At 74.1% G+C, this 57,671-nt stretch carries 49 protein-coding genes and 1 pseudogene; 7 read left to right on the top strand and 43 right to left on the bottom strand.

Features of this window, described 5'->3' with window-relative positions; translation table 11 throughout:
• Nucleotides 1-82 precede the first annotated feature (82 nt).
• The 7 genes and pseudogenes from CLT72_RS01815 to pyrR all read right to left on the bottom strand — a co-directional run bounded on the left by CLT72_RS01815 (nt 83) and on the right by pyrR (nt 9,876).
• A complete protein-coding gene (locus CLT72_RS01815; RefSeq protein ID WP_101409237.1) occupies nt 83-1,357 on the bottom strand; it encodes an adenosylmethionine--8-amino-7-oxononanoate transaminase in 1,275 nt (424 codons plus the stop codon).
• Nucleotides 1,354-2,373 (bottom strand): quinone-dependent dihydroorotate dehydrogenase, encoded by a 1,020-nt coding sequence (locus tag CLT72_RS01810; RefSeq protein WP_101409236.1) that lies wholly within the window; start codon nt 2,371-2,373, stop codon nt 1,354-1,356. Before CLT72_RS01810 ends, CLT72_RS01815 begins: the two co-directional genes overlap by 4 nt.
• A gap of 97 nt (nt 2,374-2,470) precedes the next feature.
• Nucleotides 2,471-5,884, bottom strand: a complete 3,414-nt coding sequence (carB, locus tag CLT72_RS01805) for a carbamoyl-phosphate synthase large subunit (protein ID WP_101409235.1) — start codon at nt 5,882-5,884, stop codon at nt 2,471-2,473.
• The gene (gene carA / locus CLT72_RS01800; RefSeq protein WP_101409234.1) at nt 5,877-7,040 is read right to left on the bottom strand and encodes a glutamine-hydrolyzing carbamoyl-phosphate synthase small subunit; all 1,164 of its coding nucleotides are present in this window, start codon (nt 7,038-7,040) and stop codon (nt 5,877-5,879) included. The genes carB and carA overlap by 8 nt, the downstream gene beginning before the upstream one ends.
• A complete protein-coding gene (locus CLT72_RS01795) occupies nt 7,037-8,314 on the bottom strand; it encodes a dihydroorotase (RefSeq protein WP_101409233.1) in 1,278 nt (425 codons plus the stop codon). Before CLT72_RS01795 ends, carA begins: the two co-directional genes overlap by 4 nt.
• Nucleotides 8,315-8,321: 7 nt before the next feature.
• Nucleotides 8,322-9,236, bottom strand: a pseudogene (locus CLT72_RS01790) (aspartate carbamoyltransferase catalytic subunit); the annotation flags it as partial.
• A 55-nt stretch (nt 9,237-9,291) separates the two neighbouring features.
• Complete coding sequence (gene pyrR, locus CLT72_RS01785) at nt 9,292-9,876, bottom strand: bifunctional pyr operon transcriptional regulator/uracil phosphoribosyltransferase PyrR (protein WP_101409232.1); 585 nt, start codon at nt 9,874-9,876, stop codon at nt 9,292-9,294.
• A gap of 284 nt (nt 9,877-10,160) precedes the next feature.
• Here pyrR and bldD point away from each other — a divergent pair, with 284 nt between their 5' ends.
• Nucleotides 10,161-10,649, top strand: a complete 489-nt coding sequence (bldD, locus tag CLT72_RS01780) for a transcriptional regulator BldD (protein WP_013285505.1) — start codon at nt 10,161-10,163, stop codon at nt 10,647-10,649.
• A gap of 131 nt (nt 10,650-10,780) precedes the next feature.
• Here the strand turns inward: bldD and nusB are convergent, their stop codons facing one another.
• The 5 genes from nusB to CLT72_RS01755 all read right to left on the bottom strand — a co-directional run bounded on the left by nusB (nt 10,781) and on the right by CLT72_RS01755 (nt 14,996).
• Nucleotides 10,781-11,191 (bottom strand): transcription antitermination factor NusB, encoded by a 411-nt coding sequence (gene nusB / locus CLT72_RS01775; protein ID WP_172896683.1) that lies wholly within the window; start codon nt 11,189-11,191, stop codon nt 10,781-10,783.
• 23 nt (nt 11,192-11,214) lie between these two features.
• Nucleotides 11,215-11,772: an elongation factor P gene (gene efp, locus CLT72_RS01770; RefSeq protein WP_089000969.1), complete on the bottom strand. Its 558-nt coding sequence runs from the start codon at nt 11,770-11,772 to the stop codon at nt 11,215-11,217.
• 646 nt (nt 11,773-12,418) lie between these two features.
• Nucleotides 12,419-12,850 (bottom strand): type II 3-dehydroquinate dehydratase, encoded by a 432-nt coding sequence (aroQ, locus tag CLT72_RS01765; protein WP_101409231.1) that lies wholly within the window; start codon nt 12,848-12,850, stop codon nt 12,419-12,421.
• A complete protein-coding gene (aroB, locus tag CLT72_RS01760; protein ID WP_101409230.1) occupies nt 12,847-13,923 on the bottom strand; it encodes a 3-dehydroquinate synthase in 1,077 nt (358 codons plus the stop codon). The genes aroQ and aroB overlap by 4 nt, the downstream gene beginning before the upstream one ends.
• A gap of 107 nt (nt 13,924-14,030) precedes the next feature.
• Nucleotides 14,031-14,996: a helix-turn-helix transcriptional regulator gene (locus CLT72_RS01755; RefSeq protein WP_101409229.1), complete on the bottom strand. Its 966-nt coding sequence runs from the start codon at nt 14,994-14,996 to the stop codon at nt 14,031-14,033.
• Nucleotides 14,997-15,076: 80 nt separating this feature from the next.
• Between CLT72_RS01755 and CLT72_RS01750 the strand changes: the two genes are divergently transcribed.
• Nucleotides 15,077-15,805: an alpha/beta fold hydrolase gene (locus tag CLT72_RS01750; RefSeq protein ID WP_101409228.1), complete on the top strand. Its 729-nt coding sequence runs from the start codon at nt 15,077-15,079 to the stop codon at nt 15,803-15,805.
• A gap of 9 nt (nt 15,806-15,814) precedes the next feature.
• On the opposite strand, the gene CLT72_RS01745 is transcribed toward CLT72_RS01750, so the two are convergent.
• Both CLT72_RS01745 and aroC read right to left on the bottom strand, forming a co-directional pair.
• A complete protein-coding gene (locus CLT72_RS01745; RefSeq protein ID WP_101414876.1) occupies nt 15,815-16,318 on the bottom strand; it encodes a shikimate kinase in 504 nt (167 codons plus the stop codon).
• A 46-nt stretch (nt 16,319-16,364) separates the two neighbouring features.
• Nucleotides 16,365-17,543 carry a chorismate synthase gene (gene aroC, locus CLT72_RS01740; protein WP_101409227.1) on the bottom strand — a complete coding sequence of 393 codons (1,179 nt, stop codon included), beginning with the start codon at nt 17,541-17,543 and terminating at the stop codon, nt 16,365-16,367.
• A 141-nt stretch (nt 17,544-17,684) separates the two neighbouring features.
• On the opposite strand from aroC, the gene CLT72_RS01735 reads away from it, so the two are divergent.
• Nucleotides 17,685-18,950: a cation:proton antiporter gene (locus CLT72_RS01735; RefSeq protein ID WP_101409226.1), complete on the top strand. Its 1,266-nt coding sequence runs from the start codon at nt 17,685-17,687 to the stop codon at nt 18,948-18,950.
• A 60-nt stretch (nt 18,951-19,010) separates the two neighbouring features.
• Here the strand turns inward: CLT72_RS01735 and CLT72_RS01730 are convergent, their stop codons facing one another.
• The 20 genes from CLT72_RS01730 to CLT72_RS01635 all read right to left on the bottom strand — a co-directional run bounded on the left by CLT72_RS01730 (nt 19,011) and on the right by CLT72_RS01635 (nt 44,148).
• Nucleotides 19,011-19,931: a glycosyltransferase family 2 protein gene (locus CLT72_RS01730; protein ID WP_101414875.1), complete on the bottom strand. Its 921-nt coding sequence runs from the start codon at nt 19,929-19,931 to the stop codon at nt 19,011-19,013.
• Complete coding sequence (locus CLT72_RS01725; RefSeq protein WP_250101306.1) at nt 19,928-20,542, bottom strand: glycosyltransferase; 615 nt, start codon at nt 20,540-20,542, stop codon at nt 19,928-19,930. Before CLT72_RS01725 ends, CLT72_RS01730 begins: the two co-directional genes overlap by 4 nt.
• A 74-nt stretch (nt 20,543-20,616) precedes the next feature.
• Complete coding sequence (locus CLT72_RS01720) at nt 20,617-21,099, bottom strand: glycosyltransferase family 28 protein (RefSeq protein ID WP_089000977.1); 483 nt, start codon at nt 21,097-21,099, stop codon at nt 20,617-20,619.
• Nucleotides 21,100-21,325: 226 nt separating this feature from the next.
• A complete protein-coding gene (locus tag CLT72_RS01715) occupies nt 21,326-22,588 on the bottom strand; it encodes a hypothetical protein (protein ID WP_101409224.1) in 1,263 nt (420 codons plus the stop codon).
• Nucleotides 22,585-23,487: a sulfotransferase domain-containing protein gene (locus tag CLT72_RS01710; protein ID WP_089000979.1), complete on the bottom strand. Its 903-nt coding sequence runs from the start codon at nt 23,485-23,487 to the stop codon at nt 22,585-22,587. Before CLT72_RS01710 ends, CLT72_RS01715 begins: the two co-directional genes overlap by 4 nt.
• A 7-nt stretch (nt 23,488-23,494) precedes the next feature.
• Nucleotides 23,495-25,150: a lipopolysaccharide biosynthesis protein gene (locus tag CLT72_RS01705; protein WP_101409223.1), complete on the bottom strand. Its 1,656-nt coding sequence runs from the start codon at nt 25,148-25,150 to the stop codon at nt 23,495-23,497.
• Nucleotides 25,147-26,499: an O-antigen ligase family protein gene (locus CLT72_RS01700; protein ID WP_101409222.1), complete on the bottom strand. Its 1,353-nt coding sequence runs from the start codon at nt 26,497-26,499 to the stop codon at nt 25,147-25,149. The genes CLT72_RS01705 and CLT72_RS01700 overlap by 4 nt, the downstream gene beginning before the upstream one ends.
• 3 nt (nt 26,500-26,502) lie before the next feature.
• On the bottom strand, nt 26,503-28,125 hold the full coding sequence (locus CLT72_RS01695) for a lipopolysaccharide biosynthesis protein (protein WP_101409221.1): 1,623 nt from the start codon (nt 28,123-28,125) through the stop codon (nt 26,503-26,505).
• Nucleotides 28,118-28,669: an acyltransferase gene (locus tag CLT72_RS01690; RefSeq protein ID WP_101409220.1), complete on the bottom strand. Its 552-nt coding sequence runs from the start codon at nt 28,667-28,669 to the stop codon at nt 28,118-28,120. The genes CLT72_RS01695 and CLT72_RS01690 overlap by 8 nt, the downstream gene beginning before the upstream one ends.
• A gap of 94 nt (nt 28,670-28,763) precedes the next feature.
• A complete protein-coding gene (locus tag CLT72_RS01685) occupies nt 28,764-30,692 on the bottom strand; it encodes a hypothetical protein (RefSeq protein ID WP_101414874.1) in 1,929 nt (642 codons plus the stop codon).
• Between the two features lie 219 nt (nt 30,693-30,911).
• Nucleotides 30,912-32,612: a CBM96 family carbohydrate-binding protein gene (locus CLT72_RS01680; protein WP_101409219.1), complete on the bottom strand. Its 1,701-nt coding sequence runs from the start codon at nt 32,610-32,612 to the stop codon at nt 30,912-30,914.
• A gap of 153 nt (nt 32,613-32,765) precedes the next feature.
• Nucleotides 32,766-33,590, bottom strand: coding sequence for a shikimate dehydrogenase (locus tag CLT72_RS01675; RefSeq protein WP_101409218.1), 825 nt, complete (start codon nt 33,588-33,590; stop codon nt 32,766-32,768).
• Nucleotides 33,590-34,795 carry an endolytic transglycosylase MltG gene (gene mltG, locus CLT72_RS01670; RefSeq protein WP_101409217.1) on the bottom strand — a complete coding sequence of 402 codons (1,206 nt, stop codon included), beginning with the start codon at nt 34,793-34,795 and terminating at the stop codon, nt 33,590-33,592. The genes CLT72_RS01675 and mltG overlap by 1 nt, the downstream gene beginning before the upstream one ends.
• A complete protein-coding gene (ruvX, locus tag CLT72_RS01665) occupies nt 34,792-35,253 on the bottom strand; it encodes a Holliday junction resolvase RuvX (RefSeq protein ID WP_101414873.1) in 462 nt (153 codons plus the stop codon). Before ruvX ends, mltG begins: the two co-directional genes overlap by 4 nt.
• 73 nt (nt 35,254-35,326) lie before the next feature.
• Nucleotides 35,327-38,005, bottom strand: a complete 2,679-nt coding sequence (alaS, locus tag CLT72_RS01660; RefSeq protein ID WP_101409216.1) for an alanine--tRNA ligase — start codon at nt 38,003-38,005, stop codon at nt 35,327-35,329.
• The gene (locus CLT72_RS01655) at nt 38,002-38,307 is read right to left on the bottom strand and encodes a hypothetical protein (protein ID WP_101409215.1); all 306 of its coding nucleotides are present in this window, start codon (nt 38,305-38,307) and stop codon (nt 38,002-38,004) included. Before CLT72_RS01655 ends, alaS begins: the two co-directional genes overlap by 4 nt.
• A gap of 27 nt (nt 38,308-38,334) precedes the next feature.
• The gene (locus CLT72_RS01650) at nt 38,335-38,796 is read right to left on the bottom strand and encodes a DUF948 domain-containing protein (protein ID WP_089000990.1); all 462 of its coding nucleotides are present in this window, start codon (nt 38,794-38,796) and stop codon (nt 38,335-38,337) included.
• Between the two features lie 150 nt (nt 38,797-38,946).
• Nucleotides 38,947-39,570, bottom strand: coding sequence for a hypothetical protein (locus CLT72_RS01645; protein ID WP_101414872.1), 624 nt, complete (start codon nt 39,568-39,570; stop codon nt 38,947-38,949).
• 2,765 nt (nt 39,571-42,335) lie between these two features.
• Nucleotides 42,336-43,850: a replication-associated recombination protein A gene (locus tag CLT72_RS01640; RefSeq protein ID WP_101409214.1), complete on the bottom strand. Its 1,515-nt coding sequence runs from the start codon at nt 43,848-43,850 to the stop codon at nt 42,336-42,338.
• A gap of 76 nt (nt 43,851-43,926) precedes the next feature.
• Nucleotides 43,927-44,148, bottom strand: coding sequence for a hypothetical protein (locus CLT72_RS01635; RefSeq protein WP_089000992.1), 222 nt, complete (start codon nt 44,146-44,148; stop codon nt 43,927-43,929).
• Nucleotides 44,149-44,312: 164 nt separating this feature from the next.
• On the opposite strand from CLT72_RS01635, the gene CLT72_RS01630 reads away from it, so the two are divergent.
• Entirely contained in the window at nt 44,313-45,053 is a 741-nt protein-coding gene (locus tag CLT72_RS01630; protein ID WP_101409213.1) for a GNAT family N-acetyltransferase, read from the top strand.
• Nucleotides 45,054-45,164: 111 nt separating this feature from the next.
• Here the strand turns inward: CLT72_RS01630 and CLT72_RS01625 are convergent, their stop codons facing one another.
• The 4 genes from CLT72_RS01625 to CLT72_RS01610 form a co-directional block, all read right to left on the bottom strand.
• On the bottom strand, nt 45,165-46,544 hold the full coding sequence (locus CLT72_RS01625) for an MFS transporter (RefSeq protein WP_101409212.1): 1,380 nt from the start codon (nt 46,542-46,544) through the stop codon (nt 45,165-45,167).
• Nucleotides 46,541-47,167: an ArsR/SmtB family transcription factor gene (locus CLT72_RS01620; protein WP_101409211.1), complete on the bottom strand. Its 627-nt coding sequence runs from the start codon at nt 47,165-47,167 to the stop codon at nt 46,541-46,543. Before CLT72_RS01620 ends, CLT72_RS01625 begins: the two co-directional genes overlap by 4 nt.
• 237 nt (nt 47,168-47,404) lie before the next feature.
• The gene (gene aspS, locus CLT72_RS01615; protein ID WP_101409210.1) at nt 47,405-49,210 is read right to left on the bottom strand and encodes an aspartate--tRNA ligase; all 1,806 of its coding nucleotides are present in this window, start codon (nt 49,208-49,210) and stop codon (nt 47,405-47,407) included.
• Nucleotides 49,211-49,331: 121 nt separating this feature from the next.
• Complete coding sequence (locus CLT72_RS01610; protein WP_144082154.1) at nt 49,332-50,102, bottom strand: hypothetical protein; 771 nt, start codon at nt 50,100-50,102, stop codon at nt 49,332-49,334.
• Nucleotides 50,103-50,300: 198 nt separating this feature from the next.
• On the opposite strand from CLT72_RS01610, the gene CLT72_RS01605 reads away from it, so the two are divergent.
• Entirely contained in the window at nt 50,301-50,972 is a 672-nt protein-coding gene (locus CLT72_RS01605; RefSeq protein ID WP_101409208.1) for a hypothetical protein, read from the top strand.
• Nucleotides 50,973-51,159: 187 nt separating this feature from the next.
• Here CLT72_RS01605 and CLT72_RS01600 read toward each other — a convergent pair whose 3' ends face one another.
• Nucleotides 51,160-52,209, bottom strand: a complete 1,050-nt coding sequence (locus CLT72_RS01600; protein WP_101409207.1) for a S1 family peptidase — start codon at nt 52,207-52,209, stop codon at nt 51,160-51,162.
• Nucleotides 52,210-52,461: 252 nt separating this feature from the next.
• Between CLT72_RS01600 and CLT72_RS01595 the strand changes: the two genes are divergently transcribed.
• Nucleotides 52,462-53,292, top strand: coding sequence for a GDSL-type esterase/lipase family protein (locus tag CLT72_RS01595; RefSeq protein ID WP_101409206.1), 831 nt, complete (start codon nt 52,462-52,464; stop codon nt 53,290-53,292).
• A gap of 65 nt (nt 53,293-53,357) precedes the next feature.
• On the opposite strand, the gene CLT72_RS01590 is transcribed toward CLT72_RS01595, so the two are convergent.
• Entirely contained in the window at nt 53,358-53,834 is a 477-nt protein-coding gene (locus CLT72_RS01590) for a winged helix-turn-helix transcriptional regulator (protein WP_101409205.1), read from the bottom strand.
• A 56-nt stretch (nt 53,835-53,890) separates the two neighbouring features.
• Here CLT72_RS01590 and CLT72_RS01585 point away from each other — a divergent pair, with 56 nt between their 5' ends.
• A complete protein-coding gene (locus tag CLT72_RS01585) occupies nt 53,891-54,412 on the top strand; it encodes a PaaI family thioesterase (RefSeq protein ID WP_101409204.1) in 522 nt (173 codons plus the stop codon).
• Nucleotides 54,413-54,453: 41 nt separating this feature from the next.
• On the opposite strand, the gene CLT72_RS01580 is transcribed toward CLT72_RS01585, so the two are convergent.
• From CLT72_RS01580 to CLT72_RS01570, 3 genes are all read right to left on the bottom strand, one after another.
• Nucleotides 54,454-55,386 (bottom strand): acyl-ACP desaturase, encoded by a 933-nt coding sequence (locus CLT72_RS01580; RefSeq protein ID WP_101409203.1) that lies wholly within the window; start codon nt 55,384-55,386, stop codon nt 54,454-54,456.
• A 69-nt stretch (nt 55,387-55,455) separates the two neighbouring features.
• The gene (hisS, locus tag CLT72_RS01575) at nt 55,456-56,784 is read right to left on the bottom strand and encodes a histidine--tRNA ligase (protein ID WP_101409202.1); all 1,329 of its coding nucleotides are present in this window, start codon (nt 56,782-56,784) and stop codon (nt 55,456-55,458) included.
• Nucleotides 56,785-56,871: 87 nt separating this feature from the next.
• Nucleotides 56,872-57,588: an MBL fold metallo-hydrolase gene (locus CLT72_RS01570; protein ID WP_101409201.1), complete on the bottom strand. Its 717-nt coding sequence runs from the start codon at nt 57,586-57,588 to the stop codon at nt 56,872-56,874.
• Nucleotides 57,589-57,671 lie beyond the last annotated feature (83 nt).

Raw genomic sequence — 57,671 nt, 5'->3', positions numbered from 1 at the left:
CGGGGCGTCCGCCGCCGGGGCACGCTCCTGTCGCGGGCGGCGCGCGCCGCCCACGTACGGCCGCCGGACCGTGACCGGCGGCTCAGCCGGCGCGCACCGCGGCGGCGACCCCGGCGGCGATCCGGGCCAGGTCGGCGTCGTCGGTGACGTACGGCGGCATGGTGTAGACCAGGTCGCGGAACGGCCGCAGCCAGACCCCCTGGGCGACCGCGGCGGCGGTGGCGGCGGGCAGGTCCACCTCGTGGTCGAGCTGGACGACGCCGATCGCGCCGAGCACCCGCACGTCGGCCACCCCCGGCGCGCCGCGCAACGGCTCCAGGCCGGCCCGCAGGCCCGCCCCCACCCTCGCCACCTGCCCCGCCCAGTCCCCGGCCCGCAGCAGGCCGAGGGAGGCGTCGGCGACCGCGCACGCCAGCGGGTTGCCCATGAACGTCGGGCCGTGCGCCAGCACGCCGTCGGCGGAGATTCCCCGGGCGACCTCCGCCGTGCAGAGCGCGGCGGCCAGCGTCAGGTACCCGCCGGTGAGCGCCTTGCCGACGCACATCACGTCGGGCACGACCCCGGCGTGCTCGGCGGCGAACATGGTGCCCGTCCGGCCGAAGCCGGTGGCGATCTCGTCGAAGATCAGCAGCACCCCGTGCGCCCGGGTCACCTCGCGCAGCACCCGCAGGTAGTGCGGGTGGTGGAAGCGCATGCCGCCGGCGCCCTGGACCACCGGCTCCACGATCACGGCGGCCAGCTCGTGCGCGTGCCGCTCGACCGCCTCGACGAGGGCGGCCTCGTAGGCCGCATCGGGCGGGGTGTCGAAGCCGCCGGGCGGCACGGGGGCGAAGACCTGCCGGGGCAGCACGTCGCCCCAGAGGTGGTGCATGCCGCCCTCGGGGTCGCAGACGCTCATCGGGTGGAACGTGTCGCCGTGGTAGCCGCCCCGCCAGGTGCCCAGCCGGCGGCGCTGCGGCCGGCCGGTGGCGCGCTGGTACTGCAGGCACATCTTGACCGCCACCTCGACGGCGACCGAGCCGGAGTCGGCCAGGAAGACGTGCTCCAGCCCCTCCGGCGCCAGCTCTACCAGGGTGGTCGCCAGGCGGACCGCGGGGGCGTGGGTGAGCCCGCCGAACATCACGTGGCTCATCCGGCCGAGCTGGTCGGTCACCGCCGCGTCGAGCACCGGGTGCCGGTAGCCGTGGATGGCCGCCCACCACGACGACATCCCGTCGACCAGCTCCCGGCCGTCGGCCAACCGCAGCCGTACGCCCTCGGCGCCCTCGACCACGTAGGGCGCGCTGGCCGGCGGCAGGGCCGCGTACGGGTGCCAGACGTGCGCCCGGTCGGCGGCCAGGATCTCCTCGGGTGTCACCCGTTCGACCCCGCGGCGCGGGCGGCGGCGCGGACCAGGGCCGGGCCGCGGTAGATGAAGCCGGTGTAGAGCTGCACCAGGGCGGCGCCGGCGTCGAACATCCGGGCCGCCGCGTCCGGGTCCACGATGCCCCCGACGCCGATCACCGGCAGCCGTCCCCCCGCCTCCCGGTGCACGAAGGCGACCACCTGGCGGGCACGGTCGGCGAGCGGGCGACCGGACAGCCCGCCGGTCTCCGCGCCGCGCGCCCGGTCCGCCGGGGCGAGACCGTCGCGGGCCAGCGTGGTGTTGGTGGCGATCACCCCGGCAGCGCCCCGGGCCAGGCAGACCTCCAGCAGCTCGGCGATCGCCGGCTCGGTGAGGTCCGGGGCGATCTTCACCAGCACCGGCTTCTCCCCCACCAGCGCCGCCAGGATGGCGTCCAGGTGCGCCCGGTCCTGCAACGAGCGCAGGCCCGGGGTGTTCGGCGAGGAGACGTTGACCGCGAAGTAGTCGCCGTGCGCGCGCAGCGCCCGGTACGAGGCGAGGTAGTCCTGCACCGCCTCGTCCAACGGGGTCACCTTGGACTTGCCCAGCGAGATGCCCAGCGGCACCCCGAGCGGGCGGGGCAGCGCCGCCAGCCGCGCCGCCAGAGCCTGCGCGCCGGCGTTGTTGAAGCCCATCCGGTTCACCACGGCCTCGCTGTCGCGCAGCCGGAACAGCCGGGGCCGGGGGTTGCCCGGCTGCGGGTGCGCGGTGACCGTGCCGACCTCGACGAAGCCGAAGCCCAGCGCCGGCCAGGCCGGCAGGGCCGCGCCGTCCTTGTCCATCCCGGCGGCGAGCCCGACCGGATTGGGGAACTCGACGCCGAACACGGCGCGCGGCGCCCGGACGGCGTAGCGGGCCCGCAGCACGGCCAGCGCCGCCGGCCGGCGGGACAACCCCGCCAGCCGACGCAGCGTCCACTCGTGCGCGGCCTCGGCGTCGCCGCCCCCGATCCGGAACAGCCCCGGCCGCACGGCGCGCTCGAACATCACGACCGACCACCCCCGTCGATCATGAGGTCGCCGCCGCGACCCGCAGCGCCGGCCGACAGCGACCTCATGATCGACGCGTACGGGCGGGGGCGACCGGTCACTGCGCGGCCCGCAGGGCGGCGTGCAGCGCGGCGTGCAGTTCCTGGAGCGGGCGGACCTGCATGTCGCCCCGCATCCGCGCCTCGATGCCCATCACCGCCGCCGCCGCGCCCGGCACCGTGGTGATGCACGGGATGTCCGCCGTGACGGCGGCGCTGCGGATCTCGTAGCCGTCGGAGCGGGCGCTCGCCCCCGAGCCCTGCGGGGTGTTGATCACCAGTGCCACGTCGCCGCCCAGGATCAGCGACACCGCGTCCTCGCCCCCGCCGGACTCGTAGTGCTTGCGGATCTGCTCGCAGGCGATGCCGTGCCGGCGCAGCACCTCCGCCGTGCCGGTGGTCGCCACGATCTCGAAGCCGAGGTCGGCCAGGCGCATGATCGGGAAGATCATGCCGCGCTTGTCGCGGTTGGCGACCGAGACGAAGATCTTCCCGGTGGTCGGCAGCGAGCCGTACGCGGCCGACTGCGACTTGGCGAAGGCGTGCCCGAAGGCGGTGTCGATGCCCATCACCTCGCCGGTGGACTTCATCTCCGGGCCGAGCAGCGAGTCCACGCCCTTGCCGGTGGGCGTACGGAAGCGCTTGAACGGCAGCACCGCCTCCTTGACCGCGATCGGGGCGCCGGCCGGCAGCGAACCGCCGTCCCCGCTCGCCGGGAGCAGCCCCTCGGCGCGCAGCTCGGCGATGGTGGCGCCCAGCGCGATGCGGGCGGCCGCCTTCGCCAGCGGCACCGCCGTGGCCTTGGAGACGAAGGGCACCGTGCGGGACGCGCGCGGGTTCGCCTCCAGCACGTAGAGCATGTCGTCCTTCAGCGCGTACTGCACGTTGAGCAGGCCGCGCACCCCGACGCCCCGGGCGATGGCCTCCGTGTAGCGGCGCACCTGGGCCACGTGCGAGCCCGCCAGGGTGATCGGCGGCAGCGAGCAGGACGAGTCGCCGGAGTGGATGCCGGCCTCCTCGATGTGCTCCATCACCCCGCCGAGGTAGACCTCCCCGTCGGCGTCGCAGAGCGCGTCCACGTCGATCTCGATGGCGTCGTCGAGGAAGCGGTCGACCAGCACCGGGTGGTCCGGGGAGATCTCGGTGGCCCGCCCGATGTAGTCGCGCAGCGTGGCGTCGTCGTAGACGATCTCCATGCCCCGCCCGCCCAGCACGTACGACGGACGCACCAGCACCGGGTAGCCGATCTCGTCGGCGATGGCCTTCGCCTCGTCGTACGAGGTCGCCATGCCGTGCGCCGGGGCGCGCAGCCCGGCCCGGGCCAGCACCGCGCCGAACGCGCCCCGCTCCTCGGCCAGGTGGATCGACTCCGGGGAGGTGCCGACGACCGGCACGCCCGCGTCCTTCAGCCGCTGCGCCAGGCCCAGCGGGGTCTGCCCGCCGAGCTGCACGATCACCCCGACCACGCCCGGCCCGCCGGCCGCGCGGCCGGAGGAGTCCTCGGCGTGCCAGACCTCCAGCACGTCCTCGAAGGTGAGCGGCTCGAAGTAGAGCCGGTCGGCGGTGTCGTAGTCGGTGGAGACGGTCTCCGGGTTGCAGTTGACCATCACCGTCTCGTAGCCGGCCCCGCCCGCCCCACCGAGCGGCGCGCTGCGCAGCGCCTGTACCGCGTGCACGCAGGAGTAGTCGAACTCGATGCCCTGGCCGATCCGGTTCGGCCCCGAGCCCAGGATGATCACCTTCGGCCGGGCCGACGGCACGACCTCCGTCTCCTGGTCGTACGTCGAGTAGTGGTAGGGCGTGGTCGCCTCGAACTCGGCGGCACAGGTGTCCACCGTCTTGTAGACCGGGCGGACGTCGAGGCGGTGCCGCAGCGTCCGTACGCCGTCCTCGGCGGCCAGCTCCGGGCGCAGCGCGGCCAGCTGCCGGTCCGACACGCCGGCCCGCTTGGCGCGACGCAGCAGTTCGGCGTCGAGCACCGGGGCGTCCACGATCTCGGCGCGCAGCTCGACGAGGGCGGCGATCTGGTCCAGGAACCACGGGTCGATCCCGCCCGACGCGGCGGTCACCTCGGCGATCGAGGCGCCGAGACGCAGCGCCCGCTCGACGGTGTAGAGCCGTCCGTCGTGCGGCATCCGCAGCGCGTCGAGGGTGTTCTCCTTCGTCGCGCCGGCCGGGTCGGCGCCCGTCGCGGCAGCGACGTCCTCATCCGGCACGGTCCAGAATCCGGCTGCTTTAGTCTCCAGCGAGCGCATCGCCTTGTTCAGCGCCTCGCTGAAGTTGCGGCCCAGGCTCATCGCCTCGCCGACGGACTTCATCGTGGTGGTCAGCTCCGGGTCGGCGCCCGGGAACTTCTCGAACGCGAACCGGGGGATCTTCACCACCACGTAGTCCAGGGTCGGCTCGAACGCCGCCGGGGTCTTCAGGGTGATGTCGTTGGGGATCTCGTCGAGGGTGTAGCCGATGGCCAGCTTCGCGGCGATCTTCGCGATCGGGAAGCCGGTGGCCTTGGAGGCGAGTGCCGACGACCGCGACACCCGGGGGTTCATCTCGATCACCACGATCCGGCCGTCGGCCGGGTTGACGGCGAACTGGATGTTGCAGCCGCCGGTGTCCACCCCGACCTCGCGCAGCACCGCGATGCCCAGGTCGCGCAGCCGCTGGTACTCCCGGTCGGTGAGCGTCATGGCCGGGGCGACGGTGACGCTGTCGCCGGTGTGCACGCCCATCGGGTCGAGGTTCTCGATCGAGCAGACGACCACGACGTTGTCGTGCCGGTCGCGCATCAGCTCGAGCTCGTACTCCTTCCAGCCGAGCACGCTCTCCTCGATGAGCACCTCGTGCACGGGGCTGGCGGCCAGCCCGTCGCCGGCGATGCGGGCCAGGTCCTCCGGGGTGTGCGCCATGCCGGAGCCGAGGCCGCCCATGGTGAACGACGGCCGGATCACCACCGGCAGGCCCAGCTCGGCGACCGTCGCCTCGACCTCCGCCATCGAGTGGCAGACCCGGGAGCGGGGCACCAGGCCCGCCGGGTCGTCGAGCCCCAGGCGTACGCCGGCCTTGGCGACGATGTCCTTGAACAGCTGCCGGTCCTCGCCGCGGTTGATCGCCTCGATGTTGGCGCCGATCAGCTCCACGCCGTACTTCTCCAGCACGCCGGCCTCGTGCAGGGCGACGGCGGTGTTCAGCGCGGTCTGCCCGCCGAGGGTGGGCAGGATCGCGTCGGGGCGCTCCTTGGCGATCACCAGTTCGACGAACTCCGGGGTGATCGGCTCGACGTACGTGGCGTCGGCGAACTCCGGGTCCGTCATGATCGTCGCCGGGTTCGAGTTGACCAGGCTGACCCGGATCCCCTCGCTGCGCAGCACTCGGCAGGCCTGGGTGCCGGAGTAGTCGAACTCGCAGGCCTGCCCGATCACGATCGGCCCGGAGCCGATGACCAGGATGTGCTTCAGATCGGTCCGCTTAGGCATGTGTGCGCCCCTCGCTGTGGGTCCGGCCCTCGATGAGCTCGGCGAAGCGGTCGAAGAGGTAGTCCGCGTCGTGCGGACCGGCCGCCGCCTCCGGGTGGTACTGGACGGTGAAGGCGGGCACGTCCTTCGCCCGCAGCCCCTCGACCACGTTGTCATTGAGGCAGACGTGGCTGACCTGGACGCCACCGAACTCGGTCTCGATCACCGCGTCGGGTACGACCGCGCCGTGGCGCGCGCCGGGGACCTCGACCGCGAAGCCGTGGTTGTGGCTGGTCACCTCGACCTTGCCGGTGACCCGGTCGAGCACCGGCTGGTTGATCCCCCGGTGGCCGTAGCCGAGCTTGTACGTCCCGAAGCCCAGCGCCCGGCCGAGGATCTGGCTGCCGAAGCAGATGCCGAACAGCGGCACCTCGCGGCGCAGCACCTCCCGAGCCAGGGCCACCGGCCCGTCGGCGGTGGCCGGATCGCCCGGCCCGGGCGAGAAGAAGACCGCGTCCGCGCCGGTGGCGAGCAGGTCGTCGATGGTGGAGCCGGCCGGCAGCACGTGGGTGGTGACCCCACGGGCGGCGAGCCGGCGCGGGACGTTGCGCTTGATGCCCAGGTCCAGCGCGGCGACCGTGAAGCGGTGCTCGCCCTCGGCCGCCACCACGTACGGCTGCGCCGTGGTGACCTCGGCGGACAGGTCCGCGCCGACCATTTCGGGAGCCTGCCGCACCCGGGCCAGCAACGCCCGGGGGTCGGTCTCGACGCTGGAGATGCCGACCCGCATCGCGCCGCGCTCGCGCAGGTGCCGGGTCAGCGCCCGGGTGTCCACGCCGCTGATGCCGACCACGCCCTCGGCGGACAGCCGCTCCTCCAGCCCACCCGTGGCCCGCCAGTTCGAGCCGATGCGGGCCGGGTCGCGGACCACGTAGCCGGCGACCCAGATCCGGCCCGACTCGTCGTCCTCGCCGTTGACGCCGGTGTTGCCGATGTGCGGGGCGGTCTGCACCACCACCTGACGGTGGTAGGACGGGTCGGTCAGCGTCTCCTGGTAGCCGGTCATGCCGGTGTTGAAGACCGCCTCGCCGAAGGTCTCCCCGACGCTGCCGTACGCCTCGCCGTGGAACGTCCGCCCGTCCTCCAGGACGAGGATCGCGGGCCTCCGCTTGGTCATAGAAGTGCCTTTCCGTCCAGGACCGTCGGCTCGCCGCGCAGGAAGGTCGCCACGATGCGACCCGGCAGCGTCATGCGGGCGTACGGGGTGTTGCGGCTACGGCTGGCCAGTTCCGCCGGCTCGATGGTGCGGCGGGCGGCCGGGTCGACCAGGGTGAGGTTCGCCGGTACGCCGGGCGCCGGGTCGAGGCCGTGCTCCTCCAGCCCGGCGATGCGGGCCGGGGCGCGCGACATCCGCTCGGCGATCAGGTCCCACTGCGGACCGAGCACGTCGAGGGCGATCGACAGCGCCGTCTCCAGGCCGAGCATGCCCGGCCGGGCGTACGCCCACTCGCACTCCTTGTCCTCCACGGCGTGCGGGGCGTGGTCGGTGGCGACGACGTCGATCACGCCGTCGACCAGGGCCGCCCGCAGCGCGGCGATGTCGGTCGCGGTGCGCAGCGGCGGGTTGACCTTGTAGACCGGGTCGTAGGTCTCGGCCCGCTCGTCGGTCAGCAGCAGGTGGTGCGGGGTCACCTCCGCGGTGACCCGGATGCCGCGCGCCTTGGCCTGGCGCAGCACCTCGACGCTGCCGGCGGTGGAGACGTGGCACACGTGCAGGCGGCTGCCGACGTGCTCGGCGAGCAGCACGTCCCGGGCGATGATCGCCTCCTCGGCGACCGCCGGCCAGCCGGTCAGGCCGAGGCGGGTCGAGACCTCGCCCTCGTGCATCTGCGCGCCCTCGGTGAGCCGGGGCTCCTCGGCGTGCTGGGCGATGATCCCGTCGAACGCCTTCACGTACTCCAGCGCCCGGCGCATCAGCCTCGGGTCGGCCACGCAGTGCCCGTCGTCGGAGAAGATCCGCACCCGGGCCGCCGAGTCCGCCATCGCGCCCAGCTCGGCGAGGTACTCGCCGGCCAGGCCGACGGTGACCGCGCCGATCGGCTGCACGTCCACCAGCCCGGCCTCCCGGCCGAGCCGCCAGACCTGCTCGACCACGCCGGCGGTGTCGGCCACCGGCGAGGTGTTGGCCATGGCGCAGACCGCCGTGTAGCCGCCGAGCGCCGCCGCCCGGGAGCCCGACTCGACGGTCTCGGCGTCCTCCCGGCCGGGCTCGCGCAGGTGGGTGTGCAGGTCGACCAGGCCGGGCAGGGCGACCAGCCCGGTGCCGTCGACGACGGTCGCCTCCGGGGCGGTCAGCCCGGCGCCGACGGCCGCGACGACGCCGTCGCGGATCAGCACGTCGGTCGGCGCGGCGCCGACGACGCTGACGTTGGAGATCAGGTACGAGCTCACCGGTTGTTCCCCCGAGCAGCAGGTAGAGGACGGCCATCCGCACGGAGACCCCGTTGGCGACCTGTTCGACGATGGTGGAGCGGGGCGAGTCGGCCACCTCGGGCGTGATCTCCATCCCCCGGTTCATCGGGCCGGGGTGCATGACGATCGCGTGCTCGGGCAGCCGGCGCATCCGCGGGCCGTCCAGGCCGTAGCGGCGGGCGTACTCGCGGGCGGACGGGAAGTAGGAGTCGTTCATCCGCTCGCGCTGCACCCGCAGCATCATCACCACGTCCGACTGCGGCAGCACCGCGTCGAGGTCGTAGGAGACGTCGGTGCCGGGCGCGAGGGCCTGCGCGATGTGCACGGGGATCAGCGTCGGCGGTCCGACCAGGGTCACCTTCGCGCCGAGCGTGGACAGCAGCAGGACGTTGGAGCGGGCCACCCGGCTGTGCAGGACGTCCCCGACCACCGCGACCGACAGGCCGGCCAGCCGCCCCAGCCGGGAGCGCATCGTGTACGCGTCGAGCAGCGCCTGGGTGGGGTGCTCGTGGGTGCCGTCGCCGGCGTTGACCACCGAGCCGTCGACCCAGTCCGCCAGCCGGTGCGGGGCGCCCGAGGCGGGGTGCCGGACGACCACCGCGTCGGCCCCCATCGCCTGAAGCGTCAGCGCGGTGTCCTTCAGGCTCTCGCCCTTGGTCACGCTGGACCCCTTGGCCGAAAAGTTGATCACGTCGGCGCTGAGCCGCTTCGCCGCCGCCTCGAACGAGATCCGGGTCCGGGTGGAGTCCTCGTAGAAGAGGTTGACCACGGTGCGTCCGCGCAGCGCGGGGAGCTTCTTGACCTCCCGGCCGGCCACGGTGGCCATCTCGGCGGCCGTGTCCAGGATCTCGGTGGCGGTGGTGGCGTCCAGGTCGGCGCCGGAGAGCAGGTGCCGGATCACTGTGCCTGCCTTTCGTTCGCGACTGCGGGGCTCCGCTGCGCTGCACTCCTCGCGCTCACCGGGGGGTCTCCCCGTACAACTTGACCTCGTCGGCGCCGTCGGTCTCCGCGAGGGTGACCTTCACGCTCTCCGCGAGGGACGTCGGGATGTTCTTGCCGACGTAGTCGGCGCGGATCGGCAGCTCGCGGTGGCCGCGGTCGACCAGGACCGCGAGCTGGACCGACGCCGGGCGCCCGACGTCGTTGAGCGCGTCGAGCGCGGCCCGCACCGTGCGGCCGGAGAAGAGCACGTCGTCGACGAGGACGACCCGCTTGCCGTCGATGCCGCCGGGCGGCACCTGGGTCGGGCCGACCGCGCGGGTGGCGTGCCGGCGCAGGTCGTCACGGTAGAGGGTGATGTCGAGCACGCCCACCGGGACGGTCACGTCCTCGAAGGTGCTGATCCGGGCGGCGAGCCGCCTCGCGAGGGGGGCGCCCCGGGTGGGGATGCCCAGCAGCACCGTGTTCCCGGCGCCCTGGGTCTTCTCCAGGATCTGGTGGGCGATGCGGTCGACCACGCGCTGGACGTCGGCGCTGGCGAGGATCACCTTCACCGAGGGTTGTCGCGGCGGCGGCGACTGGGCAGCCGGTGGGTAGGCCACGGCGGACCTCCTTCCCCGCCTCACGGGACGGGTCGTTAAAGGACGTCGGATGCCGGCACCGGGACGCGAGCGGCCCGGACCGGGGCTTCCCGCCACGTTACCAGTGGTCACCGCACTGAGCACCGCCGGCCACTGACCCCCTGCTCAGCCCGGCGAAATGGGGACAACTCCCCCGGTGATCCCAACGGTAAGGTCACGACCACTTGACCAGTTGTGCCAATCCCCGTACCGTCACGCTCCGTAGCGATCGCTGGGAGAACCCCGAGCAGCACTGGGAGTGTTTAATGCCCTCTGAATACGCCAAGTCTCTGGGCGCCCGCCTGCGCTCCATCCGCCAGCAGCAGGGCCTCTCCCTGCAGGGTGTGGAGGAGAAGTCGAACGGGCGGTGGAAGGCGGTGGTGGTCGGCTCCTACGAGCGCGGCGACCGCGCCGTCACGGTGTCGCGCCTGGCGGAACTGGCCGACTTCTACCGTGTCCCCGTCTCGGAGCTGCTGCCCGACGGCAGCGGGGTTCGCCACGAGCCCACCAGCAAGATCGTCCTCGACCTGGAGCGGCTCTACGACGAGGCATCCGAGGACCTGGCCTACGTCGCCCGGTACGCGCGGGCCATCCAGCAGCAGCGCGGCGACTACAACGGCCGCGTGCTCTCCATCCGCGCCGACGACCTGCGCGCGCTCGCGATCGTCTACGACGCCTCGCCGTCCGGCCTGATCGAGCGGCTCACCGAGCACGGTGTGCTGGTCGCCGACCCGCGGGCGTTCTTCGCCAGCTGACCGCGACCGCGCGAAAGGGCCCGTGCCGTCCGGCACGGGCCCTTTCTGTCGTACGTGTCGCGTTCCCCGTCCGCACCCGCGCCACCGTCACCCACAGGGTGTGACGCACGTCGGGTGTGACGTGCGCCGCGTCAGCGCGTGGCGTACTCGGCGATGCGGCCGAGGATGCCGTTGAGGAAGCGCGGCGAGTCGTCGGTCGACATCTGCCGGGCCAGCTCGACGGCCTCACTGATGGCCACCGCGTCGTCGATCTCGTCGACGTAGAGCAACTCGTAGACCGCGATCCGGGCGAGGTTGCGGTCGACCGCCGGCATGCGGTCCAGCGTCCACCCCTCGGCGTAGCTCGCGATCACCTCGTCGATCCGGTCGAGGTGGGCGGCGACGCCCTCGACCAGGCTCACCGCGTATCCCAGGTGCTCGGGTCGGGGCTTCTCGATCCGCTCGATGTAGCCGGCGAGCACCTCGACCGGCGGGCGGTCCCGCAGGTCGGCCTCGAAGAGCACGTCCAGCGCCCGCTTGCGCGCCTTGCGGCGCGCCGGCATCTGCTGCTTGGGACCCTCGGCCATCAGGCGCGGCCGAGGTAACGGCCGTCGCGGGTGTCGACCTTGATCTTCTCGCCGGTGGTGACGAAGAGCGGCACCTGCACGGTCGCGCCGGTCTCGACGGTGGCCGGCTTGTTGCCGCCGGTGGACCGGTCGCCCTGCAGGCCGGGCTCGGTGTAGGTGACCTCCAGCACGACGCTGGTGGGCAGCTCGATGTAGAGCGGCACGCCCTCGTGGGTGGCCACGGTCGCCTCGGCCTCGGGCAGCAGGTAGTTCGCCGCGTCGCCGACCGTGGCGTTCGGGACGGTGATCTGGTCGAACGTCTCCAGATCCATGAAGACGTAGTCCTCGCCGTCGGCGTAGAGGTATTGCATGGTGCGCTTGTCCACGGTCGCGGTCTCGACCTTGGTGCCCGCGTTGAAGGTCTTGTCGACCACCTTGCCGGACAGCACGTTCTTCAGCGTGGTACGCACGAACGCACCACCCTTACCGGGCTTGACGTGCTGGAACTCGACGACGGCCCAAAGCTCTCCGTCGAGGTTGAGTACCAGGCCGTTCTTCAGGTCGTTGGTGGTGGCCATTTCCTGCCTTGATCATCAATTGGCGGACAGACCTGGCAAGTCTACTAGTTGCGCCGAACGCCGCTGCCCGGCGCTGCCCGCGCCCCGCCCGAGGCAGCCCGCGCCCCGCCAGACGCCGCCCCTTTCGGTGCCGACTGCGTCCGACACCGCCCCCGTTCCCCCACCCGGCCGCGGCACGCCGCCACCCGCCAGCGACGCGTCGCGCCGTGGTCCCGGCGCTCCCCCGGGGCCGGCAACGCGGTTCCCGCAGCGCCAGCGGACAGCGGGACATCACTCTCCGCAGCCGGACGCACCCTTGCGGGATGACCACCCCCCGCCCCTTTGCTCTGCAGCCACCGACGCACCACTAACCGTCGGTGATATCCCGAGCTGGCGACGATTTTCCTGATGATAGGAAAACCGCAGGTCAATCCGATGGTGCGAATCCGTATGCAGAGCAAAGCGCCTGAAGGGCGGCATGGGTGAGTCGTCCGGACAATTACGGTGGGTAGCACAGAGGGGCGTGACTCAGTGTCATCGGCAGCCGCGCGGCGCGGTCCGCCGTCGCCGCTTCACGGCAGCCGACCCGCGGCTCGCGCGCAGCACTCGCCTGCGCACGCGGTGGACGGAGCGGCGGGGCGGGGCGGCGGGGCGGGGCGGCGGGGCGTCAGGCGCTGCGGGCGGCCAGGTGGTGCAGGGCCAAGCGGTAGCCGTCGACCCCGAGTCCGCAGATCACCCCGGTGGCCACGGCCGACACCACCGAGTGGTGCCGGAACTCCTCGCGGGCGTGGATGTTGGAGATGTGCACCTCGACCAGCGGCCCGCGCAGCATGGCGCAGGCGTCCCGGACCGCGTACGAGTAGTGCGACCAGGCGGCGGGATTGAGCACCACGGCGGCGCCCTCGTCGGCGGCGGCGTGCAGCCAGCCCAGCAGCTCGTGCTCGGCGTCGGTCTGCCGGACCGTCACGTCCAGGCCGAGTTCCCGCCCGGTCGACTCGCAGAGCGTCACCAGGTCCGCGTAGCTGGTCGCCCCGTAGACGTCCGGCTGCCGGATGCCGAGCCGACCGAGGTTGGGGCCGTTGAGCACGTGGACCTTCACGCGGCCACCTGGCGGTAGGCCGCCTCCAGCAGCTCGTCGTCCGGGCCCTCCAGGATCGCGGGCCGGGCCAGCCCCTCCAGCACCACGAAGCGCAGCTGGCTGCCCCGGGTCTTCTTGTCCACCCGCATCGTGGCCAGCAACCCCGGCCAGGCCCCCGCCGGGTAGCCGGTGGGCAGGCCGAGCGACGCCACGACCCGCCGGTGCCGCTCGGCGGTGGGGGCGTCCAGCCGGCCGGCCAGCCGGGCCAGCTCACCGGCGTAGACGAGGCCGACCGACACCGCGTGGCCGTGCCGCCAGCGGTAGCCCTCCGCCTTCTCGATGGCGTGGGCCAGGGTGTGGCCGTAGTTGAGCACCTCCCGTACGCCCGACTCGCGCAGGTCGCCCGAGACCACGTCGGACTTCACCCGGATCGCACGTTCGATCAGCTCACGGGTCACCGGGCCCGCCGGGTCGGTGGCCGCCGCCCGGTCCCGTTCCACCAGGTCGAGGATCACCGGGTCGGCGATGAAGCCGCACTTGACCACCTCGGCCAGGCCCGCGGTCAGGTCGGCCGGCGGGAGGCTGTCCAGCGTCGCCAGGTCGGCGAGGACGCCGACCGGCGGGTGGAACGCCCCCACCAGGTTCTTGCCGGCGGCGGTGTTGATCCCGGTCTTGCCGCCCACCGCCGCGTCGACCATGCCCAGCAGCGACGTCGCCACCGGCACCCAGCGCACCCCCCGCAGCCAGCAGGCCGCGACGAAGCCGGCCAGGTCGGTCACCGCGCCGCCGCCGACGCCCACCACCGCGTCGGTACGGGTGAACCCCGCCTCTCCCAGCCGGTCCCAGCAGGTCGCCGCGACGTCGATGCGCTTGCCCGCCTCGGCGTCCGGCACCTCGATCAGCAGCGGCGTGACGCCGGCCGCGCGCAGCCGCCCGCCGATCGCGTCGGCCAGTTCCTTCAGCGGGTAGGCGTGCAGCACCGCCACCCGCGTCGCGTCCGGCAGCAGCCCGGGCAGCGCGTCGAGCAGGTCGCGTCCCACCAGCACGTCGTACGGGCGCTCGCCGCCGACCGGGATCCGGGTCACCTCGTCCATCGCCGGCAGCCTAGTGCAGCCGCCCGATCGCCGGCGGGAACTGTCCACTTCGTGGCCACCCGACCGCGTGCCCGGGCAGGGGCGCGCGGGCCGCCCCTCGGGCGGGATCACCCGGGCACCCGGGCCGCCCAGGCGGCCAGCCTCCGGGCGTGCGCGGCGACCTCGGCGCGCAGGGCCTCGGGGCGTACGACGGTGAACGGCCAGCCCAGCCCCGCGAGCAGCTGGGCCATCCCGGCCAGGCTCTCCGCGCGGGCACGCAGCAGCACGCCGCCGTCGGTCGCGCTCAACTCGGCCAGGCTGGGCGGCAGGCGTCGTCGGGCGGCGGCCAGGTCGGCCTCCAGCAGCACCTCGACGTCGTGGGCGTACGGGACGCGGGCCAGCGATCGGGTCACCTGGGCGACCGGGTCGAAGCCGGCGGGGACGGTGAAGGTCTCCTCCCCCGGCAGCACCTCCCCGATCCGGTCCAGCCGGAACGTGCGCACCTGCCCGCGCAGGTGGTCGTGGCCGGTGACGTACCAGCGGCCGGAGTGGAAGACCAGCCCGTACGGGTCGAGCTCCCGGCGGGTGACCGCGCCGGAGGAGGAACGGTGCTCCAGCCGTACCCGGCGCCGGTGCCGGGCGGCGGCGCCGAGGGTGAGCAGCGTCCCGGTCGCCGGCCGGGCCTGCGGCGCCGATCGCCGCAGGGTGAAGCCGAGGTGCTCCTGCACCGCCGCGAGACGGTCACCCAGCGTGGGCGGGAGCACCCTGCGGATCTTGGCCAGCGCGGTCGCGGTCGCCGGCTCCTCGGTGCCCAGCCCGAGCCGCTCGGCGGCGACCAGACCGAGCAGCACGGCGACGGCCTCGTCGTCGGTGAGCATCAGCGGCGGCAGCTTGTAGCCGGGACTCAGCCGGTAGCCGCCGTGGCGGCCCCGCTCGGCAGCGACCGGGATGCCCAGCTCGGCCAGGGTGGCGGCGTAGCGGCGCACCGTGCGCCCGTCCACCCCCAGCCGGCGGGCCAGCTCCGCCCCGGTGAGCCGGTGGTGGCTCTGGAGCAGTTCGAGCATGCCGAGCACCCGGGCGGCGGGATGCGACACGGACCACTCCTTCAAAGCGGGCGGAAAGCGTCCGGATTCGATCGTACGGTGGTCGCGGACGACGAGAGAGGGAGGCCGCGATGGCGACGTTCGTACTGGTGCCGGGGTTCTGGCTGGGCGGTTGGGCGTGGCGCGACGTGACCGCGGCGCTGCGCGGGCAGGGCCACGAGGTCCACCCGGTGACGCTGACGGGGGTGGCCGAGCGCGCCCACCTCGCCGGCCCGGAGGTCGGTCTGGAGACACACACGACCGACATCGTCCGGCTGATCGAGGTGGAGGAGCTGCACGACGTCGTGCTGGTGGGCCACTCCGGCGGCGGGCTGCCGGTGACCCAGGCGGCGGACCGCGTCGGAGAGCGGATCGCCCGGGTGGTCTACGTGGAGAGCGGGCCGATGCCCGACGGCATGTCGCAGTTCGACAGCAACCCGCCCGAGGAGCAGGAGCGGCTGCGCGCCGAGATCGGCGACGGGCACCTGCTGCCCCCGCCCGCGTTCGACCCGGCCCAGGACCCGCAGAACCTGGCCGGGCTGGATCCCGCCGCGCTCGCGCAGCTGCGGCGGCGGGCCACCGCCCACCCGCTGCGCGCCGCCACCGACCCGGTCCGCCGCACGGGTGGGCCCGCGGTGCCGACGGCCCTGGTGGCGAGCACCTTCCCGCTCGCGGTGGTCGAGGACATGATCGCGAAGGGCCACCCGTTCTTCGCCGGGCTGGCCGGCGGCCGGCTGTACGCGCTGCCCACCGGCCACTGGCCGATGCTCAGCGAGCCGAAGGGCCTGGCCGACGTGCTCGACCGCATCGCCCGCGACTGACGGCCGCTCTCAGCGATCGAGCAGCGCGGCGATCTCGGCGGCGATCTCCGCCGGCTCCCGCCCGTCGGTGACCACCGTGGCGGTGGCCACCTCGGCGTAGAGCGGGCGGCGCTGGTCCAGCAGGTACTTCAGCGTCGCCCGCGGGTTGATCGCCAGTAGTGGGCGGCCCGCGCCGAGCCCGACCCGCTTCACCGCGTCGGACAGCTCGACGGAGAGGTACACCACGGGGTGCCCGACCAGGGCGGCGCGGTTCTCCTCGGCGAGGACCGCGCCGCCGCCGAGGGCGAGCACGCCCTCGCACGAGGCCAGGCCCGCCGCCACCGCCGCCCGTTCGAGGGTACGGAAGTGCTCCTCGCCCTCGTCGATGAAGATCTCGGGGATCGGTTTGCCGGCCAGCCGCACGATGTCCAGGTCGGTGTCGCGGAACTCCACGCCGAGCAGTTCCGCCACCAGCAACCCGACGGTGGTCTTGCCGGAGCCGGGCGCCCCGACCAGTACGCAGACCGGCGCCATCAGCGGCACCGCCGGCCGACCGCGCGCCCCGCCCGCCGTCGCGCGCTCACCGGATCACCAACGCGTCGAGGTAGCCGGCCAGGTTGCGGCGGATCTCGGCGACCGAGTCGCCGCCGAACTTCTCGGTGGCGGCCTCGGCCAGCACCAGCGCCACCATCGCCTCGGCGACGACGGCGGCGGCGGGCACGGCGCAGACGTCCGAGCGCTGGTTGATCGCCGTGGCCGGCTCGCCGGTGGTGACGTCCACCGTGGCCAGGGCCCGGTTCAGCGACGAGATCGGCTTCATGGCGGCCTTCACCCGCAGCGGCTCGCCGGTGGTGATGCCGCCCTCCAGCCCGCCGGCCCGGTCGGTGACCCGACGCACGCCGGTAGCGGTGGGGATGATCTCGTCGTGCGCCTCGGAGCCCCGGGAGCGCGCCTGTTGCCAGCCGTCGCCGATCTCGACGCCCTTGATGGCCTGGATGGACATCAGGGCGGTGGCGAGGCGGGCGTCGAGCTTGCGGTCCCACTGCACGTGGCTGCCCAGGCCCGGCGGCACCCCGTACGCCAGCACCTCGACCACGCCGCCCAGGGTGTCGGCGGCCTTCTTCGCGGCGTCGACCTCGGCGACCATCCGGGCGCTGGCCTCCGGGTCGAGGCAGCGCAGCGGGTCGGCGTCGATGCGCTCGGCGTCGGCGGGGGCCGGGCGGAGCCCGGGCTTCGCGGCGACCGGGCCCAGCTCCACCACGTGCGAGACGATCTCGACGCCGAGGGCCTGCCGCAGCAGCGCCTTGGCGACCGTGCCGACGGCGACGCGGGCGGCGGTCTCCCGCGCGCTGGCGCGTTCCAGGATCGGCCGGGCGTCGGTGTGGCCGTACTTCTGCATGCCGGCCAGGTCGGCGTGCCCCGGACGGGGGCGGGTCAGCGGCGCGTTGCGGGCCTGGCTGGCGAGTTCCTCCGCGTCGACGGGGTCGGCCGCCATGACCGTGCGCCACTTGGGCCACTCGGAGTTGCCGACGCGGATCGCGACGGGGCTGCCGAGGGTCACCCCGTGCCGGAGCCCGCCGACGACCTCGACCTCGTCCCGCTCGAACGACATCCGCGCACCCCGGCCGTAGCCGAGCCTGCGCCGGGCCAGCTCACCGGCGATCTCCCCGGTGGTCACCTCGACGCCGGCGGGTACGCCCTCCAGCATCGCGATGAGGGCGGGACCGTGCGATTCCCCTGCAGTCAACCAGCGCAACACAGCGGTCAGTCTGTCACGCCCGGTGGCCGCCGCCGTGCGGTGCCCGCCGCGTCCCGCCCTACGGACGCCACGGTCGGCGGGAAACCGTACGATCAGCGCGGTCCGCCGGGAAGTCGGCAGTGACCTCGTCGACCCCGATCCCTGGGAGCCCCGGTGCTGCTCTTCGCGTTCGCCGCCGCCCTGCTGCTCGCGGTCCTGCTCTCCAGCCTGGCCCACCGCACGATCCTGTCCACCGCCGTGCTCTTCCTGGTCGCCGGTTTCGTGCTGGGCCCGGAGACCACCGGCGTGCTGGACATCACCGCCGACTCACCGATCGTGGCGACGCTGGCCGAGCTGGCCCTGTTCACCGTGCTGTTCACCGACGGCATGCGGGTGGGCTGGGCGGACCTGCGCTCGGCGTGGCGGCTGCCCGGTCGGGCGCTGGGGTGGGGCCTGCCGCTGACGCTGCTGATCACCGCGCTGCTGGCGCACTACGTGGTGGGGCTGGGCTGGCCGGAGTCGCTGCTGCTCGGGGCGGTCCTCGCGCCCACGGACCCGGTGTTCGCCTCGGCGCTGGTCGGCAACGACCGGGTGCCCGGCAGGCTGCGGCACCTGCTCAACGTCGAGTCCGGGATCAACGACGGCCTGGCGCTGCCCTTCGTCATCCTGTTCCTGGCCGTCGCGGCCGGCTCGGACGACCTGCACCTGGACGAGCTGGGCCTGGAACTGCTGCTGGGGGTGGTCATCGGGGTCGGGGTGCCGTGGTTGGCGCTGCGTCTGGAGAAGGCCCGGTTCTTCTCGGCCTCCACCCAGTACGAGCCGCTGAACGGCGTGGCGATCGGCCTGCTGGTGCTGGCCCTGGGCCAGGTCACCCACGCCAACCTGTTCCTCGCGGCGTTCGCCGCCGGCATCACCGTGGCCACCTTCGGCGAGCGGCAGCGGGAGAGCTTCGAGCAGTTCGGCGAGCTGATCGCCGAGGTGTTCAAGCTGGCCGCGCTGCTGGTCTTCGGCGCGCTCATCTCGATCGAGTTCCTCGGCGAGATCTCCTGGCCCGGCTGGGTGTTCGCGGTGCTCGCCATCGTGGTGGCCCGGCCGGTGGCGCTGGCCGTCTCGTTCCTCGGCTCCCGGCTGAGCCGCACCGAGCAGTTCGCCGCGATGTGGTTCGGGCCGAAGGGCTTCGCCTCGGTGGTCTACGGCCTGCTGGTGCTCCAGGCGGGCATCCCGGCCGGTGACGAGATCTTCCACCTGGTGGCGCTGACCATCGTGCTGTCGATCCTGGCGCACTCCTCCACCGACGTCGTGATCGCCCGGATCTTCGATCCGGCCACGACTCCGGCGTGGTACGAGAAGCTGCGACAGGCTTCGGCCGATCGCCGGGGGCGGCGCGAACGCCGGGTGACCGACCGCCCCGACACGACCCACCGCTAGGGTTCCCGCGCCCGGGGCCTGGCCGGTCCACGCCGGCCAGTGCCCCGGGCGACGGCGGGCTCAGATGCCCCGGCCGCGCTTGTGCAGGGTGCGCAGCACCGCGTCGGCGCGCACCACCCGCCCGGCCACGGCGAGGGCCAGGTACGCCCTGGGCTCGCGCGGGTTGCGCCGGATGGTGTGCCGGGCCCAGCGCATCGCGCCCCGCCGGTCGCCGGACGCGGCGCGGGCGAAGGCGATCTGCCCGGTGACCCGCGCCTCGCCGGCCGGTTGCGTGCCGAACTCGGGGTAGCGCTCCAGCAGCCACTGCAACGCCTCGGAGATGGTGTCCCAGCGCTGCGCGAAGTAGGACCGCTTGTGCCAGCGCACCAGCACGTACGGCGTGCGCAGGTTGACCAGCGGCGCGCTGCGCGCGGCCCGCAGCAGGAACTCGTAGTCCTCCGCGTAGCTGCCCGGGATCTCCTCGTCGACCAGCCCGAACCCGTCGCGCAGCGCGGCGGCGCGGATCAGGAAGGTCGACGGGTGCAGCTCCGTCATCCGGTCGCGCAGCAGGTCGGCCAGGGTGACCGAGTCCTTCGGCAGCGCCCGGTCGACGGTGTGCCCGTCGTAGCTGACCCGGATGCCGCAGCTGACGAACTCCGCGTCGGGGTGGGCGGCGAGCGCCTCGATCTGGGCGCGCAGCTTGCCGGGCAGCCACTCGTCGTCGTCGTCGCAGAACGCGACGAGCTCACCGGTGGCGGCCAGGACGCCGCTGTTGCGGGCGCCGGCCAGCCCGGGGGCGCGCTCGTTGCGGATCACCCGGACCACCCGGCCCGGGCGGGACAGCTCGGCCAGTGCGGCGTCCGGCTCGGACTGGTCGTAGACCACCACCACCTCGATCGTGCCGGGGTGGTCCTGGTCGAGGATGGCGCGCACGGCGGCCCGGAGCAGTTCCGGACGGTCCCGGGTGGGGACCACCGCGCTCACGCTCGGGTGTTCGGTCATCGCCGCTCTCCGTTCCGGCCCGACCGCGCCCACGGCCGCCACCTCGTCCCCTGCCGTCGTCCGGTCGACGCGGCCACCAGGTCCTCCACGATCCGCCCCACCTGCTCGACCGCCGCGCGGCGCGCCTCGGACGCGTCCGGGTCGGCCGCGACGGCGTACCGGGACGGGTCGGCGAGGCCGGCGGTGAGCGCCTCGAACAGCGTCTCCCGGGTCTCGGCGAGCGCCACCATGCCGGCCGCGCCCAGGCGGCGGGCGAACAACTGCTGGTGGTCGTCGACGTGCTCGCCCCGGGTCGGGTCCCGGGGCACGACGATCGGCAGGTGGCCGTGGCGGCGGGCCTCCAGGATGGTGGCCGGGCCGCCGTGGCAGACCACGAGGTGGGCCTCGGCCATCGCGGTCTGGAGTTCGTCGTGGCCGAGGAAGGGCACCGCCCCGGGCACCCCGGGGGCCCGGGTGTGTCCGTGCTGGACGGTCAGCTCGACGTCCTCGCCGACCGTGGGGTGCCACTCCGCCAGCCAGTCGACCAGCCGGTCGAACGGGTGCTTGTCGGTGCCGACGGCGACCAGCAGTCGGGCCCGGGCGAGTTCGCCGGGGTCGCGCGGGCGGGGCACACGGCCGGCGGGCGCCGGGCGGGGCCGGCCCGGGGCGACCCGGTGCGCGGGGGCGGTTCCGGTGCTCTCGACGTTCACAGCAGGGTCCCCACGACGGTGGCCTCCGGGTACTGCCGGCGCTGCTCGTCCCACTGCACGAGCATCGCGGAGAGGAACGGCCGGCAGAGCCGGGCGGTCAGGGTCGGGGTGTCGATGCGGTCGTACACCTCGATGTAGACGGTCGGCACCCGCCGGAGCCGGGCGAGCACCACGAACGGGACGGCCACCCCGGCGCCGGTGGTCACCACGGCGGCGACCCGCCGCGAGCGCAGCACCCGCCAGGCCAGGACGGCGTTGCGCAGCAGGTTCGGCACGTTGCGGGTGGTCGGGTGGTGCGCCGGGACCAGTTCCTCGCCGTCGAGCAGCGACAGCGCCTCGGGTGTGTCGAAGGTGACCCAGCACCGTCGCCAGCGTTCGTACCACGGGCGCAGGGCGAGCAGCTGGGCCAGGTGACCGCCGCTGGAGCCCACCAGGAGCAGGACTCCGGGCTCGCCGGCATCCTCGGTTGTCGTTTCCACGCGACTCCCCACACGTTCGCTTGGATGTTCGGTGGTCGCCACGCGACAGCAGATCACACGTCCCCCGGCTGGTGAAATAGGGTGACCGGGCGACAAGTCGATCTCCGCGGGTGGCGGATCTGGTGCGCCGTACCGAACGCCGACATCGACGTTCGTGACGACCTGGAGTTTCTCCGTCACCGTCCGGAGCCGGCGGCACGCCGCTGGCTCCGGCGATTTCGGCGGATCAGCCGCTATGTCGTTTCTCGATGACGTCCAGCAGGGCGGGATGCAGCGCCGCGTTCCAGCCGGCGCCGGCGTCGGCCAGCCGCCAGGTGCGCAACCACATCTCCAGCAGGTAGGCGTCGGCCACCAGCCGCCCGGCCGCCGGCCCGAGCCCCAGCCCGGCGCCGTACCGGTCGAGCTGGGCGTCGACGGCCCGCGCCGCCACGGCGGCCGGCTCGCCCCGCAGCACCAGGGCCCGCTGGAACGCGTCGTGCGCCAGGTCGAAGCCGAGCGGCACGTCCGGCCCGCTGTGCTCCCAGTCCCAGGCGACGAGGCGGCCGGCGTGCACGCCGAGGTTCCAGGGCACCCAGTCGCCGTGCCAGTGCCCGAACTCGACGGCGGTGCCGCCGTGCCGGTCGGCCAGGGCGGCGACCGCGGCGACCGCCCGGGCCCCGTCCGGCGTGCCGGCGGCGGCGCGCCCGGCCTCGGCGGTGAGCCGGGCCAGGAACGCCGACGCCGCCAGCGGGCGCGGCGGCGCCGGCGGGTCACCCCGTCGGGCCACGGCCAGCAGGGCCGCGATCCGCGGCGGGTCGTCGACCGGCACCCCCCGCACGTCCGGCGGCAGCGGCTCGACCAGCGCGACGACCTGCCCGGCGGCCGTGGTGTCGGCCAGCAGGCGGGGCGCCGCCGGGTGGTCGGGCGCGCCGGTCACCGCCGGCAGCTCGCGCAGGGCCGCCGCCTCGGTGGTCACCAGCGCCCGGGTGGCGCCGTTCCAGCCGATCTTCGCGTAGCCGAGGGCCCGGCCGTCCGGGGCGAACAGTTGCAGGGTGGGCTTGTGGTTCGGGTCCGGCGGGCGGACCCCGCAGGCCGCGAGCACCGACGGCGCGCCGAGCGCGGCCCCCAGCCGGGCGGCCAGCAGCGCCTCGTCGGCCGCGACCGGATCGGGCAGCGACACCGTCAGCCGGGGGAACGGGGCCAGGTCGACCACGCCGACCCGCGCCAGCACGCCGAGCGCGGCCCGCACCGCCCGCACCTTCGGCGGGCGCAGCGCGTTGTACGCCAGCAGCGAGGCGGCCGTGGCGCGGGGCGCGCCGAGCGGCAGCAGGAACCGGGCCCGGGCGAGCGACGGGACGACCGCGTACCGGGCGACCTCGCGGTGCCCGGGCGGCGGCGGGGCGCCCACGGTCAGGGCGACCCGCTCGTCGCCGAACACGGCCCGGGTGACCCAGCCCAGCCCGTCGGTGCGGGAGCGGGGGTCGGCGGCGTCGGTCGTACGCGCCGTCACGCGGCCCGGTCCGGCCAGTCGAGTTCCAGCCCCAGCCGCTGCCGCAACGCGTCGTTGTACGGGCGGTAGTACTCGGTCAGCTCGGCGCGTACGGCCGGCTCCAGCGGCGCCGAGCGCCGGTCGTTGTAGACCTTGAAGTCGGGCAGGTCGTGCGGCGGCAGACCGAGGAAGTCCAGCGTCCGGCGGTAGGTGGACCGGGCGTCGCGGTAGAGGTCCTCGCTGGGCAGGAAGAGGATCTGCTCCCGGTCGAAGCGCTCCAGCCACGGTTCCAGGTGCTCCAGGTAGCGGCCCCGGGCCCGGTAGGTGTACCAGTCGTACGGCTCGCTGAAGTACTCCGGCTCGGCGATCAGCCGTTCCCGCTCCCCCGCCGTACGCTCGCCCTCGGCGGCCAGCGCGGCGGCGAAGTCGAGCGGCTCGATGCCGTGCGTGCGTCGCTCCTTCCAGTGCGAGTACGCCCGCTCCACCGGGTCGCGCAGCAGCACGATCAGCCGCACCGACGGCATCAGCGCCGCGACCCGCTGCGCCGCGAGGGGGTGGAACATGTAGAGCGGCGCCGCCTCGCCGACGCGTACCGGCCCGCCGTGCCGCTTCTCCAGCGCCTCCCGGTGACGCTGGGTGGGAAAGTGCGAGCGGTACCAGGCCTCGCCGCGACGCCAGTGCTCCTCGAAGTAGTGCGAGGACTTGGTGTTCCAGGCCGGGAAGAGCCGGGGCACCAGCGGGTGCTGGATGAGGTAGTTCCACAGCGAGGTGGTGCCGCCCCGCTTGGTGCCGATGATGAGGAAGTCCGGCAGCGGCCGCCGGTCGCTGGTCCGCACCCCGTAGTCGACGAGTGACTCCCGCACCCGCTCCGTCACCTGGGTCGGTACGAGCTGCTTCACCCGGTCTCGGATGGACGGCACGACGACCTCACCTGCCCTTCGTCTCCTCCGGGGCGGGCCCGGTGGCGGCCGGGGCCGCCTCCTGCCGCCCACGGACCTGCACCATGGTCACCCGGATGCGGTGCCGCACCCGGGGCAACGTCAGCAAGCCGACGCAGCCGGCGGCCAGCACGCCCAGGGCCACGGCCAGGCCGCCGATCCCCCGGCCGCCGGCCAGCACCCCGATCCCCGCCGCGGCCCCGACCCCGGCGACGGTGGCCGCCCCGGCGCGCAGCATCGCCGCGTCGACCAGGGGCTGGCCGATGACGGCCCGGGCGCAGGCCACGGCGGTGAGGTTCTCGGTGGCGATGCCGAGCGCCCAGGCCAGCGCCGCCCCCGTCGCGCCGTGCGCCGGGATCAGCCACAGGCCGAGCGAGACGGTGACCACCAGCCCGGCCAGCGTGGCGGCCAGGTGCAGCCCGCTGCGCCCGCCCATCAGCAGCAGGCTCTGCACGTTGCCGACCCCGGTGTTGACCAGCATGGCCAGCGCGAGCACGGTCATCGCGGTGGCGCCGGCGGTGAACTCGGGGCCGAAGAGCTGGAGGAAGGCCAGCCCGAAGACGGCCAGCAGCAGGTAGACCGGCCAGGACAGCACCAGCCCCCAGGTGGTCAACTGCCGGTGCACGGCCGCCGCCGCGGCCCGGTCGCCCCGCCCGAGCAGCCGGGACAGCTGCGGCGACACCGCCACCCGCAGCCCCTGCATGGCCAGCTGGCCGGCGAGGATGTAGCGCCCGACGGCGCCGAAGACGCCGGCGTCGGCCGGCCCGGCGAGCACCGACGTGAGCAGCACGCCCACCCACATGTTGCCGGCGTCGATGGCCGCCGACGCGGCCCGGGGCAGCGCGAAGCGCCAGAACGCCGACCAGTCGCCCGGCGCGGGCCGCAGCGCCGCGCCCCGGCCGACGCCGAGCGGGCCGGCCACCAGCGTCAGGCAGGCCAGCAGGGCGAGCGCCGCCGGCACCAGCCAGCCGGTCATGCCGGCCAGCAGACCCCCGCCGGCCAGGGCCGCCGCGCCGACCAGCACCGGCCGGGCCACCGGCAGCAGGAAGAACTGCACCCCGACGTACGCCCGGATCGGGCGTACGCAGCGCAGCGCGGCGAGCAGCAGCGTCATCGCCACGACCACCGGCACCGCGGCGAAGCTGACCGTCAGCAGGGCCGTACCGTCGACGCCGGAGCCGCCCAGCAGGCGCGGGGCGAGCGCGTCGGCGGCGAGCACCCCGCCCACGGCGACGACCACCGCCACCAGCAGCGGCGGGACCAGCGCCACCGGGAGCACCCGGGCGGCGTCGCCCCGGGCACCGAGGCGCCGGCGCGGCAGCGCCCACATCAGCCCGGTCTCCGCGCCGAGGGTGCACACGGCGGTGGCGACGGTGACCACCCCGATCGCGGCGAAGAACGCCCCGGAGCCGACCGTGCCGTAGCCGCGCGTGATGACGACCGCGAGCAGGAAGCCGAAGAGCCCGCTGGTGGCCGCGCCGACCAGTCCGGCGACGCCGCTGCGGACGCTGCGCCGGGTCTCCGTGTCGTCGGCGGGCGGCGCTGCACCCGGGGCCGACGCGGCAGGCGGCGCTCCGGCCGGGGCCGACGCGGCGGGTGCGGAGGCCGGGTGGGGGCCGGACGGCCCTCGGGTGGTGGCGGTCATGCGGGCACCGCTTCCGGGCGCGGGGGTCGGGGGCGGTGGAGCCGGGCCGAGGTCTCCCGTTCGGTGAGCGCCATCGCGAAGGCGACCGCGAAGAAGGCGACCGCGAGGTTCTGGTTGGCCATGCCGTAGAAGGGGATCTGCACCAGGCAGACGACCGGCACCACGGCCAGCCACTGCCCCGCGGCGGACGTGGCGCGGGCGCAGATCAGCGCGGCGACCACGAACCAGGCCAGGAAGCACAGCAGCGCGGGGACGCCGTGGCTGAACAGCACCATCCACAGCTGCCCCTGGGTGCCGATCGGCGCCTCGGCGCTGACGGTGTCGACGTTCACCGGCGCGCCGTAGCCGAGCCAGGGCGACTCCCGTACCCGCCGGATCACCTCGACGTAGAGGGAGAGCCGGTCGGTGTTGGTGTCGCTGGACTCGACCCGGTTGCCGATCAGCTGGGTGACCGGGATGAACAGGGTGACGAGGCCACCGGTGACCACCACCCCGACGATCGACGCGGCCACCCGGACGTTGCCGCGCAGGGCGGCCCGGACGCCGAGCACCGCCAGCCCGGCGCCGAGGCTGAGGAACATCGCCCGGTTGAGCGTGAGGAAGGCCGGCGCCAGCGACAGCGGCAGCGACGCCAGCAGCGCCCAGCGCAGCACGCCGCGCCGCCGCAGCATGGTGAAGGCCACCACGCAGGGCAGGGTCATCGCGTACGCGCTGCCGTAGTTGTTGGTGTACGCGAACGGCGCGGCCGGCCGGTAGATCGGGTTCAGCGACCGGGCGCTGTATTCAGCGGTGGTCAGGTGGACCATGTCCTGGATGAACGGGGTGTTGGCCACCCCGCCGGGCAGCAGCACCTCCACCAGGGTGGTCAGCGCGAACCGGGGCGCCAGCACGCCCAGCCAGCCCAGCGCGACCAGCGCGAACCAGAAGGCGCAGAGCGGTACGAGGACCGCGGCCTGGTCGGGGCGCTCGCGGGCGACCGCGTAGACGTAGACGCCGACCACGAGCGCGGTGAGGTAGAAGGCGAGCCGCAGCGCGAACGTCAGCACCGAGGCCGGCGTCTGCAACTGGGTGGCGCTGACCACCACGACGGCCAGGAACAGCAACCAGATCCCGGCGGCCGGGGGCAGCGGCACCCGGCCACGGATGACCAGCAGCGCGAACAGCAGTGCCCCGAGCAGCGGCCACCCGAGGTAGAACGCGCCGGCCAGCCACCACACCGGCACCATGCCGAACATCAACGCCAGCGGCCAGACCGGCAGCCGCGGCGGGGGTGGCGGCAGGGGCGGCGCCGCGGCGCCGCCCGGCGCACCGGCGGGCTCGGTCGTCGCCGGGGCGCGGGTGACCGGCACGGTTCAGCCTCGGCCGCTGCGGGTCAACACGAAGCCGAGCGGGGTGACCCCGGCGGCGCGCAGCCGCTCCACGAGCCGGCGCAGGTCGCCCTGCCGGGTGCGGTCCTGCTCGACCACCACGACGGCCGTGCCCTGCCGGGCGACGGCGACGCCGCGCTCGTCGGACTCGGCGGGCGGCGCGTTGAACAGCACCAGGGTGTGGTCGGCGCCCTGCCGCCACGTGCCGAACCGGACGCTGCCCGCGCCCACGGACACCGGATCGGTGCTGGTCACCTTGCCGTTTCCGGCGCTCGCCGCCGAGGTGACCCGGGGCAGGGTCAGCGTGGCGTCCGGGTCGGTGGACGGCCGGGCGCCGACGATCGGGTGCGGCGACGGGCGGCGGGCGGCCACCGGCTCCGCCGCGCCGCCGCTCTTGCCGTCCGTCGTCGAACCGGCGGGCCGGGGCTTCGGGACGAGCGGGCGGGACGGGTCGGCCGCGGCGGGCAGCCGCTCCCGGTCGCCGAGCACGGTGGTCCGCAGCCGCTCGGCGCGCCCGCTGTCGTCGGCGACGAAGACCTCCCGGCCGACGGCGGCCAACGCCACCGCCAGGCCGGCGGTGATGGCCGTGGGGTCCTCCTCCCGGGCGGTCAGCAGCGACACCCGCGCGGGCTGGCGCACCCGCTCCGCGATGGCCATCGCCACGTACCGGATGTCGGCGTCGACCGCCTCCTTGCCGCCGCGCCACCGGCGGCTGCGGACCGTGCCGAGCAGCGGCAGCCCGGTGGCGTCCCGGCCGTCGTCGACCGACCGGATCCGCCGGTCCATCGACTCCCAGGCGTACGCGAGCACCACCCCGAGCAGCGTCCCGCCGAGCAGGCCGGCGAGCAGGTAGAGCGGGCCGTTGCCGGCGGTGGAGGCCAGGGCCCGCTCGGCGCTCTGGGTGACCCAGCCGGGGTTGACGTCGACGGCGGCGATCTCGGTGCGGGCGGCGTTGAGCTGGGTGAGCTGGTTGTTGATGCCGGTCAGCTCGGTCACCGCGGCGTCGACGGTGCCCGCGCGGGCGTTGTTGACCCGCTTCTGGAGGGCGGCCTGCTGGGCGGCGACCTTGGCGATGCTCTCGTCGTACGAGCGCAGCATCTCCTCGCGCTGCTTCTCGTACATCGTCCGGCGCACGTCCAGGTAGGCCTGGGCGGCGAGGTTGACGCCCTCGACGGCCTGCTCGGCGGTGGGTGCCTGGTAGACGAAGCGCAGGATCTGCCCGCCGGTGGGCACCTCGACCTCGAGGGCGTCGCGCACCTCGCGCGGGTCCATGCCGCCCGAGTCGGCCAGCCGCTGCACCACGTCGGTGCCCGTGGCGATGCCGCTCTCCACGTTCATGTTCACCGCCCGGTCGGCGGCGGCCCCGCTGGGCGTGAACGCGTCGGTGACGACGGGACGCACCGCCACGACCGCGCTGGCGGTGACGGCGGCGGGGACGAGCACCACGTAGCCGATCGCGGCGAGCAGGCCGACCGCCGCGACGGCCCCGACGAGCCGGATGCGGTGCAGCGGTACGCGCAGCAGGTCGGTCAGCGTGACGGTGCGGCCCGGCGTGCCGCCACCGGCGGGGACGTCCGAGGGCCAGGAACCGGGGGAAGCGTCAGTCATGGAACTTCTTCACCGTCTGTTGTGGATTTCCGGCGACCACGACCCGCGGCGGCACGTCCGTACGGACGACCGTGGCGGCACCCACGACACTGTCCCGGCCGATCCGCACGCCCTTCATCACGAGGGCGTGCGCCCCGATCCACACGTTGTCCTCGATCGTGATCGGGGCGCGGGTGGCCGGGACGGGCGGGTCGTGCCGCTGCTCGGGTGGCAGGTTGTGGAAGTCGTTGTCCAGCAGCTCGCAGTCCGAGAGCAGGCACCGGTCGCCGATCGTGACCGACGTCCAGGTGCCGATCCAGGTGGCGTTCAGCAGGCAGTCGGCGCCGACCCGCACCTCGCCGGGCCCGGCGAAGCGGACCAGCTTGTTGATCCGCGTGCGGTCGCCGATGCTCACCCGTACGCCCCGGCGCAACCGGATCCGGCCGCGGATCTCCACGCCCCGGCCCAGCGTCAACCGGGGATAGCGCAGCGTGTACCAGCTGCGCTTGACCGCGAAGACGGCCCGCACGGCGAGCCCCCTGCGGTTGCCACCCGCGCCGACCAACGACCCTCCCCACGTCGTGCGGGCCGGCGACGGCTGATCCGTCGCCGGCCCAACGTGAACAATCTACCGATGTTCCGTTACGAACAGTCGACCGTCACTGCACGGAGAAGAAGGTCGACGGCGTTGACCACGTCACGCCGGCGGCCGCCGGGACCACCGTCACCGTCGTTCCGTCGACCGCCGGGGCGGCCGTCGGGTCGAACGGCACGCTGCGCAGCGTTCCGTCGGTGGCACCGTACACGATCCGCCCGGCGACCCAGGCCATGCCCCGCACGGCCGACCAGGTCACCCCGGTGGTGGGCAGCGTGAACTCGGTGGCGCCCAGGTAGTTGCCGTCGATCTCGAAGTAGCGGTAGTAGAGACCGCTGGCGCCCGAGCGGGTGTAGTAGAGGCGCCCGTCGAGGTAGAACGCGCCGGTCATCAGCGCCGGGTTGAACCAGTCGTTGTAGCCGGACGCCTCCCACGGGGCGCCGATCGCGCCGCCGTTGAACAGCGAGATGTCGATCCGGCTGCCCGTGGGGGTGCCGGCGACGGTGTGCGACCAGTAGATCCGGTCGTCGACCCGCCAGGTCGCGCCGGCCGCCGTGTAGTTGGGCTGGCTGACCGTGGTCGGGGTGCCCAGGCTGGCCCCGTCGAAAGGCACCTTGGCCAGCTCGCCCGCGCCGGTGCCGACGTAGAGGTTGCCGGTGGTGGCGGTCGGCGCGTTCTTCGGGGTGATGGTGCGCCCACCGGTCAGCGGGAACATCCCGAGCCGGCCGTGGTACTCGTTGCCCATGCCGTCCGAGTTGTGGCCGAAGTAGAGCCCGTCGCTGCCACGCCAGAGCACCGGCACGGAGGAGCCCCAGTTGCTGGTGCCGGCCGGCATCGACGCGCTGCCGCTGCGGCGCGGGTTCCAGTTGACCGGCAGGCCGGTGGCCGGGGTGACCGCCGCGATGCCGAGCCGGTCGATGGCGCCGTTGCCGGCGCGGTCGCTGGCGTTCGGGTTGTTCAGCCAGCGGAAGTGCCCGCCCAGGTAGATGACGTTGTCGGCGACCTCGACGGAGGTGATGGTGTCGTTGCCGGTGTAGTCGACCCAGGTGCCGAGCTGCCCGGTGCCCCGGGCGGCGGTCTCGAAGCGCACCAGCGCGTCGCAGTAGGCGGCCGGCCAGCCCGAGCCGCCGTTGGTGCCGACGACGAACCAGCTGCCGTCGCCGCCGAACTTGACGTCCTGCACGTAGTGCACGAAGGTCGCCGGCGCCGCGCACGGCGGCACGAACTTCTCCGTGCTCCAGTCCAGCACCGCCGGGGTGCCGGTGAGGTCGACCAGCGCCATCTGGTTGCGCGGCAGGTCGTTGACGAGGGTGAAGTTGCCGCCGACGGCCAGGGTGCCGCCGTCCGGGGAGACGTCGATCGTCCACACGTACGAGGTGGTCTGGTGGCGCCCGACGGTCGCGTTGACGTTGAAGGTCGGGTCGATCGCGCCGGTCGTGGCGTTGAGCCGGCCGAGCCCGGCGTGCGCGGTGCCGTTGAGCCAGTTGAACGCCCCGGCCACGTAGAGCCAGTTGCCGTGCAGCGCCAGGTCGCGCACGGTGCCGCCGTCGGAGCGGCCGACCCAGCTGTCGACGATCTCGCCGGTGGCGGGGTCGAGCGCCACCAGGTTCTTGCGGGAGACGCCGTTGACGTTCTTGAAGGTGCCGCCGACGATCAGCGTGCCGCCCGGCCCGGCGACCAGCGTGTTGACCGCGCCGTCCAGCACCGGCAGGAAGCTGGTGGAGATGGTGCCGGTGGCCCGGTCGTACGCGAAGAGGTAGCGCTGGGTGGTCCACGCCGCGCTGGCGGTCTGACGGATCTGGGTGAAGCTGCCGCCGACGAACACCGTGGAGCCGACCTGCGCGAAGGCGCGGGTCTCGCCGTCCCTGGCGTGCGGTGTGGTGTCGGCCGGGTTGGCCGAGACCAGGGTCGCCGGTTCGGGAGCCGGCACCAGGGCGGCGGAGGTCCCCGTGGGGACGGCCAGCACGGCGGCGGCGGTCACGAGTGCGACCACCCCCGCCCGGGTGCGGAGTCCGGCGGATCGCCGAGAGAGCGGGATGTCGGGCACGCTACGCCTCCATGTCGGGAGAGAACCCGCGTAGCGTGCCTGGTCGACCCCGGCCGGCGATATCCGCCGATTGGGCGGTCAGTGCATCGGCAACATGACACCGCACACAGCAGGTCGGATGTCCGACTCGGCGATCACGGTGCGTCAGATCGTGAACGTGGTGTGTCAGCGGGCGCCCCCGGTGGGCTGCCGCAGGTAGCTGTCGCGCCCGGCGCGGGCGAAGCCCGCCACCGACGAGGCGTCGTGGTTCATGGTCATGTCGCAGGTGCTCGACCGGCGGGTCATGCCCGGGGAGTTGAAGTAGATCGCCGCCTTGATCTTCGGGTGCGCCTTGAGCGCCGCCGGGAACTCCTCGAACCAGCGCCGCTTCGCGTCCGGGTCGGCCGCGTCGAAGTTGGTGCCGAACTCCGCGAGCATCCGCGGCTTGCCGACTCCGAGGCGGTTGTCGTCCAGCCAGCGGTAGAAGCCGCCGATGGTGGTGGCCGGGCTCTTCCAGACCTTGCTGCCGTTGCAGACGTGGAAGTTGTACGGGTCGTAGCCGACCCAGTCGACGTAACGGTCACCCGGATAGAGACCGGCGTAGCGGTCGTAGTGGCCCGACCAGCCCATCATCGTCCACACCCACACCGCGTTGTCGGCGCCCGCCTTGGCGAACCGGTCGTGCACGTGCCGCCAGGCGCGGACGAAATCGGCGTCGCTGCCCTTGGCCGGCTCGTCCTCCGGCTCGTGGTCGAAGCCCATGAACACCGGCACGCCGGTGTCGCGGATCCGGCCGGCGACCGCGTCGATGGTGGCGTCGTACCGGCCACTGTAGACGTCCTGCCACGTCAGCACCGTGCCGGAGGAGAAGATCCGCGACTCCCAGGCGAAGAACATCAGCCGACCCTCGCGCATCTGCTGCCGCTGGTAGGCGTCGGGGAAGGCGCCGTTGCTGCCGGCGTTGGAGAAGTCGTGGTAGCGGTGCACGATGTCGAACTTGCGCCCGACCTGCGCCTCCACCTCGGCGACCGCCGCGCCGTGGTCCCAGCCGTCACCCGCGTTCGACGGCGAGTACATCCCCCACCAGGCGCCGCAGGAGGGCACCAGCCTGCTCGACACCGCGCCGCAGCGGTCCGTCCCGGCCGACGGGCTCGCCGACGGGCTCGGGGTGGCGCGGGTGGGGCTGGCGCTGGGGGTCGGCCTCGGCGCGGGGCTCGGCGCGACCGTCCGGCTCGGCGACGGCGCGGCGCTGGTCACCACCGGGGTGGGTCGGGTGCCGACGTCGTAGCGGATCTCCAGGCGCGGACGGAGGTCGGGGTTTCGGTTCTCCGTCGACGCCCAGTAGATCCTCGTCTCGAGGCCGGTCTGCGCCAGCGAGACCGTCCAGGTGCCGTTGCCCTTCACCAGGGCCGAGACGTCCCACTCGTTGAAGCCCCTCGCCACCTTCGAGACGGTGTCCAGGGCCGCCCCCGGCAGCGCCGGCGTCGGCCGGGCCGCGCGGGCGTCCACCGCGGAGGCGTGCGCGCTCACGGTCGCCGCGAACTCCTGCCACGCGTGCACCCGCAGCGTCGCCCGCACGTTGACCGCCGTCGCCGGCAGGGTCGTCACGGCGAACTGGACGACGGCCTCCCGGCCGCCCCGGGGGTTGCCGTCGCAGCGGGTCGCGCAGGTCGCCAGCGTCGTCTTCGCTCCGTTGTCGCCGTCCTGCGTCACCATGGTCGCCGTGGTGTCGGCGGTCGCCGGGATCGACAGGTCGTCGGCGGCCAGCAGCGGCATGGTGGTGGCCACGATCCCGGCCACCACGGTGGCGCCGGCCACGCCGAGGACGACGGCCTTACGTCGCGGGCCGGGGTGCCGGGTGAGGCGGTGCAGTCCGTGCCGAGCCAAGGTGAACTCCCTGTGTGTCGGGCGGTGACGGTCAGCAGCGTAACCACGGCCACGGCGTGACGTGGGGACGACAGCCGGACCTAAGCGCGTCTTAACCGTCGCCTAAGGATGCACCGGATGGCCACAGGGGACACATCCGTCCCGTCTGAGCGCTCAGATCGCGCGGGCGGCGGCGAGCGCCGCGGCCATCGCCGCCCGGGGCGCGGGAACGCCCGTGAAGTGCTCGAACTGGCCCACCGCCTGGGCCAGCAGCAGGTCGAGGCCGGAGACGATCCGGCAGCCGGCCGTCTCGGCCGACGCGGCCAGCGGCGTCGGCCACGGGTCGTAGAGCGCGTCGAAGAGCACCGTCTCCGGCCGCCAGGCCACCGCTTCGGCGAGCGGATCCGCCACGCCCTTCGGCACGGTGGAGACGACCAGGTCGGCGCGGCACAGCTCGGCCGCTTCGCCCCAGGGAGCGCCGGTCATCCCCACGTCGACCGCGCGCGCCACCGGGCGCAGTTCCTCGACGGCCGCCGGGCGGCGGGCCACCACGGTCACCGTGCGGGCGCCGAGCCGCCCCGCCGCGGCCACCGCCGCGCGGGCGGTGCCGCCCGCGCCCAGCACCGTCACCGTCGCGCCCGATCGCACCCCGGCGTCGGTGAGCACCTCGACCATGCCGACCACGTCGGTGTTGTCGGCGTACCAGGAGCCGTCCGGTCGGCGTACGAGCGTGTTGGCGGCGCCGACGGCGGCGGCGACCGGCGATACCTCGTCGGCCACCGCGAGCGCCGCCTCCTTGCCGGGCATGGTCACCGACAGCCCGGCCCACTCCGGGCCCAGGCCGGCGACCACGCCCGGCAGCTCCGCCGCCGCGCACTCGATCCGGGTGTACGACCACCCGGTCAACCCCGCCGCCGCGTAGCCGGCGTTGTGGATCACCGGCGAGAGGGAGTGCGCGATCGGCGTGCCGAGTACCCCCGCACGGCGTGCGGTCGCCATCAGATGATCCCGGCCTCCTTGGCCTTGACCTTGTTCCGCTCGTGCTGCTCGATCGTGTCGGCGAAGGCCGAGTGGCCCTCCTTGTCGATCGCCACGAAGAAGAGCCACTTGCCGGGCGGCGGGTCCATCGCGCCCTCCATGGCCTGCTTGCCCGGGTTGTTGATCGGCGTCGGCACCAGACCGCGCAGCTTACGGCTGTACGGGTTCTTGGTGTCGAGCAACTCCTCCTCCGTCATCTGGGCGGAGGTCTTGGTCTTCTGCCCGGTCAGCTCCAGGTAGTAGTTGACCGTGACGTCCATCTCCAGGCAGTTGCACGGGAACTCGCCGAACACCCGGTTGTACGCCACCCGGGCGACCTTGCCCAGGTCGTCCTTGTTGCCCGCCTCGGCCTGCGCCAGCGACGCCACGATCAGCGCCTCGTACGGGCTGATCCCCCCGCGCTTCTCCTGCACCTGGTCGGCGAACTGCATCTCGCTGGTCACGCTGAGGAAGTTCTCCACCATCAGCTCGATGATGCTCTCGGCGGTGGCCTTCGGCGGGATCTCGTAGGTGTCCGGGTAGAGGAAGCCCTCGATCGACGGGGCGACCTTCTTCTTGTCGGTGCGCTTGAACCACCAGTCCGGCACGCCCCGCGCGATCGGGTCCTTCGCCGCCGCCTCGAAGTCCTTCACCGGGATCTTGGTCTTCTCCGAGAGCAGCTTGTAGACGTTCTTCGCCGTCCGGCCCTCCGGGATGGTGACCCCGTTGACGATCCGGTTCTTCAGGTCGAGCATCGCGGTGACCGCGCTCTCGCCGCTCATCTGCTTGCGCAGCTTGTAGGTGCCCGGCTGGATGTTCTTGCTGCGGGCGTTCGCCTCGGCGGCCTCGATGAACGCCTTGGCGCTCTTCACCACGTCGGCGGCGACCAGCGCGTTGGCCATGTCGGCGATCAGCGCGCCCTGCTTGATCTCGACCGTCACCTCGCCGGTGCCCGCGCCGTCGTAGTCGGGGGTCACGAAGTAGCTCTGGACGCGGTCGAAGCCGTAGAAGGCACCGCCGCCGATCGTGCCCAGCAGGACGAAGGCGAGCAGCAGGGCCAGGACCGTCTTGCCCCGCCCGCCACCGCCGCCGGAGCCGCCCTTGCGCTTGCGCACCGCGCCGCGCCGGTGCTTGCCCTTCTCCCCCCGGTCCTGCTCGTCGAACCCGAGGTCAAGATCGTCCATCATCGCGTCCGCCTCCGCTGCGCGTCCAGCCAGCTCTGCAGAATCTCCACCGCGGCAGCCTGGTCGACCACCGCACGTTGCCGTTTCCCTCGGACCCCACGCTCGGCAAGCCTACGAGACGCCACGACCGTGGACATCCTCTCGTCGGTGAGCGCCACCGGAACGGGCGCTATTACATCGGCCAGTCGGTCAGCGTACGCCTTCACGTGTACGGCGGCCGGACCGTGCTTGCCGGCGAGATTGACCGGTAGGCCGACGACGACCTCGACCGCCTCGTGCTCGGCCACCAGCGCGGCGAGCGCGGCGATGTCGGCCGGCACCGCGTCCGGGGCGGCCGTGAGGTCGCGGGTGAGGGTCACCAGCGGGGTGGCCAGCACGCCGTGCGGGTCCGAGCGGGACACCCCCACCCGGACCTGCCCGACGTCCACCCCGAGCCGGACACCCCGGGACAACTCGCTCACGGTCGGTGACTCCCCCTGAAACGGCGAACCAGGGCGGACCACGCGGGTCCGCCCTGGCCGCTGCGAGCACATATCACGCGTCGGCGATCGCCTTCTCGACCGTGCGGAGCAGGTTCGGCGCCTCGGCGGCCGGCAGGCCGCCGCCCTGGGCCAGGTCGGGGCTGCCGCCGCCGCGACCGGAGAAGGCCGCCTTGACCAGGTCGGACGCGGCCAGGCCCCGGCTGCGCGCCGCCGGGTTCACCGCGACGACCAGTGACGCCTTGCCTCCTGCCCGCGCCGCCACCGCGACGACCGCCGGCCGCGCCGGGTCGATCTTGCCGCGGACCTCCTGGGCCAGGGTCCGCACGTCGTTGCCGGCCGCGCCCTCCGGCGCCTCGGTGCCCACGTACGCGACCCCACCCACGTCCTTCGCCTGCGCCGCGAGCGCCGCCGCGCCGCCGAGCACCAGCTGGGCCCGCAGCTTCTCCAGCTCCTTCTCGGCGTCGCGCAGCTGCGTCACGGTCTGCTCGACCCGGTCGGCGACCTGGTCGTTGGGCACCCGGTACAGCTCGGCGAGGCGGGACACCAGCAGGTGCTCCCGGGCCAGGAAGTTGAACGCGTCCATGCCGACGAGGGCCTCGACCCGGCGCACCCCGGAGCCGATCGACGACTCGTTGAGGATCTTCACCAGGCCGAGCTGGCCGGAGCGGGCCACGTGGGTGCCGCCGCACAGCTCCCGGGCGTAGTCGCCGACCTCGACGACCCGCACCTCCTCGCCGTACTTCTCGCCGAAGAGCGCCATCGCGCCGATGCGCCGCGCCTCGTCCAGCGAGGTGATGAAGGCGTGCACCTCCAGGTCGGCGAGGAGCACCTCGTTGACCTGCTGCTCGACGTCGCGCAGCACGCTCGGCGCCACCCCCGTCGGGGTGTTGAAGTCGAAGCGCAGCCGCCCCGGGGCGTTCAGGGAGCCGGCCTGGGTGGCGGACTCGCCGAGGAAGTTGCGCATCGTCTGGTGCACCAGGTGCGTCGCGGTGTGCGACCGGGAGATGGCCCGCCGGCGGGTGGTGTCGATCTCGGCGTAGCCGGTCTCCCCCGCCCGCACCTCGCCCCGCAGCACCCGGGCGCGGTGCACGATCAGGCCGGGCACCGGCTGCTGCACGTCGAGCACCTCGACCTGGCCGCCGCCGACGGTGATCATGCCCAGGTCGGGCTGCTGCCCGCCGCCCTCGGCGTAGAACGGGGTGGCGTCGAGCACCAGCTCGATCGTGTCGCCCTCGACCGCCGCCTGGCGGGGGCCGTCGACGCCGAGCACGGCCCGCACCGTCGACTCCCGGGACACCTCGCTGTAGCCGGTGAACGTCACCGGGCCGCCCGAGTCGAGCACCGACCGGTACGCCGACAGGTCGGTGTGCCCGGTCTTGCGCGCCTGCGCGTCGGCCTTGGCGCGCGCCCGCTGGTCGGCCATCAGCCGGCGGAAACCCTCCGCGTCGACCGCCAGGCCCTGCTCGGCCGCGATCTCCAGCGTCAGGTCGATCGGGAAGCCGTACGTGTCGTGCAGCTGGAACGCCTTCTCACCCGACAGCGCCGGCTTGCCGGCGGTGCGGGTCTCGGCGATCGCCGTGTCCAGGATCGTGGTGCCGGCCCGCAGGGTGGACAGGAAGGCGTCCTCCTCCGCGTACGCGTAGTCGGCGATCCGGTCGAAGTCGGCGGCCAGCTCCGGGTACGACGGGGACATGCAGTCCCGGGCCACCGGCAGCAGCTCGGGCAGCGCCCGCTCCTGCCAGCCCAGCAGCCGCACCGACCGGATCGCCCGGCGCATGATGCGGCGCAGCACGTAGCCGCGCCCCTCGTTGCTCGGGGTGACGCCGTCGCCGATCAGCATCAGCGCCGTACGCACGTGGTCGGCGATCACCCGCAGCCGCACGTCGTCCGGGTGCGACTCGCTGGCGACCTGGCCGGACCGGGCGCCGTAGCGCTTGTTCGTCAGCTCGGCGGCCCGGTCGAGGATCGGCCGGACCTCGTCGATCTCGTAGAGGTTGTCGACGCCCTGGAGGATGGACGCCATCCGCTCCAGGCCCATGCCGGTGTCGATGTTCTTCGCCGGCAGGTCGCCGAGGATCGGGTAGTCCTCCTTGCCGGTGCCCGGGCCGCGCTCGAACTGCATGAAGACGAGGTTCCAGAACTCCATGTAGCGGTCCTCGTCGACCGCCGGGCCGCCCTCGCGGCCGTACTCCGGGCCACGGTCGTAGAACAGCTCGGAGCACGGGCCGCACGGGCCGGGGATGCCCATCGACCAGAAGTTGTCCGCCTTGCCCCGGCGCACGATCCGCTCCGTCGGCACGCCGACCGAGCGCCAGATCTCGAACGCCTCGTCGTCGTCGAGGTAGACCGTCGGCCAGATCCGCTCCGGGTCCAGGCCGAACCCGCCCTGCTCCTGGGACTTGGTGACCAGGTCCCAGGCGAGCGGGATCGCCCCGTCCTTGAAGTAGTCACCGAAGGAGAAGTTGCCGTTCATCTGGAAGAACGTGCCGTGCCGGCTGGTCTTGCCGACCTCGTCGATGTCGGGCGTACGGATGCACTTCTGCACGCTGACCGCCCGCCGGTACGGCGGGGTCTGCTGCCCCAGGAAGTAGGGCACGAACTGCACCATGCCGGCGTTGACGAACAGCAGGTTCGGGTCGCTGATGGCGGGCAGCGGAGCGGACGGCACCACGGTGTGGCCGTTCGCCTCGAAGTGGGCGAGGTACCGCCGCTTGATCTCCGCCGTCTTCATCGCTGGTGTTCCTCCGGAAAGATCTCTCGGTCGCCGATGCGCGGGTCCTCCCGCAGCTCGGCGAACTGGTCGTCGAACGCCTCGCCATGGGCGAACGCCTCGTGGATCTCCTGCTCGCGTTCGGCCATCGCGATCCGGACGTCCTCCACGAAGCTACGCAGCGACTCCGCCAGCCCGCCAGCGGATTCGGTCACCGTGCTGGCGATGCCGGCCGGGGTGTACGCCTGTGCGGTGCGGGTGGCCTTGCGGACCACCACCACGCCGACGGCCAGCCCGATGCCGAGCCAGAACAACCGCCTCATCTCCGAGCTCCTCCTGGTCGTGCCGGATCAGCGGTTGCCGCGCTTGGCGGCCCGCCGCTGCTGCTTGATGGTGTCGCGCACCTCACGCTCGGTCTCGGCGTGCCGCCGCGCGGAGGCGGCCTTGCGGACGCCGTAGCCGAAGGCGGCCACCTTGACCAACGGGTTGGCGGCGGCGGCGGAGACGACGGTCGCCAGGTTCGCGACGTTGGCGGTGACGTTCTGCGCGTGGCTGGTCATGGTGTCGACCTTGGCGAGCTGGAGGTTGACCCCGTCCAGGGAGGTCTGCACCTGCTCCAGGGCGGTGTTGACGTTCTTCACCGTGGTGTTCACGTCGCCGAGCAGCGGCGCGGTCCGGTCGTTGAGGTCGTTGATCATCCGGGTGGTGGCGTCCACGGTGTGCCGCAGCCGCAGGATGGGCAGCGTCAGGATCAACACCAGCATCGCGAACGCGATCGCCGCGATCAGCGCCGCGACCTCGAAAAAGCCCACGCCTGTCCTCCTCAAGCAGAGTTCCGGGAACCCGACGTCCCCGCAACGCGCGACCGTCCTACCCACACCGCCGCTCGGCGACCCGGAGGGGTCGGACGGGGGCTGGCGGTCCGCCAGCCCCAGACCCTACCGTCCGTGATGGAAACCGGCTCAGGACGGTGAGGGTGTCGGTGTCGCGAGCGGATCCTCGGTGAGCGTCGGGAAGGGGTCCTCCCCGGTGAGTGACGGGTCGGTGGTGGGCTGGGGCCGGGTCCGCTCGTCGTCGATCGCGTTACGGACCTTCACCGACACCAACGAGCCGGAGCACTCCTGCGCAGCGGTCGCCGGGTCGGGCGACGGCACGACGGCCGGCTCCCCGTCCACCGGCGGTGGCACGCAGGCGGGCTCGCGTACCCACAGGTCGAGGGTCAACTCGTCCCGGCGCCAGCACGTGTAGCTGCCCTTGGCCGGCTGCTCCGGGCAGCGGCTCACCTTCCACGGCCGCCAGCCGTCGTCGGTCAGCGCCCGCTCGTAGACCTGGGCCGTCTCCGCGGGCGGCCGCTCGGACGTGGCCGTACGTTCGCGCAGTCGGCAGTCGAGCAGGCACCACCGGCTGCCACTGACGTCGTCGACGGGCTGGACCGCCGCCCAGCCCGGCACGTCCAGCTCGTCGAGGGTGTCGAAGACCGGATCGCGGCTGAGCGTACGGATGCCGAAGTAGAGCGGGACCGCGCCGAGCAGCACGATGCTGACCAGGGCGAGGATGCCCATCCGCAGCCGACGCCGCTCGCGCATCTGGCGGCGCAGTTCGGATCGGGCGCCGCGCAGCCCGCCGGGGCCGGTCGCGTCGTCGTCCGGCGACTCCGGCTCCGCGGGCCGGCGCAGCGCCGGTCCGTCGGTCGGCTCGGCAGGCGGTACGACCGCCGCGGCGGCCCGCGCCACCACGGGTTCGCCCGCCGACGGCGGTACGGGCGCGACACCCGACGGCTCCGGCCGCCCGGGCTCGCGATGCGGCGGAAGGGCCCGCCCGGCGGTGCGGTCCTCGGGCCCGGGGCGGGGCGCCGGGGCGGCCGCCCGGGCCACCCCGGGCGGACCGACGGGGCGGGGGCCCGCGCCGGACGTCGGCTCGGGTCGGTCCCGCCCGGCGCCGGGGGGTCGGACGACGCCGGAGGCCGCACCGGGGCCGGCCGGAGCCGGCGCGTTGGCGGCGGGGCGGACCGGGCCGTTCTGGTCGGTCCGGCTCGGTCCGGGCGCGTTCCTTCCCGGACCGGGGGGTCCCGACGGGGCCTCGGGGCCGCGCGGGTCGGCCGGGCCGGGGCGGCGCGGACCGGGCGGCGCGCCCGGGCCGGCGTCGGGCGGCGGCGGCACGGCGGCGGTGCCGGGCCGCGGCGCGACGGCCCGCGCGGCACCGGACGGACCGGCGTCGGGACGCGCGGCACCCCGGGCAGGGCCCGCCGCGTCCGGGCGCGCGGCACCCGCCGGGGCCGCGTCGGGACGCGCGGCACCCCGGGCGGGGCCCGCCGGACCGGCGTCCGGGCGCGCGGCACCCCGGGCGGGGCCCGTCGGGGCTGCGTCGGGACGCGTGGGGTCGACCGGGGCCGCGCCGGGGCGGGCCCGACCGGCCGGGGTCGGGGCGCCGGCCGGCAGCGGTGGGCCGGCCGGCGCGGGGCGCGCGGCACCCCGGGCGGGCGGGCCGGGATGAGGCTCGGCGCCGGGTCGGCCCCGGCCTACCGGGGGCCCGGCCTCGCCGGCGTCGTCGGGTCGCGGCGGCTGCGCGCCGGGCCGTGCCCGGCCCGCGGGGACCGCGCCGGTCTCGACGCCGCGCTGCGCCGGGCCGGGCGGCACCGCCGCCGGAGCACCCGGAACGGGCGGTGCCGGCCGCTTGACCGTCGGCAGGGCCGGATCGGTGTGGTGGGCACGGCCCGCCTGCCGCAGCCAGTCGGCCGGGCGCTCCGGTCGACCGGCGCGGGACTCACCGGCCTGACGCCGGCGCCCCGACTCCCCGTCGACGGGGCGCGGCGCGTGCGCGGACTCCTCCGCCACGCCCGGTTCCGCCGGGCGGGACGCCCCGTCGGGCGTACGGTGCGCGGGCGGCGGACCGCCCACCGTGGCGCGTCCGGCCCGGCCGGAGGTCTCGTCGTCGCCGGCCGCCCGCCGGCCCCGGCCCGCGATCTCGCCGTCGGGCGCGGCGCGGCGGCCCGCGATCTCGCCGTCGGGCGCGGCACGGCGGCCTCGGGCGGCGGGGCCGGCGGGCGGGATGGCCCCGGCGCCGGGCGGCGCGACGGGCACACCGGGCGCGGGTGGTGCGATGCCGGGAGGCGGCAGCGGCGGGGCGTTGCCCGAAGCCGGTACGGGCGGCGCGTTGCCCGAGAGCGGCACCGGCGGCGCGTTGCCGGAGCGGGGCACCGCAGGGGCCGCTTCCTCGGTGGCGCGGCGTCGACCGGTCGGCGGCGCGGGGCGTCGGTCCCGGTCGGCCCCCGCACCGCCCGGCGCCGCGCCGGGCACCGGCGGGGCGGCCATCGGCAGGGATCCGGTGCCGTCGGCCGGCGCGGGTGCGCCGCTGTCGGCCGGACCTCGCCGCATCCGGCCGGAGCGGGGGTCACGGCCCTCGGCCGGCGCCCCGCGCAGCTCGCCGGTCGGCAGACCGGCCGGCGGTTGGGCAGCGCCGGGAGGCGGGACGCCGACCCGGGCGGCGCCCACGGCACCGCCCGGCCGCGCGGCGGCCGGCGGCGTGCCGTCCGGCACCCCCGCCCGCCCGTCGGGACGTCGGCCCGGGGGCGCCCCGGCGGGGTGCGGCGCGTCGGGCGTCTCCGGGTACGGGGGCACCGCCGCACCGGGGCGGGGTCCGCCCGGCACACCGGCGTGGGGGTGCGGGGGCCTGCCGGGCTGCGGTCCGACGGCCGGTCCGGGCTGCGGCCGGGTCCGGGGGTCGGCCTGTGGGTACGCCGGGAAGCCACGCGGATCCGGCGTGACTCCCTGCGGGCCGGCCGGGGCGACCGGCTGCGGGCCCGTCGGGGCGCCGGCCGGCGGGGGCGACGAGGCTGCGACCTGCGGCCCCGTCGGGGCGCCGGGGGTGGGGCGCGGCCGCCGGTCCGGGCCGTCCGGACCGGGGTGGGGGCGGCCGGCGGCCGGGGGTCGGGGGCCGGGCTGGTGCGTCGGAACCGGCCCGGAGGCTGCGGGGCCGGCCGGCCGGGGCGGTTCCGGCGCGCCCGGCCAGGGCCCGTCCACCGGGCGGGGGCGCGGCGGCTCGGCCTCGCCGCGGCGTACCGGGGGCGTGGCGGTCGGGCCGGGGCCGCGATGAGGCGCGGGCCCGGCCGGGCCCGCAGTCGTCGGCTCACCCGGGCGGGGGCCGGGGGGCGAGGCGGGCTCCACCCCGTCGGGGCCCAGCTCGGTGCGCTGCTGCTTGGCCGAGCGCAGGTCGTCGATCCAGCCGAACTCCTCGCCGCTGATCGGCTCCTCGGGCTCGGCCTCGGCCTTGCCCCGCCCCCAGCGGCGCCCCTTGGCGCGGGAGTCGCGCCGCTCGTCCGGGCCGTCCTCCGGTCGCTCCGAACCACGCGATCTCACTGGTGACCCTCCCCGGCGGCGTCGCTGCCGCCCTCTCGCGTCGCGTCGGCGCCGCCCGTTTCCGTCTGTCGGCGGCCGTTGCCGGCCGATCCGCCGCCGACCGCCACCGGTGTCTCCGGGGGCGCGGCCGGCGCGGGCAGCCCCCGGACGATACGGCGCAGCAGCGGCAGCCGGGTGGCGACCGCACGCTCCGCGCCGTGCTGGCTGGGCCGGTAGTAGTCGGTGCCGGCGAGGTCGTCGGGAGCGTACTGCTGGGTGACCACGCCGCGCTGGTCGTCGTGGGGGTAGCGGTAGCCGGTCCCGTGCCCCAGCCCCTTGGCGCCCGAGTAGTGCGCGTCGCGCAGCCCGCGCGGCACCGGCCCGCCCCGGCCGGCGCGTACGTCGGCGATGGCCGCGCCGATGGCGGTGGTCGCCGAGTTGGACTTCGGAGCGGTCGCCAGGTGGATCACGGCCTGGGCGAGGTTGAGCTGCACCTCGGGGAGCCCGACGTACTCCACCGCGTGGGCGGCGGCGGTGGCCACGCTCAGCGCCGTCGGGTCGGCCATGCCGACGTCCTCGCTGGCGAAGATGACCAGGCGACGGGCGATGAAGCGGGCGTCCTCGCCGGCGACCAGCATGCGGGCCAGCCAGTGCAGCGCGGCGTCCACGTCGGAGCCGCGCATGCTCTTGATGAAGGCGCTGGTGACGTCGTAGTGGGCGTCGCCGGCCCGGTCGTAGCGCACGGCCGCCACGTCGACCGCCTGCTCGGCGGTGGCGAGGTCGATCCGCCCGGTGCCCAGGGCCGTGGCGGAGGCCGCCGCCGCCTCCAGCGCCGTCAGCGCCTTGCGCACGTCGCCGGCCGCGAGGCGTACGAGATGGTCCTCGGCCTCGGTCTCCAGGGTGAGCGCGCCGCCGAGCCCGCGCTCGTCGGCGACCGCGCGGCGCAGCAGGTCGCGCACCGCCGCGTCGTCCAGCGGCTGGAGGGTGAGCAGCACGCACCGCGACAGCAGGGGCGAGATGACTGAGAAGTACGGGTTCTCGGTGGTCGCCGCGAGCAGCGTGACCGTGCGGTCCTCGACGGCGGCGAGCAGCGAATCCTGCTGGGTCTTGCTGAACCGGTGCACCTCGTCGATGAAGAGCACCGTCTGCGGGCCGCCGGAGCGGCGCTGACGGCGGGCGGTGTCGATCACCGCGCGCACGTCCTTGACCCCGGCGGTCAGGGCCGACATCGCCACGAACCGGCGGTCCGTGGAACGGGCCACGAGGTGCGCGATGGTCGTCTTGCCGCTGCCGGGCGGGCCCCAGAGGATGACCGACATCGGCGCGGTGGCCGAGACCAGTTGGCGCAGCGGGGCGCCGGGCGCGAGCAGGTGCTCCTGCCCGACCAGCTCGTCGATGCTGCGCGGGCGCATCCGGACGGGCAGCGGCGAATCCTCCCCCACCGCCGTGAACCCGTCCACGCCGACGGAACCCGCGGGCGCGGGGGGCGCCGCGGCGGGCTCACCGAGGGAGAAGAGGGCGTCGGACTCCATCACGGGAACAGTACCGGGCCCGGCCGACAGCGCCGGAAGCGCGCCGTCGGGCCGGGCCCGCGATGATCGGTTGCGGTCAGCCGCGGCCGGGGCGACGGCCCCGGTACCACCGGCCGCCGCCCCCGCCGCCTCCGCCGCGCGGGCCCCGGCCGACCCCGGCCAGGTACAGGGAGAGCAGCAGCAGGCCGATGAGCACGAGGGTGTTCCAGTTGAACAGGTCCGGGGCACCGAAGTTGGTGTCCAGCAGGTCGATGAGCAGGGCGAAGCCGAAAACGACCGCCGCGAGAATGGCGAGCATGACGTTCCTCCGGTGGGGGTTCCCAGTGGGTCGGCGCGGGATGTACCCAATCGGTCCGCTCGTCAATCTCCAGCGTGGAGCGACCCGCCCTCCGCACGACCCTGCCGACAGCCGGAGACCGGGGTACGCCCGCCGGCGGCCCCGGCGCCTCCTAGGCTGGCGGCATGATCATCGCCGACCAGGCCCTGGAGGGGCGCGACGCCATCCTGACGGCCGCCGGCCACCACCCGTACGCCCGGCACGCGCTCACCCGCGGCGAGGTGCCGCGCGGCTGGCGGCGCGGCGAGGCGGTGGGCTGGCTGCTGCCGGCGGAGCACGGCCCGCGCGGCGGCGCGCTCGGCGCCCCCGGGCCGGCGGTCGAACTCTTCGCCGGTCTGCTCGCGCGCGACGCCCTGCGGCCGGGCCAGTGGCTGCACCTGCCGCAGCTCGACCCGGCGGCGCTGTCCGGTCGGCTGGCCGTGGCCCGGCACGACGAGTGGGACTTCCTCTGGACCACCCGGGCGTCGCCGCCCCAGCCCGACGAGGAGCGGGTGGTCCGGCTCACCGAGGCCGACCATCCGGCGCTGGCCGCCCTGATCGACGAGGCGTTCCCCACCACCACCTCGCGCCCGGGCGACCCGAGGATCGTCGACTGGTACGGCATCCGCGACGGCGACCGGATCGTCGCCTGCGGCGCCGACCGCAGCCGGGGCGACATCGGCTTCCTCGCGGGCCTGGCCGTCGCCCCCGACCGGCGGGGCCGGGGTCTGGGCGCGGCGCTGACCGCCGCGATGACCCGGGCCCTGCTCGCCCGCCACGACACCGTGGCGCTCGGCGTCTACAGCGTCAACGTCGGGGCGATCCGGCTCTACCGGCGGCTCGGCTTCGCCGCGAGCCTGGCCCGCAGCTCGGTGCAGCTGGCCTGAGGGCCCGGCGCGGGCCGGATCGGTGCGGGGAGCGTCTCTCGTGCGTCGTTGCGGCCCTGTGTGCTCCCGGCCCGCGACCCCAGGGGCACCCGCCGGCTGCCCCGACGAAGATCAGGCCGACGCTCCCCGACCGCCGTCGGCGTTGCCGTTCGTCAGGGCCATGTCAGCGGCGCGATCCACGGGCTGCACCGCATCGGCGGCGTCGTGCGGCGGCCTGGTCGAGATCGACGCGGTCGAGTCGCCCTGGCCGGATCTCGTCCGCCGCTCGGCTCGCCAGGCGGGCAGGTAGAGCGGGGCGGCGACGGCCAGCACCACGGCGCCCACGAACAGTCCGAGGCTCACACTGGTGCGTTCGGCCAGGGCGGTCAGGACGACGGCGCCGAGCGCTCCGGCCCCTCCGGCCATCATCGAGTTCAGCGAGATGACACTGGTCCGGTAGGGACCGTCGACCTGGCGGTGCAGCAGCCCCATGTGTAGTGGGTTCGACGCGCCGTGCACGGCGTAGCAGGCCAGATAGGCGATCAGCACCCCGACCGGGCCGGCGAAGAGGCCCATTCCGACGACCGTGACGCCCTGCAGGACACGCAGCAGCGCGGCGCTCGGTGCGGCGCCCAGCCGGCGCAGCATCAGCGGCGTCAGCGCGGCGCCGGCCGCGTTCGCCAGCCAGGCCACCGAGGTGGCCGGGCCGAGCAGCGCCGCCGCCCGGTCGGCGTCGCCGACGACCTCCGCGAGCCGAACCGGAAGCAGCCCCTCGAAGGCGACCATGCCGAAACCCCAGAACAGCTCCACGGCCACCAGGGCCAGCAGCACCCGCGAGCGGCGCAGCAGCCCGAACGCCTGCCCCACCATCCGGGGCGCCTCGGTGATGGAGGAGCGCAACGCGCTGGCGCTCCTGGCTGGGTGGGTCTCCACCAGCAGGATCAGCAGCGCGGCCAACGCCGCCGCCTGAAGGGCGATGGCGGCGAGCACCGGCAGGGTCAGCGCGCTCACCGGCCCGATCGGGCCGAGCGCGACCAGGCCGCCGCTGAGCAGCGCACCGGCGCCGATGGCGACACCGATCACGGTGCCGGCGTGGCCGAGGCCACGCTCGTACTCGGCTTCCGGGTCGGCGGCGAGGCTGGCGTCGACGTACCAGGACTCCAGCGGGCCGCTGTCCAGCGCCCGGTAGACGCCCTGGAGCGCCCAGGACAGGAAGAAGAGCCAGAACGAGTCGGCCACCACGAAGACAGCGAGCGAGATCACGCAGGTCACCCAGGCGGCGACGAGCACGGGTTTGCGGCCGAGCGCGTCGGCGAACCCGCCGGTGGGCAGTTCCAGCGCGAGGACGATCAGACCCTGTGCGGTGACGACCAGACCGATCTGGGAGAGCGAGAGGCCGCGCTCCTGCATCAGCAGGATCATCACGGGGATGAGCAGGCCGGCGGGCAGCCAGCGCAGACCGTAGAGCACCAGGTAGCGGCGCCGGATCTGGCGTACGGACAACGTGCTCACCGGTCCTCCCCGCCTGACGGGTCCGCGAGCCGCATGTCCGCCAGCAGCGGGAAGGCGGCGAGGTATATCTGCACCTGCTCCGCACCCGGCTCGGCCGGGTCAGCATCGCCGTGGAACCGCTCCAGGACCCGCCACAGCTCGGCTGTCAGCGCCGCGAGCCGGTCCGGCGGGACGGTCATGAAGATGTCGCCCATGCCGAGGGCGTCACGCCAGGCCGGCGAGTACTTGTGGCGGACGGCGAACCAGTGCTCGGCGTGCTGGAGGAACCACCGGACCTGGTCGCCTTCGATCCACTCGATGGCCGCCCGGGCGTCCGGGTCGTCGTCGAAGTCGCTGGGCTCCCAGTTGGTGACGTCGTGCGCGGCACGCCAGAACCGCTGCCGCCCGGTGCCGAGGTCCGGATCCTCCACGACGAGGCCGACCTCGGCGAGCTGACGCAGGTGGTAGCTGGTGGCCCCGGTGTTGGTGCCGAGCAACTCGGCGAGGCGGGTGGCGGTCGACGCACCCTTGATCCGTAGTGCGCCGAGAAGCCGCATCCGCAGCGGGTGTGCCAGCACCCGCACCTGCCGGTGGTCGATCCGGACCTCGCGAGCCGGCTCACGGGCCGCCGAAGGCTTCTCCATCTCCGCACAATAACTGTGCACACTTCCTATGCACAAGAATTATGCATAGGAGGCGCAGCTGAGCGGGAACGTGTGCGCGGAGCACGAACGGTTTCGGACGGGTCAGCGGGCTCCGCTCCTCACTCCCACGGACGATCAAGAGGTTTGCGTCATGTCGTCGCGCAGATCATGACGCAAACCTCTTGATCGATACACGAGCGCGAGCCGGGGGCCGGGCCCGGGACGGGAAGGCGTCGGTCAGGTGGGGTCGGCGACCGGGGCGGCCGGGCCGGCCGTGCCGGTGTGCGGCGCCGCCGCCGGCTTCGGCTTGGCGTCGATGCCGGCCTCGGCACGCTGCTGGGCAGTGATCGGCGTCGGCGCGCCGGTCAGCGGGTCGAAGCCGCCCCGGGTCTTCGGGAAGGCGATGACCTCGCGGATCGAGTCCGCGCCGGCGAGCAGCATGCAGACCCGGTCCCAGCCGAACGCGATGCCGCCGTGCGGCGGGGCGCCGTACTTGAACGCCTCCAGCAGGAAGCCGAACTTGTCCTGCGCCTCCTCGGGGGTGATGCCGAGCAGGTCGAAGACCCGCTTCTGCACGTCGCCCCGGTGGATACGGATCGAGCCGCCGCCGATCTCGTTGCCGTTGCAGACGATGTCGTACGCGTACGCCAGCGCGCGGTCCGGCGCCTCCTCGAACCGGTCGACCCACTCGGCGTTCGGCGAGGTGAACGGGTGGTGCACGGCCGTCCAGCCACCCTCGTCCGTACGCTCGAACATCGGCGCGTCGACCACCCAGCAGAACGCCCAGGCGCTCTCGTCGACCAGCCCGGCCCGCTTGGCGATCTCGATGCGGGCCGCGCCGAGCAGCTCCTGCGCCTCGCGGGTGTTGGCGCTGGCGGCGAAGAAGACCGCGTCGCCCGGCTTGGCGCCGACCGCGTCGGCGAGCCCGCCCAGGTGCTCGGCGGAGAGGTTCTTCGCCACCGGCCCGCGCGCCTCACCGGTCTCGGCGTCGAGCACCACGTACGCGAGCCCGCGCGCGCCGCGCGCCTTCGCCCAGTCCTGCCAGCCGTCGAGCTCCTTGCGGCTCTGCGCCGCGCCACCCGGCATGACGACGGCGCCGACGTAGCCGCCCGCGTCGATCGCGCCGGCGAAGACCCGGAACGCGGTGCCGCGAAGGTAGTCGGTCAGCTCGGTCAACTCGACGCCGTAGCGCAGGTCGGGCTTGTCGGAGCCGTAGCGGGCCATCGCGTCGTGCCAGGTGATGCGCGGGATCGGCCGGGAGATCTCGTGGCCAGCCAGGTCCTTCCAGAGCGCCGAGACGATCGCCTCACCGAGGTCGATGACGTCGTCCTCGGTGACGAAGGACATCTCGATGTCGAGCTGCGTGAACTCCGGCTGCCGGTCGGCGCGGAAGTCCTCGTCGCGGTAGCAGCGGGCGATCTGGTAGTACCGCTCCATGCCGCCGACCATCAGCAGCTGCTTGAACAGCTGCGGCGACTGCGGCAGCGCGTACCAGCTGCCAGGCTGAAGGCGCACCGGCACCAGGAAGTCACGCGCGCCCTCCGGCGTGGACCGCGTCAGCGTCGGGGTCTCGATCTCCAGGAAGTCCCGCTCGTGCAGCACCGTCCGGGCGAGCTGGTTGGCCCGCGAGCGCAGCCGCATCGCCTTCGCCGGGCCGCTGCGGCGCAGGTCGAGGTAGCGGTAGCGCAGCCGGATGTCGTCGCCGGCCTCGACCTGGTCGTCCACCGGAAGGGGCAGCGGCGCGGCCTCGGAGAGCACCTCCAGCTCGGCGGCGGTCACCTCGATCTCGCCGGTCGGCAGCTCCGGATTCTCGTTGCCCTCGGGGCGGCGGGTCACCTCGCCGGTCACCCGGACGCAGAACTCGTTGCGCAGCGCGTGCGCGTCCTCCTCGCGGAACACCACCTGGACCACGCCGGACCCGTCGCGCAGGTCGACGAAGATCACGCCGCCGTGGTCGCGCCGGCGGGCCACCCACCCGGCGAGCGTCACCGTGGTGCCGGCGTCCGTCGCGCGCAGGCTGCCGGCGTCATGGGTACGGATCACGACAAGCGTCTCCTCATCTGCGGTACACCGTTACCCCTGGCATTCTGTCAGCCCTCCCCCGCACCTCGTTGCGGGGTGAGGGGAGGCCGGCTCCGGCGACGACGCGGATGCGTGCGCGCCGCTACAGCGGAATGTCCCAGGCACGCGCGGTCAGCACCACGGTGCCGTCGTCGTTGACGTCGGTCACCTGCACCAAAGCCATCTTCCAGGTGTCGCCGCGCTCCCGCGCGTCGGTCAGGTTGGTCCGGATGCAGAGCACCACACTCTTGCGGGCAGGGACGTTGATGTCCGTACCGATGCCGCCCTTGTCGATCCGGTCGTCGCAGTCCGCGGCGCTGAGCGTCGCGGCGTCGACCTGGGCGCCCTTCGTCCCAGGGGCGAGGTTGAAGTACGACGAGTTGCCGCCGCACCGGGCGGTGAACCGCAACTCCTCGCCGTCGCTGACCCGCACCTCGGGCTTGTCCAGGTCGATGTCCAAGTTGGTGTTGCAGCTGGCCCGCAGGGTGAGGCGCTCGTCGACGTACTTCTCCTTGAAGGGAGTCTGTGGGTCGATCGACGGCTCGGCGCTCCCGCTGGCGCCCGGCTCCGGCGGCGGCAACTCCGCCCCGGTCGTCGCCGGCGCCGGCGGGGTCGACGTCTGTGCCGGCTCGCCGGTGCCCGGCGGCTCGTCCACCCGGCCCGCCCCGGCCGCCTGGGCGATGTCGCGGGCGTCGTTGGCCTGGTCGAGCGCCCGCAGCGACAGCACCGTGGCGAGCAGGGCGAGGACGACGGCCAGCGCGGCGGCGCCAACCGCCACCAGGGGCCACCGGCTGCCGCCACGCGGCTTCGACGGTGGCGGGCCGCCCGGTCCGGGAGGCGGCGGCAGCGCAGCGCCCTGCTGGTCCGAGCTCATCTCGTGCTCCTCACGTCGGTGGCCGTCCGGCCGCCGCCGCCCGGGCAACGTGTGACGGGCGGCCCGCCGGGCACGGGGCGCATTTATCCCAGAAAGCCGGCAAGATCGCTGTCGGCAACCCGTCACCGGTCGGGAACGCCTCGTCACCGCCGGGCCGGGATAATGAACCGCCCCTCGATCTTGCGCAGGTGACTTTCTATGACCGAGCCGTCGACCGGCACGGACTCCTCCCGCCGCCGGCGCGGTCTGACGCCCGGCGAGAAGACCGGTGCGGCGATCGGTCTGGCCAGCCTGCTCGTCGCCGTACTCGCCTGGCAGTGGCCCCGGCAGGGCCAGGACCCCCGGCCCACCCCGCCGCCGAGTCCGTCACGGGTGTCCTCCAGTGCAACCGCGCCGGTCACCACCCCGGCCAGCACCGGCAACGTCGAGCCGGGTCGGACGTACCTCGACGCGCTGACGCCCGAGACCGGCGCTGGCTACCTGCGACCGTTACCGCGCACGCTCGCCGACCGGACCGATCTGCCGCACCCGGTCGTGCTCTCCTGCCCGACCAACGACGGCGAGGACCGCAGCCGCTCGGTCAGCTACCCGCTGAAGCGGCGCTACCTAGACTTCTCGGCCACTTTCCAGGCCTGGTATCCGCCGGGGCAGGACCCGGAGTCCGCCGTGAGGATCAGCGCCGTGGTGACCGTCCGACAGCCTGACGACACCCTGACCCGGCAGCCCAGGCCGGGCCGTACGACCACCATGTCCCGCCCGGCGGAGTCGCTCTCCTTCTCTGTGGAGGGGGCCGACCTGCTGACCCTGACCGTGGAGTGCGACCTCGGCGAGGGCCTAGCCGTGCTCAGCGACGCGGGGCTCACCCGCTGAGCGATCTCCCCGACGGGTCGACACCCGGGCCCCGGTCGGCGCCGGTGAGCCGGCCGCCGTGCTGGCGCGGGTGCTCCTTTCAGGAGGGCATCTGGTAGACCTCGACGTAGCCGTCCGTTCGGCGAATCGATCGCGGCACGCAAACGGGCCGCCGGGATCACCCGGCGGCCCGCTGCGCTGCGTTCGATCAGAAGATGCTGACGCCGTAGCGGCTCAGCGCCTCGCCGACCGGCTGGAAGTAGGTCGTGCCGCCGGTGCGGCAGTTGCCGCTACCACCGGAGGTCAGGCCCAGGGCGGTCGAGCCGCTGAACAGCGAGCCGCCGCTGTCGCCCGGCTCGGCGCAGACGTTGGTGCGGATCAGGCCGGAGACCGAGCCCTCGGCGTAGTTCACCGTGGCGTTGAGCGCGGTGACCGAGCCGCCGCGCAGGCCCGTGGTGCTGCCGGAGCGCTGCACCGACTGGCCGACGTAGGCGTTGCCGGCCGCGGTGATGTCGCGGTAGCTGCCGTTGTAGAGGTAGACGTTGCCGGCGGCGTTGGCGGAGTTGTTGTGCCGCACGATGCCGTAGTCGTTGCCCGGGAAGCTGGTGCCGGCGCGGCTGCCCAGCAGGTTGGTCTGGGCGGAGTTGCTGTACCAGCTCGACGAGATGTTGGTGCAGTGCCCAGCGGTCAGGAAGTAGTAGGTGCTGCCGCTGCGGACGTTGAAGCCGAGGGAGCAGCGACCGCCGCCACCGGCGTAGATGGCCTGGCCGCCGGAGATCCGGGTGCCGAGCACGCCGGCCTCGGACTCGATGCGGATCGCGCCGTTCATCCGCTCGGCGGCGGCCTTGACGCGCTCCAGCTTGGCGCCGGTGACGGTGCTGTCGACGGAGACGACGACCTGGTTGGTGGCCGGGTCGGTCCACCACGCGGTGCCGGGGATCTTGGCGGAGCGGTCCAGCTCCGAGGTGGCCCGGGCCAGCTCGCTGGCGCCGCGCTTGACCAGCTTCGGGGTGGCGCCGGCGGCGCTGACCTGGCGGGCGGCGAGCGCGTCGGTCACGGTGACGACCATCTTGCCGCTGGCGTCGGCGTACGTGCCGGCGGAGCGGTCGCCGAGGCGCTCGGCCAGGCCGGCGGCGGCGTCGGGCGAGGCGAACGAGGGTGCGGCCTGGGCGGGCGCGCCGATCAGCGAGCCGGCGACCATGGCGCCGGCTGCGGCGACGACGGCGGCACGACGGAGCGAGGACCTCGTGGGTCGCATGTAACAAACCTCCAGGGAGGGGGTCTCGGGCCCTCGTCGGGGCGACAAGGGCCTGGATCAGCCCGTCCGGCCTGGGGGAACCAGGCGAGCTGAGTGAAGTATTCACATACTTGAGTAAGTAGGCAAGACCCGGCTTTGTCCTTTTCGCCCCAGCTACCTCGGCCATCGGCCGGAAACATTGTGGACACTGACGTACGTCTATACGCTCGACCTACCGTCCCACCATCCGGTACGCGCGATCCGGAGGTAACCATGAAGTCCGCTCGACGACTCCTCGCTCCCCTCGCCGCCCTCACCGCCCTCGTCCTGCTAGCCGCCAGTCCGGCCGCCGCCGATCCCGGCCCGCCCCCGAACTCGATGGCCAGCCTCGGCGACTCGATCACCCGCGGGTTCAACGCCTGCGGCTGGTTCGCCGACTGCACCTCCCGGTCCTTCAGCACCGGCGGCGACTCCACGGTGAACAGCCAGTACCTGCGCATCCGCGCGACCAACCCCGCCATCGACGGGCGCAACCACAACGACGCGCGCAGCGGCGCGAAGTCCGCCGACATGTACGGTCAGGCCGGCACCGCCGTCAGCCAGGGCGTCGACTACGTCACCATGCTGATCGGCGCCAACGACGCCTGCACCAGCACGGAGGCGGCGATGACGCCGGTGGCCACCTACCGCGCCAACATCGACGCCGCGCTCGGTCGCCTCAAGGCCGGGCTGCCCACGGCCCGGGTCCAGCTGATCAGCGTGCCGGACATCCACCGGCTCTGGGCCGTCGGCAAGGACAGCGGCAGCGCCCGCACCGCCTGGTCGCTGTTCGGCATCTGCCAGTCGATGCTGGCCAACCCGACCTCAACGGCGCAGGCGGACGTGGACCGGCGCAGCCGCGTACGCCAGCGGGTCGTCGACTACAACGCCCAGCTCGCCCAGGCCTGCGCCGCGTACGGGCCGAACTGCGACTTCGACGACAACGCCGTGTTCGGCTACCCGTTCACCCTCGGCCAGCTCTCCGGCTGGGACTACTTCCACCCGAACGCCTCGGGGCAGCGGGTGCTGGCGAGCGTCTCGTACGCCGCCGGGTTCGGCTGGTAGCGGGTCCGACCGACGCGCGGACGGCGACCGTCGTCCGCGCGTCGCGGCACGGGCCCGCCGGCGGTTCAGCCGGCGCGGCGGCGCGCCCCGGGCCCCGGGCGCGGCACCACGTCGCGCGGCCGGGCGATCTCGTGCCCGCGCTCGCAGCGCAGCTCGACGCGGACCTCGGCGCCGCAGTCGCGGTGCGCGGCCGTCAACGGCGAGCCCTCCGGGTCGGCCAGGTAGCGGTCCCCCCAGCCGAGGACGGCGACCAGCACCGGCCACAGGTCGAGCCCTATCCCGGTCAGCCGGTACTCGTGGCGCTCGCGGCTGCCGGGCTCCCGGTAGGGCTCGCGCCGCAGGACGCCGCGTTCCACCAGCATCGCCAGCCGGTTGGCCAGCACCTGCCGGGGTATGCCGGTGCGCACCCGCATGTCGTCGAAGCGGCGGACGCCGTTGAAGACCTCGCGCAGGACCACGAGGGTCCACCGCTCGCCGAGGATCTCCATCGCGCGGGCGATGGTGCAGTTCTCCACCGACCAGTCCAGTGCCGCGGGTCTCATGCGCCCCAGGCTAGGTCTGATTGACAGACTCAGCAACGCGCTGCCAGGCTGAGTCCATGACACAGACGCAGGATCCGGCGCGCAGCCGCACCTTCTCGTGGTCCGACCCCGGCATCAACGCCGCGCACGTCGGCCGGCGCGGCGGCCTGGAACTGCTCCGCGCGATGATCGCCGGCGAACTGGCGGCGCCGCCCATCATGCACCTGGTCGACATGTCCCGCATGGAGGCCGACGAGGGGTGGGTGGCCGTCGAACTCGTCCCGCAGGAGTTCCACTACAACCCGCTGGGCACCGTGCACGGCGGGGTCATCTCCACCCTGCTGGACACCGCCGCGGCGTGCGCGGTGCACACCACCCTGCCGGCCGGGGTCGGCTACACCTCGCTGGACCTGAACGTGAAGTTCCTCCGCCCGGTCACCGTCGCGAGCGGCACCCTGCGCTGCGAGGGCACCGTCCTGCAGAGCGGCCGCCGCACGGCCCTGGCCGAGGCGAAGCTGCTCGACGCGAAGTCGCGCCTGGTCGCCCACGCCACCTCGACCTGCCTCCTCTTCCCCCTGGAGACCCCGCCCACCGAGTAGTCGATACTGCGTGGTCGACGGCCCTGTCGCGAGGGTCGGGGTCAGCGGGAGGCGAGGCGGGCGGCGCGGGCGGCGCGCTTCTCCTCGAAGCGGGACGCGGCGCGCTCCAGGTCGTCCAGGTGCGCCGCGATCTGGTCGCGGGCGGCCTCGCCGTCGGCGTCGAGGCCGGTCACGTTGAAGACGTCCCACTGGCGCAGCACCGGGGCCACCACGTCGTCGCGGTGCTGGCGCAGGTCGTAGATGCCGGCGAGGGCGATCGCCACGGACTTGCGGGCGAAGCCGTCGATGCCGTTGCCGGGCATCTGGAAGTCGGCCACCACGTCGGCGACCGCGCGCATCGCCTGGCCCGGCGCCAGCTCGAAGGCCGCCGCCAGCAGGTTGCGGTAGAAGACCATGTGCAGGTTCTCGTCGGCCGCGACCCGGGCCAACAGCGCCTCGCACGCCGGATCCCCGGTGACCCGGCCGGTGTTGCGGTGCGAGATGCGGGTGGCCAGCTCCTGGAACGAGACGTACGCCAGGGAGTGCAGCACCTCGTCGTCGTGCACGTTGGCGTAGCCGGCGGACATGTGCGTCATCCGGGCCCGTTCCAGCGCCACCGGGTCCACCGCCCGGGTGACGGTCAGGTAGTCGCGGATGGCGGTGCCGTGGCGCCCCTCCTCGGCGGTCCACCGGTGCACCCACGTGCCCCAGGCGCCGTCGCGGCCGAACAGGGTGGCGATCTCGTGGTGGTACGAGGGCAGGTTGTCCTCGGTCAGCAGGTTGACGATCAGCGCGGTACGGGCCACGTCGGGGATCGTCGAGTCGGACTCCGACCACGCCTCGCCGCCCAGCGGCCCGTCGAAGGTGCGCCCCTCGCTCCACGGCACGTACTCGTGCGGGAACCACTCCTTGGCGACGGACAGGTGCCGGTCGAGGTTCTTCTCGACGACGGGTTCCAGCTCACGGAGCAGGGCGGTCTGGCTGAGTGCGGTCACGACGATCTCCCTACGGTGGCGTAACTTACGCCACCGTAGGTCCGATCGCGCGTACGCGCCAGTAGCGTCTCAGGCGACCACGGGCCGCAGGTCCGCCCGGGGCGGCGTCCACTCCCCCGCCGCCGCGGCGACCTGCTCGCCGGAACGGATGTCCTTCACCTCGTCGGCCGCGCCGTCCGCCCCCGGGAACCACACGTACGGGATGCCCCGCCGCTCGGCGTAGCGGATCTGCTTGCCGAACTTCGCCGCGCTCGGCGACACCTCGGTCGGCACGCCCCGCGAGCGCAACGACTCGGCCACCCGGTTGCTGGCGGCCCGCCGCTCCTCGCTGGTCACCGCGACGAGGACGCAGGTCGGCACGTCGCGCGACGCCGACAGCGCCCCGGCGCCGAAGAGCAGCCCGAGCAGCCGGGTCACCCCGATCGAGATGCCCACCCCCGGGAAGCGGGTGGCGCCGGCGCTGGCCAGGTTGTCGTACCGGCCGCCGGAGCAGATCGAGCCGAAGCGCTCGTAGCCGACCAGCTGCGTCTCGTAGACGGTGCCGGTGTAGTAGTCCAGGCCACGGGCGATGCGCAGGTCGGCCACGCACAACCCCGGCGAGTGCGCGGCGGCCGTCTCGACGACCCGGACCAGCTCCTCGACGCCCTCGTCGAGCAGCGGGTCGCTGACGCCCAGGGCGCGTACGGCGTCGGCGAAGGAGGCGTCCGGCGCGGAGATCTCCGCCAGTGCCAGACACGCCTTCGCCTGCGCCTCGCTCGCCCCGGCGGTCTGCGCCAGCAGCTCGGCCACCTTCGCCGGGCCGATCTTGTCGAGCTTGTCCACCGCGCGCAGGGCCGCCTCGGGATCGGTCAGCCCGATGCCCCGGTAGAAGCCCTCGCAGATCTTGCGGTTGTTGACCTGGATCTTCACCGGCGGGATCGGCAGGGAGCGCAGCGCGTCGCCGATCACCAGCGGCATCTCGGCCTCGTGGTGCGGGGCGAGGGTGTCCCGGTCGACGATGTCGATGTCGGCCTGGAGGAACTCGCGGTAGCGCCCCTCCTGCGGCCGCTCGCCCCGCCACACCTTCTGGATCTGGTAGCGGCGGAACGGGAACTGGAGCTTGCCGGCGTTCTCCAGCACGTAGCGGGCGAACGGCACGGTCAGGTCGAAGTGCAGGCCGAGCGCGTCGTCGCCGGCCGGGCCGTCGGCGTCGGCCTGAAGGCGCCGGATCAGGTAGACCTCCTTGGAGGTCTCCCCCTTGCGCAACAGCTGGTCCAGCGGCTCCACCGCGCGGGTCTCCAGCGGGGCGAAGCCGTACAGCTCGAAGGTGTCGCGGATCCTGTCGAGGACGTACTGCTCGATCATCCGCTGCGCGGGCGTCCACTCCGGGAAGCCGGAGATGGGCGTGGGCTTGCTCATGATGGCTCCGTTCACAGTCCCGCGCGCCGGCGCGGGCGAAGGCTCGGTGCGGCCGGCGCCGGCCGCGTGACAACGCTCGTGTGGCCGTCAGAGGCCGCGGGCGGGGGCCGCCGGACGCGCGCCGCCGCCCGCCACCTCGACGAGGTACGGGTTGGTCGCGCGCTCGCGGCCGATGGTGGTCGCGGGGCCGTGGCCGGGCAGCACGACGGTGTCGTCGGCCAGCGGAAGGATCTTGTCCCGGAGGCTGGTGACCATCCTCGTCATGCTGCCGCCCGGCAGGTCGGTGCGGCCGATGGAGCCGGCGAACAGGACGTCGCCGGAGAGGCAGAGCTGATCCGCCTCCCACGACGAGCCGGCGGCCGGCAGTCGGAAGAGCACCGACCCGCCGGTATGGCCCGGGGCGTGGTCGACGGTGATCTCCAGCCCGGCGAGGGCGAGCGTGGCGCCGTCGGTCAGCTCGGCCACGTCCTCCGGCTCGGTGTACGGCAGCCGCCCGCCGAAGAGCGCCCTGAGGTCCTCCGACAGCCCCTTGGCCGGGTCGGCGAGCATCTCCCGGTCGCCGGGGTGCACGTACGCGGTGATGCCGCGCGCGCCGCAGACCGGCGCCACCGAGAACGTGTGGTCGAGGTGGCCGTGGGTGAGCAGGACGGCGGCCGGGTGCAGCCGATGCTCGGCCAGCAGGGCGTCGAGCCGGTCGATCACCCCGATGCCGGGGTCGACCACCACGCACTGCTCCCCCGGCGCGGCGGCCACCACGTAGCAGTTGGTGCCGAAGGCGTCCGCAGGAAAGCCGGCCACGAGCACGTCCGCTCCCCTTCCGTCGAATCCGTTGCCTGTCAGCAGCCTATCGGGCGGGGCGAGGAGGTTCTGCGCGTGTGTCCGGGGCG

It is taken from the genome of Micromonospora sp. CNZ309 (assembly GCF_002846525.1).
Note: the sequence above shows the minus strand (reverse complement) of the source record. Positions and strands in the feature narration are given on the sequence as shown.

Coding starts and splice junctions, on each gene's coding strand:
- carB (WP_101409235.1), bottom strand. CDS start 5,884: ATGCCTAAGCGGACCGATCTGAAGCACATCCTGGTCATCGGCTCCGGG.
- carA (WP_101409234.1), bottom strand. CDS start 7,040: ATGACCAAGCGGAGGCCCGCGATCCTCGTCCTGGAGGACGGGCGGACG.
- bldD (WP_013285505.1), top strand. CDS start 10,161: ATGCCCTCTGAATACGCCAAGTCTCTGGGCGCCCGCCTGCGCTCCATC.
- nusB (WP_172896683.1), bottom strand. CDS start 11,191: ATGCCGGCGCGCCGCAAGGCGCGCAAGCGGGCGCTGGACGTGCTCTTC.
- efp (WP_089000969.1), bottom strand. CDS start 11,772: ATGGCCACCACCAACGACCTGAAGAACGGCCTGGTACTCAACCTCGAC.
- aroB (WP_101409230.1), bottom strand. CDS start 13,923: ATGGACGAGGTGACCCGGATCCCGGTCGGCGGCGAGCGCCCGTACGAC.
- CLT72_RS01750 (WP_101409228.1), top strand. CDS start 15,077: ATGGCGACGTTCGTACTGGTGCCGGGGTTCTGGCTGGGCGGTTGGGCG.
- CLT72_RS01745 (WP_101414876.1), bottom strand. CDS start 16,318: ATGGCGCCGGTCTGCGTACTGGTCGGGGCGCCCGGCTCCGGCAAGACC.
- CLT72_RS01730 (WP_101414875.1), bottom strand. CDS start 19,931: ATGACCGAACACCCGAGCGTGAGCGCGGTGGTCCCCACCCGGGACCGT.
- CLT72_RS01705 (WP_101409223.1), bottom strand. CDS start 25,150: ATGACCGCCACCACCCGAGGGCCGTCCGGCCCCCACCCGGCCTCCGCA.
- CLT72_RS01695 (WP_101409221.1), bottom strand. CDS start 28,125: ATGACTGACGCTTCCCCCGGTTCCTGGCCCTCGGACGTCCCCGCCGGT.
- CLT72_RS01675 (WP_101409218.1), bottom strand. CDS start 33,590: ATGGCGACCGCACGCCGTGCGGGGGTACTCGGCACGCCGATCGCGCAC.
- mltG (WP_101409217.1), bottom strand. CDS start 34,795: ATGATGGACGATCTTGACCTCGGGTTCGACGAGCAGGACCGGGGGGAG.
- alaS (WP_101409216.1), bottom strand. CDS start 38,005: ATGAAGACGGCGGAGATCAAGCGGCGGTACCTCGCCCACTTCGAGGCG.
- CLT72_RS01655 (WP_101409215.1), bottom strand. CDS start 38,307: ATGAGGCGGTTGTTCTGGCTCGGCATCGGGCTGGCCGTCGGCGTGGTG.
- CLT72_RS01645 (WP_101414872.1), bottom strand. CDS start 39,570: ATGCGCGAGCGGCGTCGGCTGCGGATGGGCATCCTCGCCCTGGTCAGC.
- CLT72_RS01640 (WP_101409214.1), bottom strand. CDS start 43,850: ATGGAGTCCGACGCCCTCTTCTCCCTCGGTGAGCCCGCCGCGGCGCCC.
- CLT72_RS01635 (WP_089000992.1), bottom strand. CDS start 44,148: ATGCTCGCCATTCTCGCGGCGGTCGTTTTCGGCTTCGCCCTGCTCATC.
- CLT72_RS01630 (WP_101409213.1), top strand. CDS start 44,313: ATGATCATCGCCGACCAGGCCCTGGAGGGGCGCGACGCCATCCTGACG.
- CLT72_RS01620 (WP_101409211.1), bottom strand. CDS start 47,167: ATGGAGAAGCCTTCGGCGGCCCGTGAGCCGGCTCGCGAGGTCCGGATC.
- CLT72_RS01610 (WP_144082154.1), bottom strand. CDS start 50,102: ATGAGCTCGGACCAGCAGGGCGCTGCGCTGCCGCCGCCTCCCGGACCG.
- CLT72_RS01605 (WP_101409208.1), top strand. CDS start 50,301: ATGACCGAGCCGTCGACCGGCACGGACTCCTCCCGCCGCCGGCGCGGT.
- CLT72_RS01600 (WP_101409207.1), bottom strand. CDS start 52,209: ATGCGACCCACGAGGTCCTCGCTCCGTCGTGCCGCCGTCGTCGCCGCA.
- CLT72_RS01595 (WP_101409206.1), top strand. CDS start 52,462: ATGAAGTCCGCTCGACGACTCCTCGCTCCCCTCGCCGCCCTCACCGCC.
- CLT72_RS01590 (WP_101409205.1), bottom strand. CDS start 53,834: ATGAGACCCGCGGCACTGGACTGGTCGGTGGAGAACTGCACCATCGCC.
- CLT72_RS01585 (WP_101409204.1), top strand. CDS start 53,891: ATGACACAGACGCAGGATCCGGCGCGCAGCCGCACCTTCTCGTGGTCC.
- hisS (WP_101409202.1), bottom strand. CDS start 56,784: ATGAGCAAGCCCACGCCCATCTCCGGCTTCCCGGAGTGGACGCCCGCG.